Genomic DNA, 53,385 nt, shown 5'->3' with positions numbered 1-53,385 from the left:
GTCAATGCGCCCATCCAGTTCCAGCCGTTGTTAAGCTCACCGTCTAGCTGGAAGCTGGCACGAATGGCTTCGCTGTCACGCGGCGCGAATGGAGCCGGAGCTTCAGCACCCAAGGGGCGACCATACCATCGTACGGGAACGTTAAATGGGCTTCCGCCTTGACCAGGTAATATGGTTGGGAAGGTCAAGTTGGGGTAGGAAGGTGACTGAGGGTTATCCAGCACTTCGTGATGGGTCCAACCCAACTCAGCCATCATGCTTAAGGTATCGCTAAACTCGTGGGTGAGGTTGGCGTATAGTTGGGATTTCTCTTCTTCGTTGACGATGTTGAAGCGAGGGCCGTAAAGGAAAGCGCATTTTTGACCACCGACCGCGGGAACGAATGCGGAGCCCAAAATCCCGCCATTAGCTTCGCAGTTTGCATCAGGGACGGTCTCGAATGCTGAATAGGTGCCCGCATAATCACCTGTTGCTACGGTATCAGGCGCGAACATCAAAAAGCTTCGACCCAAAGTACTAATCGCGTTTTCGGTCGTGTAGGGGCGTTCCGCCGAGCTCAACGAATCCTGCTTGATCATGGTCCCAGCGACGGTTACGCGCGTTGTATCGTTACCAAAGCCCGCCAAAAAGTTAACGTCATATTTACCGGCACCGCCATCAGTGATTTCTTCATAGCCGGTCGAGATTTCAATGCCTTCGACGTCTTTTCGCAAAATGAAGTTGGCTACACCGGCAACAGCATCAGAGCCATACGTTGCGGTCGCGCCTTCTTTTAGAATTTCAACGCGTTCGAGCGCCGCCATTGGGATGGTGCTGGTGTCGACGAATACGCTACCGTCATTTGCTACCGCCGCGGCGATTGTTTGACGTTTGCCGTTCACTAGCACCAAAGTCGAACTTAAACCCAAGCCGCGCAAGTTGATGTTGCTGGTACCTTGCGTTTCGCCCGAGGTAAACGAGTCAGGGTTGTTTTCGGTACCAGAGCTCACCGAGAGCTTGCTGGTTAATTCACCGACATCTACTGCGCCTGAATTGACGATGTAGTCAGAGTTTAGAACTTCAACGGGCGAGGCCTCATCTTCTCCGGTAGATTTAATGTAACTACCTGTGATGACAACTTCCTCGAGTTGTGAATCCTGTTGGGCCAGAGTCGCAGTGGAAATTGCGAGTACAAGAGGCGCCAGGGTGAATTTCGCCAAACGGCGTGAAGGTGTAACTGATCGGTCGATCACTTTAACCATGTGTTGAACTCTCCTTTATTGGTCTTATTGCTCTAGCCTTACCCATTTGACATTAATTATTGGTAATGGCTTACCTTGAGTCTAGGCGACCGCATACGGCTTGTAAACTCAAAGTATGGGAATAATACTCAAAGTTTGAACATTTTTCTTATCAGCAAATTTTGTGTCAAAAAGGCACAGTGTAAGCGAGGAGCGGTTGCCGCAGCCGAGGTCAGTCAGCTGACGTTAAACGTAGGTTTAGTTTCATGATTAGGTTAGCCGTACAGCTTTATTTGCTGCGAGCAAAGTCGTCAAACCCAATACGGTAAAGCCAAACATCCCGACAAGCATCGGCCAGGCTGAATCGACCAAAAACTGCCCAACAAAAGCACTTGCCAAAGCGGAGGTGGTCATCTGAATAAAGCCTAATAACGACGAGCCAGTGCCGGCGATGTGGCCAAAGGGTCTGAGCGCTAAAGCCATAGCATGGGGCTGCACCAAGCCCAAGCTTGCCGAATACAGCACCATGGGGCCAGCTACCCCGCCAATGCTCATGGGCGCAAACCAGTACCCAATGCACATACCTAGGGTGGCCAGCACTGACAGGCAAGCGCCGACTAGCATGATGTGTTTTGAGTCAAATCGGTAGCTGGCCCGAGCAGAGACCGCGTTGCCGATCATGTAGCCACTGACGGTGCCTACAAAAATAAATGCAAGGTACTGCGGTTTTAGACCCATTAATGTAATGAAGACAAAGGGCGCAGAGGGCAAAAAGGTCATGAGCGCACCGTAGTTTAGAGATGCGCCTCCCGAAATCCACAAAAACTGGGAGTGTTTTAGCAATTCAGCATAGTTCGCAAGAATGACTTTTGGTCTGAACGCGTGCTTAACCGGCAGGGTCTCGTCCAGCAGATAAAAAATGAGTAGGCAGTTGATAACGCCGTAAACCGCTAAGGTATAAAAAATGAACGGCCATTCCCACACGAGCAATACAAAACCGCCCGCCAGCGGTGCGATAGCAGGAGCCACGGCCATCATCATAGCAACTAGGGATATTGCACGAGCCGCATCGACGGGCCCATAGATATCTCGCGCGATGGTTCTGGCGAGTGTCGGGCCGACACATCCACCGATGCCTTGCAAGACTCTGAACCCTATCAAAGCTTCGATGCTCTCAGACTGCGCGCAACCCAGCGAGCCTAAAACGTAGAGTCCGAACCCGGCAAGCAACAGGGTTTTTCGGCCATAGCTGTCCGCTAGTGGACCGCTGAGCAGGTGAAACGACGCATATCCCAACAAATAAGCGCTTAAGCTCAGATGCATTTGGGCTACCGAGGCATTCAGTGCTTCGCCCATAATGGTCATGGCTGGCAAATACATGTCGATGCTGAGCGGCGCCACAGCGACAGAAAATGCCAGCAGCGGCAAAAACCACCAAGTCTCGGTTTGGGCTTTTGAATTTGAGGATGTCATGAGGCGCGCACTATATCACGGCGCGGCCGACAGCATTAGCGAGCGCCCGTGTATTTTTTGTGACGTTTGCGGGTCATGAGAGGTTGTTCAAAGGCAGCTGAGTGCGCTGAATGACTTGGCGCAACTGAAAGCTCGAGTGCACACCGGATACGCCGGGAATGCGAGTGAGTCGCCCGAGCAGAAACTGTTCGTAAAACTGCATGTCGGGTACGACCGCTTTGATCAGGTAATCCGCGCTTTGTCCGGTCACGACACTGCACTCAATGACTTCAGGGTAGGTCATGACCTCGGCCTCAAATTGCTCGAACCGTTCGGGGGTGTGCCGGTCCATAGTAATGCCGATGTAAGCGGTGAGTTTCAAGCCCAGCTTGTCACGGTCTAGTAAAGCCACGTAATTTTTGATTAAGCCCGCCTCTTCCAATTGCTTTACCCGTCTCGCGCACGGAGTGGGCGACAAGCCTACTTTGTCTGCAAGCTCAAGGTTTGACCATTGCGCATTGCCTTGTAATAGCTCTAAAAGTTGTTTGTCGATTCGGTCAAGTTTCATGTTCTCTACCTTTAAATGCCTAAGTAGAGATTGTAACTAATTACAAGCGGTTTTATAGAGATTAGATGACTCTAAAACGTGAATTAGTGCGCAATTTGAAGGAAATCACTAGCGCAAATCGCCTAGACTATGAGCAATAGAGGTAACAGCGACCTAAAAGGTCCACCAAGGATTAACGATGTCAGAACGATTTAACTTTAGAAAATACCCTGCGTTTAAACCGGTACAGATGGTTAATCGCACATGGCCCGATAAAACCATCTCCAAAGCGCCTTTGTGGTGCAGTGTGGATCTTCGTGATGGCAACCAAGCCTTGATCGAGCCTATGACACCTCAGCAAAAGCTCGACTTGTGGGATTTGTTGATTAAGGTGGGCTTTAAAGAAATCGAGATCGGTTTTCCCTCGGCCTCGTCATTAGACTACGATTTTTGCCGCAAGTTAATCGATGAGGGGCGTATCCCCGAAGATGTGACTATCCAAGTATTGACACAAGCGCGCCCAGAGTTGATCGCAAAAACTTTCGAGGCCTTGAAAGGTGTGCGTCGTGCAGTGGTGCACTTGTACAACTCGACTTCTACCGTTCAGCGCGACTATGTGTTTGGCTTAGATCGTCAGGGCATCATTAAAATCGCCCAGGAAGGCGCCAAAATGGTCGCCGACGCAGCGGCTCAGTATCCAGATACAGAGTGGGTATTTGAATACTCGCCTGAAAGCTTCACGGGCACCGAGCTTGATTTCGCGGTAGAGGTTGTGGATGCGGTCAACGCCGTTTGGCAGCCTACGCCACAATCGCCAGTTATTGTGAACTTGCCCGCTACGGTAGAGATGAGCACGCCTAACGTATACGCTGACCAAATAGAATGGTTCTGCCAGCACGTGCAAAACCGCGACAGTATTTTGGTCTCGGTCCACACTCATAATGACCGCGGTTGTGCTGTTGCTGCGTCTGAGCTTGCCGTGCTTGCGGGCGCCGATCGGGTAGAGGGCACCCTTTTTGGCAATGGTGAGCGTACCGGTAACATGGATATCCTGACCATGGCCATGAATATGTACAGCCAAGGTGTCGATCCGATGCTCGACTTTGAGCATATGGATGAGATCATTGAAGTCTACAAAAGCGCCACGCACTTACCGGTGCATCCGCGCCACCCTTATGCCGGCGAATTAGTCTTTACAGCGTTTTCTGGCAGTCACCAAGATGCGATCAAAAAGTGTTTGTCGCGCCGCGACGAAGACTCGATTTGGGAAGTGGCCTATCTGCCCATTGATCCGGCCGACATTGGCCGCTCTTACCAAGAGGTTATTCGCATTAACAGCCAGTCCGGTAAAGGCGGTATTGCCTATGTGCTAGAGCAAGAGTACGGCTACCAGCTACCACGTTGGCTCCAGATTGATTTTAGCCCCGTGGTTCAAAAGTTTGCTGAAGAATCTGAGAAAGAAGTCAATCCAACAACGATTAAAGAACTGTTTGTAAGCACCTACTTTCCGCAAGAGCGGCAATATAATTTGGGTGATTACAAGGTAAACCGAACTGATGGGGCAGATAGCTTGTCGGCTGACTTAACAACCAGCACGGGTGCAGTCCACGTAGAAGGTGCGGGCAACGGTGTGGTTGCGGCCTTTGTGAATGCCCTAGAGACCCTGACCGGTTCTAAAATTGTCGTGGTTGAATACAGTGAACATGCGTTGAGCCAAAGCGCAGAGGCCGAAGCGGTATGTTACATACAGCTTAATGTTGATGGCGAGCGCGTCTGTGGTGTCGGGCAAAGTGAGGACATTATACAAGCATCGCTTGACGGTATTTTGCGCGCACTCAGCCGCAGCGCCGTTGCTACCAAAGCCGCCGCGTAGATTCGCATTACAGACATCGCCGAGGTCGGGGTATGAGCGTCAGCTTGCAAGATGTGCAAACAGCTTTGGAGCGGATCAAGAGTTATGTGCACCGAACCCCGCTCGAGCGGCATCAAAGTTTGAATGACCTTAGCGGCGCAGAGCTTTGGTTCAAATCTGAAAACAAGCAAAAATGTGGCGCCTTTAAAGCCAGAGGCGCCCATCATGCTCTGACGCAGTTGACCCCCGAACAGCTTGCGCGCGGTGTCGCCACGCACTCATCAGGTAACCATGGCGCCGCGTTGGCTTTGGCTGCGCGCCGGTTCGGGGCGCAAGCTTTTGTGGTTATGCCCTCGAATGCGCCTGCGCCAAAACGCCAGGCGACTCTGGCGTATGGTGCTACAGTTATCGACTGCGAAGCCACACTGGCAGCACGAGAAGCCGCCCTTAAGGCATGTGTCGAGCGCACGGGCGCGGTATTTGTTCCGCCTTATGATCACCCCGATATCATCGCAGGCCAAGGCACCTTGGCGCTTGAGATGCTCGAACAAAACCCTAACTTAAATGCGATTTTAGTGCCGGTCGGCGGAGGTGGCATGCTGGCGGGTGTCAGTCTGGCGGTAAAAGCCTTGCGACCCGATATCAAGGTCATAGGGGTTGAGCCCTTGGGCGCAGATGACGCGAAACGTTCGTTCCTTACTGGACAGCATGTGCGGCAACATCAGCCTGATACAATCGCAGATGGTTTGCGTACAACCTTAGGAACGCTAAATTTTGCTTTGATTCGCGATTACACGGATGACATTGTCACGGTCACGGATGCGCAAATTATTGCGGCCATGAAGGTGTTTATGGCGCGCGCGAAAGCGTTGGTGGAGCCCTCGGGAATTGTTGGTTTGGCGGCCGTTATGGCTGAACCTAGCCGATTTGCTAAGCAGCAAGTTGGCATTGTCATCTCGGGGGGTAATGTCGACTTAGAACATCCTGTTTGGTTATAGCTATGCACAGAATGGTTCGCTTACTGGTTGTACTCATTATTACCGTGCTGGCAACGAGCGCTTGCAGCCGCACCTCATTCTTCTATCACCGCATACCAACCCTGATTAACTGGGCTGTTGACGACTATCTAACACTGGATAAACAGCAGCAATCTCAGTTTGACGAAGCTTTGAATGAGCTCCTTGATTGGCATCAAACCGAGGAGCTGCCGAAGTACGTCGATTTGCTCGATCGTTTGATTGTGCGGTTGGACTCATCGACCCCGCTCAGAGTGGAAGACATGGCCATCTGGCAAGCAGAAGCTGACACGTATAGCGAGGCACTACAGCTTCAAGCGGTGCGTTCGCTGGCGGGTTTGATACCAAGCCTCTCGGCGGCTCAGCACCAGGAGCTCCGTCAGGCTCTTGATAAAAAGCAAGCCGAACTTGAGAGCAAGTATGTCGACCGTAACGACGAACGTTATCGCCAGGATGCGATCGATAATTTAGAAGATAACCTGTCGGACTATTTAGGTAGGCTAACAAAAACCCAAAAGACCGACATTAACGCGGCCGCACAAAAGATGATTCGTTATGACTCGGTCTGGCTGGCGCGACGCAAAGAGTGGTTTGATGGATTTTACGCGCTTGTCACTAACCCAGGTCTAGACGCTGAGGCAAGCCTGTTGGCGTTTCTCACCCGTTCAGAGCGAGCACCAGCCGCCGAGTATGTGCACAACACCGAGGTGATTATGCGGGCTATGGTGGATGTGCTAAACGCCCGCACTGACAAGCAAAACCGTAAGCTAATCAGCAAGCTGACTAACTTACGTGATGATCTGGCGACTTTGATTGTCGATGAGCCTGAGGCCTAACCGTTGATCTTGCTGAGATCTCGTACGGCGCCTTTGTCTGCGCTGGTCACCATCGACGCGTAAACCTTTAATGCAGTGCTGACCATACGAGGGCGCTCTTGCGCTGGCTGCCAACCGTTGGCTTTGGCGTCCATCGCTGCGCGCCGTTCGGCGATCGTCGCTTCGTCGACACGCAGGTTGATAGAGCGTTCCGGGATATTAATGTCGACGATGTCGCCTGGCTCGATGAGAGCAATGGCTCCACCCGAGGCAGCTTCTGGCGATACGTGGCCAATCGATAGTCCTGAAGTCCCGCCTGAAAACCGCCCATCGGTTAGCAGCGCGCATACCTTACCCAAGCCTTTCGATTTTAAGTAACTGGTTGGATACAGCATTTCTTGCATACCGGGACCGCCGCGAGGTCCCTCGTAGCGAATGACCACAACATCGCCGGCTTTGACTTCGTCGTTTAAGATGGCGTCTACGGCGGCATCCTGTGACTCGCACACAAAGGCTGGACCCGAGAATACCAAGATGCTTTCATCGACGCCGGATGTCTTAACCACACAGCCGTCTTTAGCAATATTGCCTGTCAGTACGGCAAGACCGCCTTCTAATGAGAAGGCACTTTCGATGCGACGGATACAGCCGTTATCACGGTCGGCATCAAGGCTCGTCCAGCGAGTGTCTTGGCTAAATGCAGTTTGAGTGGGAATGCCTGCAGGACCTGCCTTGAAGAAGGTTTTTACCGCCTCGGAGTCGGTCTGCATAATATCCCACTCTGCTAGCGCCTGGGCTAGGCTTGGGCTGTGCACGGTGGCGCATTGATCATGTAATAAGCCTGCGCGCTGCAATTCGCCAAGGATGCCGTAAACGCCCCCGGCGCGATGCACATCTTCCATGTGATACAGCGGCGTATTGGGTGCGACTTTACAGAGCTGGGGTACTCGTCGGGACAGTTCGTCGATGTGCCCCATATTGAAATCGAGCTCGGCTTCTTGTGCCGCCGCCAATAAATGCAGGATGGTATTGGTAGACCCGCCCATGGCGATATCTAGGCTCATGGCGTTTTCAAATGCGGCAAAATTGGCGATATCGCGTGGTAATAAGTCAGCCTCATTGCCCTCGTAGTGGCGCTTGGTAATATCGACAATTAGCCGGCCTGCGCGCAGAAACAATTGTTCTCTATCTGCATGGGTTGCTAACAAAGAGCCGTTACCGGGCAGGCTAAGGCCTAAGGCCTCAGTCAGACAGTTCATAGAGTTGGCGGTAAACATACCCGAGCAAGAGCCGCAGGTGGGGCACGCTGAGCGCTCGTACTCGGCGACTTTTTCGTCGCTTGCCGAGCTGTCAGCGGCGATCACCATGGCATCGACCAGATCGAGCTTGTTCTCCGACAGTTTGGTTTTGCCCGCTTCCATTGGGCCACCCGACACGAACACTACAGGAATATTTAATCGCATGGCAGCGTTTAGCATTCCCGGTGTAATTTTATCGCAGTTGGAAATACACACCATGGCGTCGGCGCAGTGCGCATTAACCATGTATTCGACCGAGTCGGTGATCACGTCGCGAGAGGGCAAGCTGTACAGCATGCCGTCGTGACCCATGGCAATACCATCGTCTACTGCGATCGTATTAAATTCTTTAGCCACACCGCCTGCGGCTTCGATCTCGCGAGCGACTAATTGCCCAAGATCTTTAAGGTGTACGTGTCCGGGTACAAACTGGGTAAAGGAGTTGACCACCGCGATAATGGGCTTCTGGAAATCTTCATCTTTCATACCCGTGGCGCGCCAAAGTGCGCGGGCGCCGGCCATATTGCGGCCTTGGGTACTGGTGCTAGATCGGTAGACAGGCATAGTCAATCCTCATACAGCGAGTGGTTTTACAAAAACTTTGGAATTTCTTTGCAGGTTATAAAGTGCTTGCTTGGGTTGCGGTAGGCTAAAGCGGTCTTGCTCGCGAAAACCCTGCTCGATAAACCAATGCGCCGTCTGTGTTGTCAACACAAACACGCTATCGAGTCTTTGTTTTTGAGCTTCTTTCTCTAGGGCGTCTAACAGTCGCTGGCCGCGATCACTGCCGCGGTAATCAGGGTGACACACAATGCAGGCGACTTCAGCGGTACTGGCATCAGGGTAGACGTAAAGTGCGGCACAGGCAATGACACGACCATCGCGTTCAAGCACCGTGAATTGCGCGATTTCGGTTTCGAGTAACTCACGCGACCGCTTAACCAATACGCCTTCTGCCTCGAGCGGCTGCAACAGCTCTAATATGCCCCCAACGTCATCGATATTGGCTTGTCGGCATTGCTCGAATAAATTTCGGCTGACCAAAGTGCCCGCACCGTCATGGGTGAAAAGTTCGTTCAGTAAGGCGCCTTCTTGTTCAAAGCCGATGATGTGACAGCGTTCTACGCCGCCCGCGCAGGCTCGCTTTGACGCATCTAAAAGTACTCGATATTCCTTGCTGACATCGCAGTCGTCAAGCTCTGATACCGCAAGCTGACGAACGAACTGACTGCCACTATCGTGAATGGCATCGGGTGACATCAGCCAAATCAACTTATCGGCACGGCAGTCAGTCGCAACGCGAACGGCTACGTCTTCAAGCGACAAATTAAAAGACTCTCCGGTGGGCGAGTAACCTAGAGGAGGCAGCAACACTAAGTTGCTATCATTGAGCTGGCGCGTAATGCCGGCCACATCGATACGTCGGACCTTGCCGGTGTGCAAATAATCGGTGCCGTTAAGCACGCCTACGGGTTGTGCCATCACAAAATTGCCCGAGCAAACCCGAACTTTGGCCCCTTGCATGGGAGAGTTTGGTAAGCCCATAGACAGCTTGGCTTCGAGTTCATGGCGCAAACTACCTACGGTGTGTTTAATCAGTTCTAAATCCGGGGAATCGGTAATGCGCAAGTCTTGCTCGAATAAACTCGATCGACCTTCCTTTTGTAGGGTTTGATTAACCTGGGGTCGGGCCCCAAAGGCAATGACAACTCGTACGCCTAAGCTGTTGAGCAGCACCAGATCTTGCAAAATAGTGGTGAGGTGATCGCTTGCCAAACATTCGCCCGACAGCGCCACCACAAAGGTTTTTCCTCTGTGCGCGTTGATGTAGGGTGTGGTGTTTCTAAACCACTGAATGTGCGATTGTGTTGGCATGTGTGCATTATCGTACGAACCGTAGCGTTCGTACAGCATGCTTACAGGCAATAGTGCTTAATGGCGTTGCTTAGCAAGGTAATGCAGGGGTTAATCTGGTCGAACGCTAGGTATTCGTTGGGTTGATGAGCTAAGTCAATCGAGCCTGGGCCCATCACTATGGCTTGTGCGCCCAGCGCTTTAAAAAAACCCGCTTCGGTCGCAAATAAGGCGCTGGCGGCTTTCGCGTCCGTTAGTGATTCTGCTAGGCGGACGAGGGCAGAGTCTGCACCTTCTTCAAAAGGCGGCACTGGATCCATAAGAGGTTCCCAAAGGACGTTCAAACCCGAGAGCTCGCTTTCTTGCTGGCACAGCGATTGGATCCTTGCCGTAATTAAATCGGTTTTTAGGCCAGGAATTATCCGTAAGTCGAACTGGAGCTCGCTGTGCGCGCAAATACGGTTGGGTGAGTCGCCGCCCTGAATATGCCCCAGGTTGAGGGTGGTGTACGGAACTTCAAAGGCCAAGTTTTGCTCGGCCTGCAGCTCTAAGCGCAAGGCCATCAGACCGGTGATTAAGCGATGCATGCCGTCTATGGCATTGTTGCCAAGTGCGGGGTTGGACGAGTGCCCTGAGTGACCGTGTACAACGATACGACTCATGAGCATGCCTTTGTGCATACGAATTGGTTTTAGGTTTGTGGGTTCTCCGATAATTACGCCGTCAGCTTGGTGTATTTGCGACTTCAGCAGAGCTTTGGCGCCGTTCATAGTACTTTCTTCATCGGCTGTGGCAATCAGTGTGAGAGGCGCGCTCAAGCTCGAGCTGTCGAACTGTGTCGCTGCTGCCAAGGCCAGCGGGAAAAAGCCCTTCATATCACTGGTGCCCAAGCCATAAAAGCGTTGGTCTTGCTCATGAACTTGCAGCGGGTTGGTTTGCCAGCGGCCCTCATCGAAAGGCACGGTGTCGCTGTGCCCAGCAAGCACTAAACCGCCAGTGCCAGAGCCCTTGGTTGCAATTAAGTTTGCTTTGCCGGCCTCGGCGTCTACTATCTGAATTTCAGTAGAAAACCCAGCCGCTTGCGCAAAGTCGGCCAGGCGTTCGATGACTGGCAGGTTGCCTTGATCCCAAGAAGGATCGGTAGAGCTGACCGAGGAAGTCGCGATCAGCTCTTTGAGTTGATGGGTAATAAGATGGTGATCAGCACACGCTTTAGCCACCAAACAGCCCTTTGAAGAAGAAAAAGAACACTATAGATAGTAACGCACCGGCGGGTAGAGTGACGATCCAAGAAGCGAAGATCGAGCCCACCACACGCAAATCAATTGCCCCAATGCCGCGCGCCAAACCGACGCCTAATACCGCGCCCACCAAAGTGTGAGTCGTCGAGATAGGAAGGCCTGTCGCTGATGCAAACACCACAGTGGTCGCTGCGCCCAATTCGGCGGCAAAACCACGGCTGGGAGTGAGTTCGGTAATTTTTTTACCGATTGTCTGGATGACGCGCCAGCCATAGGTCGCAAGGCCGATCACAATACCGACTGCACCGGTTAGCAAAATCCACCAAGGCATCGCCGACTTGGTTGCGATTTCACCGCCTGATTGAACGATACCAGCGATTGCAGCCAGTGGGCCCACTGCGTTGGCGACATCGTTAGAGCCATGAGCAAAGGCCATGGAGCATGCGGTGAATACCATTAGCACGGCGAAGATTCGCTCGATATCTGCCGATGTTGCTTCGGCTTGGCTATTTTTGCGGTGAATGCGGTTTAACATTTGTGCTCCGATCAGAGCCACAATAATTCCAATCAACGCGGCGACGGGCAGCGCGTTAGCGAAGCTGCTAGAGAACCCCATGTCCACTTTGATGCCAACGTGTTTCAGGCCTTTGGTCAGGGTCACCATAGCGATCATGAAGCCCACTAGGAACATGTAAAAGGGCACGTATTTTTTGGCGCGGTGAAACGCGTCGTCACGGTCGAGTATCAATGCTCGAACGCTGGTGAACAGCAAGTACGAAATTGTGCCTGCGACCAGCGGTGAGACGACCCAGCTTGCGACAATTGTGCCGATCTTTGGCCACGCTACCGAGTCCATTGAAATGCCGACCGCAGCAAACCCAACGATAGCACCTACAATAGAGTGCGTTGTGGATACCGGCCATCCTTTAATGCTGGCGATCAGTAGCCACGTTCCGGCCGCAAGTAATGCTGACATCATCCCATAGACCAGCAGATGGCTTTGCCCCTCGAAGGCGGCGGGGTCAATGATGCCTTTACGGATGGTATCCGTGACGGCACCACCCGCTAAGTAAGCACCCGCAAACTCGAAAATCATCGCGATCAGTATTGCTTGCGTCAGGGTAATGGCTTTAGAGCCCACGGAGGTGCCCATCGCATTAGCCACATCGTTCGCGCCAATACCCCAGGCCATAAAGAAACCGAAGACGCACGCAATAATCAGCAGCATTGAGCCGTAATTTTGAATAATTTCCACGGAGTTTCCTCTTTTCGTTTGATTTAGGTGCTCGGCACGTGAGCGATGACTGATGGTTGAATTTTACCTGCTGTTATATGACATTATTGTTACAGTGTGACAGGTTTGCAGCGAACTTCTTTCCGCTTTCCCAAAAATTAGCCGCAGTATAGGCAATGCCTTGCGCTGTGTCACACTCAAATAAGATTAGTTTAAAATCGGTGGCTCATTTCAGAGTCAGGGCATAGCATAGAGCTACAGCTCTTTAACGGACTTTTCGATGGACAATACGCTTCACAACTTGCTGACACTCGTGGATCAAAGTTGCGCCGCCAGCGGCAAAGCCCTGCGAGATTTTGAGCTCGAAGCGTGGCGTCAAGCCCTAGCCTGCAGTCCGTATTTGTTGACGACGGTGAGTCAGCATTGGGCGTGGGTCGAGACGGATTTTGCGCGAACTCGTTGGTCAAAACCATTAGTTTGGCAAGACTTGGAAGGGCTATTAGAGGATCTTAAACAACAGGGATTCGACATCGATGCGCAGCTGCGCAAGTTGCGCAACCGCGTTATGATGCGACTGATTTGGCGTGACTTCTCACGCCAATGCAGGGCTCAAGAGACGGTGCAACAAGTCTCGTTGCTAGCCGAATTCTGCATTCACACTGCTGTCGCTTGCGCCGGGCAAGAGTTGCGCGAACGTTTTGGCCAACCGATCGGTGCCGACTCAGGCAATGTGCAGAAATTAGTGACTTTAGCCATGGGCAAGCTCGGCGCTTGCGAGCTCAATCTGTCATCGGATATTGATCTCATCTTTGTTTATCCACAAAGCGGTCAGACTGAGGGCGGTCGCAAAAGTGTCTCTAACCAAGAGTACTTTATTAAAGTCGGGCAGCGCGTCATCACTCTGCTCGATAAGGTCACCGTCGACGGCTTTGTTTTTCGAGTCGATATGCGCCTGAGGCCTTATGGAGACAGTGGGCCCTTGGTCATGAATTTCTCGGCGTTCGAGGCGTACTATCAAGATCAGGGGCGAGATTGGGAGCGCTATGCCATGATCAAGGCGCGCGCTCTAACGGGTGATGCAGCAGATGTTGCCTACTTAGAATCTATGCTTCGTCCTTTTGTGTTTCGCCGCTACGTCGACTTTAGCGTGATTGAATCCCTGCGCGAGATGAAGCGGATGATTTCCGAGCAGGTGATTCGCAAGGGTTTGCAAAACGACGTAAAACTGGGTCCTGGTGGTATTCGCGAGGTCGAGTTCATTGGCCAATGTTTTCAGCTGATTCGCGGCGGTCGCGACGCACCCCTGCGCTGCAGAGGTCTAATGGATGCCCTCAGCGCAAGCGAGCAATTGGGTTGCCTACCCGCTGACGCGGTAAGTGAGCTTCGCGACGCTTACTGGTTTTTGCGTGACTCTGAGCATGCCATTCAGGGCTATCAAGATCGGCAAACACAGCGCTTGCCCGAAGACCCCGACGCTCAAGCAAGTCTGAGCCGAATCATGGGTTTTCAGGCGTTTGAGGATTACCTTGTTGCACTAAACGCGCATCGATCCAGGGTGAGTCGGCATTTTATCGACCTGATTGCACCTGCCAATGAAGAAGATGAGAGCAGCAAGCGGACTTGGTTTTGGGATGATTTAGATCTTGAACAAATTGCTGCGTTGGGTTTCGACGACCCCGCTGCTGTCAGCGCGGCCCTAGAGCGTCTAACGCAATCAGCCATCGTGCGCACTCTGCAGGTAGAGCCTCGACGGCGACTTGACCTTGCTATGCCAAAACTGTTGGAAGCCTGCGCGCGGCAGTCCAACGCATCAGACACAGTGGTGCGCCTTGTCCCAATGGTCGAGGCAGTACTGCGACGCAGCGCTTATTTGCTGCTACTGATTGAAAATCCCGGTGCGCTCAATGAGTTGGTGCGCTTGTGCGCTGCAAGCCCATGGATTGCGAAGCAGTTGTCACTGCGTCCCGCGCTGCTAGATGAGTTGCTTGATCTAGAGCACTTATATCAAGCGCCCGATAAGCACGTATTGGAGCGCGATTTAGCCCTGCAGATGCGCGCCATACCCATGGATGATTTAGAGGCGCAAATGGACGCGCTGCGCTACTTCAAGGCTGCTCAGGTCTTGCGCGTGGCCGCCAGCGAAATCGGTGGTTTTTTACCTTTGATGAAAGTGAGCGATAAGCTGACCTTTATCGCCGAAGTCATTCTGGAATGGACTGTCAACGTGGCGTGGACAGATTTGACCAACAAACACGGCAAACCCTGCCATCTGACCGAAGGCACAGGCTTTTGTGTTGTCGCGTATGGCAAGCTCGGCGGTTTAGAGCTTAACTACTCGTCCGATTTAGATTTGGTGTTTTTGTACGACGCGCCCGCTCAGGGCATGACCGATGGCGACAAGCCCATCGATTGCGCGAGGTTCTATACTCGCTTGGGTCAGCGCGTTATTCATATGCTCGAAACTCGTATGAGCTTGGGGGTGCTGTACGAGGTGGATATGCGTCTGCGTCCCTCGGGTAACTCGGGTTTATTAGTATCGTCTTTTGCGGCCTTCGAACGTTATCAATTAGAAGAGGCTTGGACATGGGAACATCAAGCTCTAAGCCGGGCTCGCGCTGTCGCAGGCGACTTGAGTCTTGCTCACGCCTTTCAAGCAATACGTTTGACCGTGATGGGGCAGGCGCGGGACAAAGTTGCTCTTGCGGACGAAGTGCAGTCTATGCGCCAAAAAATGCGCGAAAATTTAGATACTGACATAAAAGGTGACACCTTTAATCTGAAACATGGATTTGGAGGTATCGTTGACATCGAATTTATGGTGCAATACGCGCTCTTAGCGCTGTCGGCAAAACACCCATCACTGGCGAAATACACCGATAACATTCGCCAACTTGAAGCACTGGCGAGCTCGGGTCTGATAAGCGCGGAAACAGCAAACACATTGAGCCAAGCGTACTTGGCGTATCGCTCCGCCACCCATGAGTGTGCTCTGCAAGAAGAGCCAGCCAAAGTGTCGGGTGCGAAGTGGGATAAGCATAGACAGGCAGTCGGCCTAATATGGGGCGATTGGTTTAACAGCAAACGTTGGGAGTAAACAATGGATTTCTCGGAGCGCGAGGGTGTTATCTGGTTGGACGGTGAGCTAAGACCGTGGAAAGACGCCAAAGTACACGTGCTGACGCATACTTTACATTACGGTTTGGGTGTATTCGAAGGCGTACGCGCCTACCACACGCAAGAGCGTGGAACCTGCATCTTTAAACTCAAAGAACACACCAAGCGCCTATTCAATTCGGCAAAAATCTTGATGATGGATATGCCATTCGATCAAGACACGATCAACGAGGCGCAGCGCCTGGTTGTTCGTGAAAACGGCTTGCCCGAAGCTTACCTGCGCCCAATGTGCTTTTTGGGATCAGAAGGCATGGGCCTACGCGCTGACAAGTTAGCGACGCACGTCATGGTCGCCGCTTGGGATTGGCCCTCTTATATGGATCCCGAAGCCCGCAACCGCGGTATTAAAGTCAGAACGTCATCGTATACGCGTCACCACGTCAACATTGCCATGTGTAAAGCCAAAGCAAACGGGCAGTACATCAACTCGATGTTAGCCTTGCGCGAGGCTATTGAAAGCGGCGCCGAGGAGGCTTTATTGCTGGACAATGAGGGCTACGTGGCAGAGGGTAGCGGCGAAAACTTCTTTATGGTGAAAAACGGTGTTTTATACACCCCAGAGTTAACCTCTTGCCTGGACGGTATTACCCGCGCCACAGTGATCGAGCTGGCTAATGAGCTAGGTATTACGGTGCGCGAGAAGCGCATTACCCGCGACGAAGTCTACATCTGCGATGAGGCCTTCTTTACAGGAACCGCGGCGGAAGTGGTACCCATTCGTGAGCTCGACGGCCGAGCAGTTGGTGAAGGCAGCCGTGGTCCCATTACCGAGCAATTGCAAGCCATGTATTTCGATTCGGTGCGCGGTAAGCGCAGCCAAAACCCACAGTGGTTAACTGAAGTCGCGTAATAAGCGGAGGTGGCTATGCATGCAGGCGCACTAGAGCAGAGTTTTGAAGATGGTATTTTCTGGCGACATTGGCCTGTCGCAGAAGCTCAGCGTGTGGTGGTTCTGGTACATGGCTTGGGTGAACACAGCGGTCGCTACGAAGAGCTGGCTGAGTTTTTTAATGCTCGCGCAACGGCGGTCGTGGCGCTGGACCATAAAGGACACGGGTTATCGCCAGGCGTGCGTTGTCATATCGATAAATTCACTGACTTTTTAGAGCCCTTGGCCCGTTTGTGCACGGAAGCCGAGCAGCTCTACCCGAATGTACCCAAGGTCTTGTTGGGTCATAGTTTGGGTGGTCTCATTGCGGCTGCGTTTCTGCTGGAACATCAAAACTTGTTTCAATCGGCAGTATTGTCTGGGCCGGCTCTGGGTATTGACCCTGCACCACCCATTTGGCAGCAAAAGATCACGCAGGTCATTTCCACTCTGCTACCTAAGCTTGGCGTCATGCAGCTTGATGCTGGGCAAATCTCTCGTTCAGCTGATGTGGTGGCTGCGTATCAAGCTGACCCTCTGGTACACAACGGTAAAATTAGCGCCCGCTTGGTAACAGAATTGTTCGCAACGCTTAACTTGGTCAATGAAAACGCCGCGAAAATTACTTTGCCCATAAAGATTTTTCATGGCGAGTCAGATGTCATGACTTCGCCAAAGTTATCGCAAGCGTTTATCGGCAAAGTGGGCTCCACGATGGCTGAGTATCAAGGGTATGTGGGGCTGTACCACGAAATTTTCAACGAGCCCGAGCGTGCTCAAGTCATGCAGGACGTGCAAACGTTTATCGAGCAAGCCGCAGCGGCTTAATACTTGTACTGGCGGTACTGGAGAACACGCAACGGTGACAAAGCCGCTTAAAATTGCCCTAACCAGTTACCGCAGCCACCCTTTCAGTGGTGGACAGGGTGTTTATATCAGTGCGCTGTCAAAGGCGCTGGTTGAGCAAGGCCTGCAGGTCGATGTCATCTCGGGTCCGCCGTACCCCATCTTGGATGAGCGTGTGGGTCTTGTTAAATTGCCAAGTATGGATCTCTACGAGCATGGTTTGCGCTCCTTGCGTTGGCACCACCTGCATTCTTACAGCAACGTGGTCGAGTGGTTAAGCAAGCTCACGGGTGGCTTCGCTGAGCCCTATACTTTCGGCCGCCGACTACGTCGCTACTTTGCGACTCACAAACCAAATTACGATTTAATCCATGATAATCAGAGTTTGTGTCGTGGATTACTGGACGTCGAGCGTATGGGCTACCCCGTGGTAGCCACCATTCATCACCCTATTAGCAGCGATTTACGTCTGGCGCTTCAGGCGGAGCCCGTGTGGTGGCGTCGCTTGTTCTTGCGCCGCTGGCATTCATTTTTACGGATGCAAATTCCGGTGGCGCGGACGTTAAAACGTATTTTTGCCGTGTCCGAGTCGGCGCGTGCAGATGTCGAGCGAGAGTTTGGTATTGACTCTGGGCGCATAGTGGTTACCGGCATCGGCACTGATACTGATTTATTTAAACCCCTACCTGGGCGTGTGAAAGACCTTAACCGAATAATGATCACGGCGTCTTCAGATACGGCCTTGAAGGGTGTGGTCTACGCCATACAAGCCTTTGCTGTGCTGCGCGAACAGTTCCCCAACTTGCGTTTGCGTTTGATCGGAAAGCTAAAACCCGAGGGTGAGGCGCAAAAGTTGATTAATCGATTGGACTTAGCGGCGGCAATCGACAATTATTCTAGAGTGAGCCAAGAGGATCTTGTGGCGTTTTACAACGAAGCCAGTGTGTTTGTATCGCCGTCATTGTATGAAGGATTTGGTTTGCCCGCCGCCGAGGCAATGGCATCGGGTACCGCAGTGGTAGTCACTAATGGAGGTGCCTTGCCCGAAGTGGTGGGCAACGATGGTGTGGTTGTCCCCACGGGTGATAGTCAGGCCTTAGCGGCTGCCGTGGCAGACTTGCTGCGAGACTCCGAGCGTCGAATAGCCCTAGAGCAAAGGGGGCGAGACAGAATCGTTAAGGAATTTTCATGGGCGGCCTGCGCGCGCCGAACCGAACACGAATACAAGGCAGTACTCGCTAATGCAGACCGTTGATTTTCGATATTTCCAGCTTAAAGACGGTGACCGAGTCCTAGACTTGGGGTGCGGCGAGGGACGCCATCTCATTGGTGCCTTGTTAGCGGCGGATGTCCAGGCTATTGGTGTGGATCTGTCACACGAAGATTTAGTGACTGGCCGACATAAAACACACGATTGGGCTGAAAGCGTTGGCGAGCCGCGCCGTCCCGTGTTGACGCAAGCCAGTGGGTATTGTCTGCCCTTTGCTGATAACACCTTTGATGCTGTGATTTGCAGTGAAGTGCTCGAGCACGTGCCTGTCGTCGACAAGGTACTAAAAGAGATCAATCGTGTGTTGCGGCCGGGTGGCCGGCTGGTGATTTCGGTACCTAGGCGGTGGCCCGAGCAAATTTGCTGGTACTTATCGGCCGATTACCATTTGCAGCTAGGCGGGCATTTACGCATATTTAGACTTGCTGATCTTAAACGCCAAATTCAAGCTTTGCCGGTTGTTTTCTATTATCAGCACGGCGCCCATGCTTTGCACGTTCCTTACTGGTGGTTACGTTGTATTTTTTGGAACAACCCTCAGGCCTTTCCTGTACGCTGGTATCACAAGCTTTTGGTGTGGGATTTAATGAAGCGACCGTGGCTTACCCGATTTATAGAATCGCTAACCAATGGTTGGATGGGGAAAAGTGTGGTCTTGTATTATCGCAAACAGGATGCAGCATCGTGACTGGAGTTTACCTTAGCCCAGGTTTGTATCCGCATGAGCTGTTTCAAGACACAGTGTCCTACATTTTGTCAGTTCAGCGCAGCAGCGGCGAAATTCCCTGGTTTGAGGGAGGTCATACCGACCCGTGGGACCACGTCGAGGCTGCGATGGCCCTGTCGATTGCGGGTAAGTATCAAGAAGCCGAGCGTGCTTATGCATGGTTGGCTGACGAGCAATTGCCCGACGGCAGTTGGTGGGCACGGTATGAGCAAGGCACGCGCGCCGAATCAACGCGGCGAGAAACGAATTTTTGCGCCTACATAGCAACAGGTGTTTGGCATCACTTTTTGATTACTCAGGATCGCGCGTTTCTCGAGCTTTATTGGCCCACGGTGCAAATGGCGATGGCCTTTGTGCTCTCGCTCCAAACCGTGCACGGAGATATTACATGGGCAGTAGACGACGATAACGACATCCCAGTTGACTCGTTGGTTACCGGCTGTGCTTCGATCTACAAAAGCTTGGAGTGTGCTCACAATATTGCGGTGACCTTGGGTCACGACACCGTCTATTTTGATGCGCGTGAGCGGCTGGGGCGTTGTTTACGCCAACACCCAGAGCGCTTTGATCGCACCTGGGAAAGCAAAGCGCGCTACTCGATGGATTGGTTTTATCCTGTGTTAACAGGTGTGTTTTCAGGTAAGGCGGCGCGCGAGCGGCTGCAGGCGCGTTGGAACGAATTTGTCGAGCCAGGTATGGGGTGTCGTTGTGTTAGCGATGAACCCTGGGCAACGATTGCGGAGACCTGTGAATTGGTCTTGGCCCTGCAAGCTTCTGACGAGGAAGCTTTGGCGCGTGAAGTCTTTTCTTGGATAGCGCAATGGCGCCACGACGATGGCTCTTATTGGACTGGCTATCAGTTTAAAGAGCAAGTACTGTGGCCGAACGAGCGTCCTACATGGACTGCGGCCGCGGTGATGTTGGCTGCCGATGCCTTAACTCAGCACACGCCAGCAGCGCGGTTATTTACTCATGTAAATTTACTAGACTCTGATAATTCTGTACATGCTAAGGACCTTGTGAGGGCCTAAGCACCCAAGCGTTGCAGGACTTTTAAGCTATCGCAGGACTCGACTAAGTCCCATAAGCCTGACTGTAAGGCTGCATCGATAATGGCTTTGGGCGCTTGGCCGCCCGCGCTTGCCTTAGGATAGTGATCGTGTACGGCGAGCAATCCTCCCAGCGCAACGTGGCCAGACCAAAGGCGATAGTCACTGACTGCGTCGTCCATACTGTGCCCGCCATCGATAAAAACCATCCCCAGCCTTTGCTGCCAGCGCAGGCCAATAGCGGTTGCGTCTCCAACCAAGGCCACAACAGAGTGGTTCAGGCCGGCTGCTGTTAAGGTTTGTCGGAAGGTGTGCAGGGTGTCGGTCCGCCCGTCTTTATCGGTTAAATTAGGGTCGTAAAAAAACTCGCCGGGCTGGTGCTCGACAGAGCCTTGGTGGTGGTCTAAAGCAAAGACGAGATTGCCGCTTTGCTCAGCCGCCGCGCCCAAAAATACGGTGGACTTGCCGCAATAGCTGCCAATTTCTAGGATGCAGCCAAGGTGTGCAACCGAGTGTGCTGCGCGGTACAGAGCCTCGCCCTCTGCTTGACTGAGAAAGCCGGGAACTTGGTTCACCAAATGTTGGCGCGACGCATTTAACATAGTCAGGATTTGTCCAAAACTAAAACTATAGCACGCCAATGCGCAATTCTACCTTGGCTTTAGTCGGTCGCGCCGTTATCCTCGCCCCATATTATAAGTCATGACGTTTATGCGCCTTGTTTACACCTTAATCTTATTGTTGAGCTTGCCTTTTCTCATGTTGAGGCTGTATTGGCGTGGTCGGTTGTTGCCGACCTATCGGCAGCGCTGGCTAGAGCGACTGGCATTAGGTTTACCTCATGCGTGCGACGCAGATCGAGTGATATGGATTCATGCCGTCTCAGTGGGTGAGGTCGTCGTCGCGTCGAAATTAATTCAATGTTTACAGCGCGATTACCCCGATCATGTTTTGTTGGTTACGACAACAACGCCCACGGGCTCTGAGCGCTTGCTGCAAACGTGGGGAGATCAGGTTCTGCATTGTTATTTACCCTGGGATCTGCCTTGGGCAATGTCGCAAGTATTCAAACGCTTCAATCCGCGCGCAGTATTTTTAATTGAAACCGAGATATGGCCTAACCTGGTCGAGCAAGCCAACTCCAAGGGTGTACCCATCGCCTTATTAAACGCCCGCTTATCGGCAAGGTCTGCGCGTGGCTATGGTCGCCTAGGGGCTCTGCTGACACCGACGCTGCAATCGTTGGACTTGATTGTGGCGCAAACCAAAGCGGACGCTAGGCGTTTTATTGCCTTGGGTGTTGAACCTTCGCGCTTGGCCATCTCGGGAAACATAAAGTTTGATCAACATTTGACGCCCGAACTCCGCGGACAGGCTGGCGTTATTCGCGATCAGTGGGGCGGTAGTACACGCGAGGTGTGGGTGGCGGCCAGCACACACGAAGGAGAGGAGCAGCAACTTTTGCGGGCTTATGAGGCGCTCGCTAAGCAGCGGCCGAAGCTGTTGCTTTGCATCGTGCCTAGGCACCCCGATCGGTTTGAGCGCGTATTTCAAATGGCGCTTGCAGCGAATCCGAAGACGATTCGCCGTTCTTCAAACCCCACCATTGAGGTGGATACGCAGGTTGTTGTGGCGGACACTATGGGCGAGTTGGTGCCGATGTTAGGTGCCGCCGATATCGTTTTTATGGGCGGGTCTTTAGTACCGACCGGAGGCCACAATATGCTTGAGGCTGCGCAGTGGGGCGTTCCGGTAGTGTCAGGACCACATACCTTTAATTTTGCTTATGCAAGCCGTTTGCTCATAAAAGCTCAGGCGATGCTAATTGCAAAAGACGCCGAGGAGTTGGCGCTGGTCCTGTCGGGTTTACTGGGTAATGACACCAACCGTCGGGTGATGGGTTCTCGTGGCCAAACTGCGGTAGAGGGGGAGCGAGGCGCGCTGGAGCGCCTCGTACAAGCAATCAAGCCCTTATTGGCCTGATTGAGTAACAGCTTTGGGTGCTTCGAGGTACTTGCTCAAATCCGCCACATCCTTGGGACTTAACAAGCCGGCTTGCTGCTTTAGACGGAGTTGGTTCAGTACATAATCGTAGCGCGTATTAGCGTAATCGCGCTCCGCTGCATACAGGGCGTTTTGCGCGTTTAGTACATCAACCACGTTACGCGTGCCGACGTTGTAACCCGCCTGTGTTGCTTCTAAGGCACTTTTAGACGACACAATAGCTTGGGCGCGCGCCTTCACTCGCGCCGCGTCGCTCAAAACAGTCATGTGTAGCGCGCGTGTCTGGGCAATAGTGTTGCGCTGTAAGCCAATGCGAGACTCGCGCGCCGCGTTAAACTGCTCTGCTGCTCGACGACGGTTAGCGCTGATCGCGCCACCAGCGAACAAGGGTACTTCTAAGCGCAAACGCACCACGTCTTGCTCTCGATCGCTTCTTGGGGGTACGTTGAAGATCGAATCTTGACGGCTTACACCCTCGGTTTCGAAATCTGAAGTCGAGAAAGACCCGCTGATTGTGGGCGCATGCTCCAAGCGTTTGGCTTTGGCATTTTGTTGCGCTGCGGTTTCGCCTAAGCGCGAGGCTTTGAGCTGCAGGTTGTTTTCAAGCGCAAAATCTACCCACGCCGCGCGATCGGCCGGTTCAGGCGGTGCGACCGGAAAGTCAGAGCTCAGTGTAAACAAACGCTCATGTTCTACGTTGGTTAGCACCGATAAGTTCTCGAGAGCCACATCGAGGCGGTTCTCATCCGTTAAGCGGCCAACGCGGGCAAGGTCAAAAGCGGCCTGTGCCTCATGCACATCGGTAAGTGCAATTAGGCCGACTTCAAAGCGCTGCTGAGTTTGCTCTAGCTGTCGTTCAAGTGCACGCTCTTGGGCTTTGGATGCTTCTAAGTTATCTTTCGCGCGCAGTACGCCAAAGTAGGCTTCCGATACGCGCACGATTAAATCTTGTTGTTGCGCGGCAAACGTCGCTTCAGCTTGTTCGCTGAGCGATTTGCTGGCTTGAAAAGTAAACCATGCGGGTAAATCAAACAGGGCTTGGCTCAATGATACGGTGTAGCCTTTGGAGGTTGTGTCAGAGAAGCTCTCGATCTCTTCGATGATGCCGTTGCCGTTAGCGTCTAAGCCCACCAGACTGTTGGCCACCGTGCTGGTCTCAGTCTCGTTGTAGTCATAGCTGGCGCCCACTTGGGGTAGCAGTGCCGACTTGGCCAGTGTCTCTTGTTCACGGTCGGCTCTGAACTGTGCGGCGTAGGCTTTGAGCTGCGCATCGTTCTCTAAGGCCAATTCGTAGATATCTTGAAGTGATTGCGCGTGGCTTACGGTGGCGGAGAATACCAGTGCCGCGAAGGTCGAAGTAAGTAACCGAAGCTTCATTAGTGGGCCCTTGTTCAAAAGGATTAGTTTAACAGCGCTGAGCGCACAAAGCATGCACGTTGTGTAAGTCTTATACGCAGACTGCCCCACTTTTGATTCATATCAGCGCAAAATAGGTGAGCTAGATCACTTTTCAAAGGTGCGGTGCTTCCGTTTTTGTAATACCATCGTTCACTATCTATGGGCTTATGACGTAATCAATGAAGCAATCGACTCGCCAAAGAGCGGTATCAGCGCGCTACAAGTTGAGCTTGTCGTCGTTGCACGCCATTTGCGAATCGAACTACGCTCGGTTTTTGCGCCTATTCCCCGCTTACGAACAATGCAACGAGCGCGTTATTGCCCTAGACCACGCCCGCATTGTGTTGGCGGTCACCGAGCGCTGTCGCTACACCACGACCTTCAAGATAAAGCAGCTGATCGGCGCTGCGCCCGAATGGGCTAAAAGCTTCGAGCTCGAAGTGCGCGCTTATCACGACGCCAGAATGTTAGAAGTGCGCTCGTTTCAGGGTAGTCGACACATTCAGGGTCGTTACCAATACCCCAACAAAGCGATGCTGCAAAAAGACGAGAAAGTACAGCAGAACCAATTTGTGGCTGAGTGGTTAGAGCACATTTTGGCCAGAGGTTACAGCGTATCCCAGCTTGATATTACGTGTTCGCAGCAATCCATGTTGGGTGATCACGATGACTAGTTTACTCGACACCATCGTCATCGAGCACGACCCGGCGCAAGCAGTGGACGTGCTGCAAATAACCGACACGCATTTGGGGGTAGAGCCCAATACGCCTTTACTGTCGATGGATACTGATGATTCGCTCCTGGCCGTATTAGATTTAGCCGGCAAAGTGTTACCAGCGCCTGCTCTCATGTTAGCCACGGGTGATTTGTCAGACCAAGGTGCCTTGAACGCCTATTTCCGTTTGCGCGATTACACGCGCTCGGTCTGTCAACACCAGTTTTGGCTGTTGGGTAATCACGATCATGCCGAAACCTTGCGTCGAGCAACAGACGACAACAAAGATTTAATTCGCAACGATATCCGGGTGGGCGCATGGCAAATTGTGATGCTGAACTCCCAAATCCCAGGGCAGGTGGGTGGCCGCTTAGGCCCTAGACAGTTGGCTTTGTTAGAAGAAGCTCTGCAAGCAGGCGCCGATGCGGGGCTGAACACTCTCGTATGCTTGCATCATCAGCCCGAGCCCGTTGGCAGCGCTTGGATTGATTCTCAGGCTGTCCTTGATGCCGATGAGATGTTTGCGGTGATCGAACAATACCCAAATGCGAAAGCGGTGCTGTGGGGGCATGTACATCAAGAAGTCGATTATCTGCGCAAGAGCGTACGGATGTTGGCTACGCCCTCTACCTGCATTCAGTTTGCGCGGCATAGCGACGATTTCAAGGTCGATGATTTACCTCCGGGTTTCCGTCATTTACAGCTCTTGCCCGATGGCTCGATTAACACCCAAGTCTACCGCGTCACCGATCGCAGCTTTACCGTTGATTTGGGCTCTTCAGGTTATTTATAAATCCCCTTAAACCCATACCCGCTGACAAAGCTTTGGGCTACACTAGACCCTTGTTTTAGATTATGTGGTAGGTATGAGTCAGTACACAGCACAAGATATTGAGGTCTTAACGGGGCTTGAGCCGGTGCGTAAGCGCCCTGGTATGTATACCGATACAGCGCGCCCAAATCACCTTGCGCAGGAAGTCATTGATAACAGTGTCGATGAGGCCTTGGCGGGTTTCGCCAGTGAAATCGATGTGGTGGTGTTCAAAGACGGTTCAGTTTCGGTCAGCGATAATGGGCGCGGCATGCCCGTGGACATCCACCCAGAGCAAGGCAAGCCCGGTGTAGAGGTTATTCTGTCGACCTTGCACGCCGGCGGTAAATTCTCGAATAAGAACTATCAGTTTAGTGGCGGGTTACACGGCGTAGGGGTGTCGGTCGTTAATGCGCTTTCTCAGCGTTTAGAAATTACCATCAAGCGCGACGCGCAAGTGTACAGTATGGCGTTTGCGGGTGGGGAAAAATCCCGCGATCTTGAGGTCATCGATACCTGCGGGCGTCGCAATACTGGTACTACCGTACATTTTTGGCCCGACCCACAGTACTTTGACTCCGTTAATATCTCGATTCCGCGCCTAAAGCATGTGCTCAGGGCCAAGGCGGTGCTGTGCCCGGGTTTGCGCGTGAACTTTGTAGACGATGCCAAGAAAGAATCCGAGAGCTGGTATTACGAAGACGGTTTAAAAGATTATTTGCAGCAAGCGACCGACGGTTACGAAGTGTTGCCGCCCAGTCCTTACACCGGCAGTTTTAGTGCTCAGCACTCGGCGGTGGATTGGGCTGTACAGTGGTTGCCAGAGGGCGGCGAGCTGATCACTGAAAGTTATGTCAACTTAATTCCTACGTCTCAGGGCGGCACCCACGTTAATGGTTTAAGAACGGGTTTGCTCGATGCTTTGCGAGACTTTTGCGAGCTCAGAAGCCTGTTGCCTCGGGGTATTAAGCTGGCGCCTGAGGACATTTGGGATCGATGTGCTTTTGTGCTGTCGGTGAAGCTTGAGGACCCTCAGTTTTCGGGACAAACCAAAGAGCGTTTATCGTCTCGCGAAGCCGCCGCCTTTGTGTCGGGTGTTGCGAAAGATGCTTTTAGTTTGTGGTTGAATCAAGAAACTGAGTACGCCGAACAATTGGCGGAATTGTGCATTAATAATGCTCAGCGCAGAGTGCGCTCCGCCAAAAAAGTGGTGCGCAAAAAAGTGACTTCGGGCCCCGCCTTGCCCGGTAAATTGGCTGATTGTTCGGGTGAAGATCCCGCGCGCGGTGAGCTATTTTTAGTAGAGGGTGATTCCGCGGGGGGCTCGGCGAAACAGGCGCGTGACCGCGAGTTTCAGGCGATTTTGCCCTTGCGTGGTAAAATTCTGAACACTTGGGAAGTCGACTCACAAGAGATTTTAGCTTCGCAGGAAGTGCACAACATCTCGGTGGCGTTGGGGGTCGATCCCGCCAGCGATGATTTATCGGGTTTACGCTACCACAAAGTGTGCATTTTGGCCGATGCTGACTCCGATGGTCTGCACATTGCTACCTTGATTTGTGCCTTGTTCGTGCGCCACTTTAAGCCCTTGATTACTGCGGGCCACGTTTATGTTGCCATGCCGCCTTTGTACCGAATCGATGTGGGCAAAGAGGTTTACTACGCGCTGGATGATAGCGAGAAGCAGGGCATACTGGACCGTATCGAGGCCGAGAATAAACGCGCCAAAGTGAACGTGCAGCGCTTTAAGGGTTTGGGCGAAATGAATCCGCTACAATTGCGTGAAACAACCATGGCGCCCGACACTCGACGCTTAGTCCAGCTGCGTTTAGACCACGGTGATGACACCATGCAGGTCTTTGATATGTTACTGGCGAAAAAACGTTCGAGCGATCGTCGTCAATGGCTTGAAACGAAAGGTAATATCGCGGAAGTGTTGATATAAACCATTGGTCCCTTGCGACATTAGGAGTAAAAAGATGTTAAAGCAGAGCGTAATGGCGGCGGCGCTGATGTTGAGCAGTGCAGGCACATGGGCAGATTGGCAGCTCGATTCAAGCCAATCCACTCTGACGTTTTTGAGTGATAAAAACGCGGGTGTGGTCGAGCAACACGCCTTTGAAGTCTTTGACGTGGCGGTTTCTGATGCTGGAGAGATACGCGCAGATATCGAGCTTGCAAGCGTCGAAACTCGCATCGGTATTCGCAATGAGCGCATGCGCGACATGTTGTTTAAGGTGGCAGAGTTCCCGAAGGCGACCTTGAGCGGCAGCTTGGGCGAGTTAGATCTAGCCGCAGTGGGTGCGGCGCCCCAAATGGCGAGTATTCCGCTGACCTTAAGTTTGCATGGCTCCGCTCAGACCGCAGTGGCCGATGTGTGGGTCAGTCAAGCTGAGGGTGCGCTGTACGTCAGCACAGTTAATCCTATTTTGGTGCGAGCCGCCGATTTTGGTTTGGCCGAGGGCGTCGAGGCATTGCGCGTGGTGGCCGGGCTCAAAACCATTGGGCAAACTGTGCCTGTGAGTTTTAATCTACGTTTGACTAACGCGCAATAGCGATTCGTTCGAGTTGCTGGCGCCAGACCTGATACTGGCGATTATCTGGTGCTAACTCGGTAAGTTGGCGCACTGCCTCGAGTGCGGTGCGCGTGTCCTTGGCCTCTACCGCGAACTGCGCCAGGGCTTGCAAAGCTTCTTCATTATCAGGCCACTTGCGGCGCACCCCTTTTAATATTGCTAAGGCGTCGTGCAATTTGCCCTGACCGTGCAGCGCGATGGCGTAGGTGTAGCGGTAGCGTGCCGATTCTGCTTTAGCCGCTATAGCCAATTGTTGTAATCCTTGGTCGTAATCTTGAGCACGAATGTGGGCCAGCGCCAGCGCAAACGCCAGGTCTGGGTTATCTGTAATCTGCGTTAGCCCGTGTTGGAGTGTGTCGATCGCCGTCTCGTTGTTGCCAGAGTTTGCCTCTAAATCGGCTTTGTTTATATAGGCGGCTAACAGTTGCGAGTTCTTGCTTAAGGCGGTTTGGTAGTGACTTAATGCCGCTTCGATATTGCCCTGGCGTGTTTCGTAGTCACCTAAATTAAGATGCTGTTCTGCTTGGTCTAAGTGGCGTTCAGCAATGGCGCGATACTCGGTATCTAGTGTCCGCAGTTGCTGTGCTTGCGCTTTAGAAAGGTTTACATCGGCTATGCCTGCGAGCGCAAATGCCAGCGTCAGTCGTACGCCGAGGTCTTCATCTCCCAGCAAAGGTAGTAATACTTCGTTCTTCAGATTGTCTGGCAGGTTACCGGCTTGGCGCACAGCACTTTGGCGAATTAAGGGGTCCGAACTTGTGAGTGCTAGCTGCAGGGTAGTCAGCGCACTTTGATTATTCACTACCAAGGCGTTGATTGCACTGGCTCGCCAAATGGCCGGTTGCGCCTCAGACAAGGCGATTTCCTGCAGAGTTTGCTGGCCTTTGGCTTGCCCAAGGCTCGCGGCATGAAAAGCTAGAGTGCGCTCGGTCTGTTGGTCGCGTCGCAACTGACCCCATTCGCTTAAGAGCATCATTGCCCAGTCGGCAGTTTTATCCTCGTGGCATTTGTTGCAGGCGTTGGGTGTACCGGTGTTGATGGTTAGGTCAGGCCGAGGGATTTGCATGCTATGGTCACGTCGCGCATCGACCCCCATATAGGTCGTTGTGCTCATATGGCAGTCGACACATTCTGCTCCGGCCGAGCTTGGTTGATGGTGATGGTGCTTGGGGGTGTCGAAAACCTCGGCTTGGTGACAGCTGGCACAAAGCGCGTTGGTCTGCGTGTAGATTTTGCCGCTGTGAGGGTTGTGACAGTCAGTGCAGGTTACACCAGCTTGGTACATTTTGCTTTGTATGAAGGACCCATGCACGAACACTTCATCTTGGATTTGCCCGTCGGGGTAGTAAAGGCCTGGCTCGAGTAAGGCAAGGCGATGGGTTTGGGACAGTGCTTGTCCGTGTTGGTAATCACCGAGGTGGCTGCGGCGTGAATGACAGCGCGCGCAGGTGTTAATTTGCGCATCGTTATCGTTTGCAGAGACGCGCTGCGCGATAGCCTTATCGTTAAACGCCCATTGCGCTCTTTGTTTAAGTTGACTTGGCCACGGTGGTGCGGCTTGGCTTAGATCGCCTTGTGCCCATGCCAGATGGGCTTGCCCAGGCCCATGACAGGCCTCGCAACCGACCGATACTTCGGTAAATGTCGTGTTGTAGCTGTCATTTGTTGCGTCGTAGTTTTTGTTAACGTCGGTCGAGTGGCACTCGGCGCAGGAATTGTTCCAGTTCTGATACAACCCGCTCCAGTGCAGTGGGTCATCCGGAGCAATGTATTCATCGGTTGTTAAATGATACCAACGTTGCCCATTCTCGCTTTCCGGGCGTGCGTCCCAGGCGACGGTAAAGCTTTGCAATCGTCCTTTATCGGTCGGAATGAGATATTGCTGCAGGGGGAAGACGCCAAAGGTGTAGGCGACTTCGAAAGTCGTTTCACCGGCCCCGGTGTCGTCGGTAGTAATCAAAAATCGGCCGTTGTCTTGATGAAAGCGACTTGTTTTGCCAAACCATACAAACTCCTCGCCTTCGAAGGGTGCTAGCACCGTCGTGCGGGAGGGCTTGGCCATAGCGGCCTGATGGTGGGAGGTGCTCCACTGGGCATATTCCGTCTGATGGCATTGAGCACAGTTCTCAGACCCCACGTACGTCTCAGAAGAAAAGACAGACGCATTAAGGCCGAGTAGGCATAGAACGAGCAGCAGTAGTCGCATGGTTTTTAGACTTATTGACACAGCCGCAACCCTACCTCAAATAGGCAGGCGATGGAATCACCTTTACGCGGCTATAGCTTTGGGTGCTTCGCTCTTTGGCGGATTAAGCTGCGCGATACGTACCCCGCGCCAAAGATCGGCCGCAAGGTTCATGGGCGACTCTGTTGCTCCGTCGCGAATCCAGCGTGCCAAAGCCGCAGCGACATTCGGAAAGTTAATCGATGACTGCTGCCGCAGGCCTTGCAAAAAGTCGCCTAAGGCGTGGGAATCCAGCGTGTCGCATACCTTGGCCAGTTGGAGTTGATCTAACGCCAAGGCGTTGCTGCTTTGCTCCATTTGGCCTCGCATTGGGAATGTCAGTACGGGTTTGCCCCACTGCAAACACTCACTGATAAGCTCGAAGCCAGAGTTACAAATCACGCCTTTACAGTTGGCTAGGTCGTACTTAAAACCCTGGTAGTCAGTCGGACAGGTCGTGACGTTGGCTAGGGTCTCATTTTGTACGTCGGGTGAGTACTGACGAAATTCTACATCAGCATGTGCTTGCAGCCATCGAGTCACCGTCGTTTGGTTCTCAAAGGGTAAATACACCAGCACGTGTTCACCTGTTGCCGGCATCGCATCGGGTAAGTCAATAATTGGCGGGCAAATGCTTTGACTAAACGGGTACCAATGCAGGCCTACGGATCGGGTTGTCGGTGCGAATAAGCGCATGATAGTTTTTGATAGCCAATCGGCTTTCGCCACGGGCGATGAGCCGTCGAAGGCATACTGATGCCCTATGCCAATGCATTCACGGCCTCGTAGTTTGGCCGCCCACGCGGTCACGGGCTCGTAATCGCTGATAATCAAATCGTAACTGCCAAGGTCAAGCTGGATCACATCTCGGATAAAGGCGGGTGCGTTATTGGCGCGCAATGTATCGAGGTAGTGCAATTTTCCCTCACGCGAGGCAAACGTTAACCCGCGGCGCCATGCGTAGTCGCCAAAGCACTCCATGTCGAATAGTCGACTTTTGGACCTGCCGCTAAATAACCAAGTGACATCGAGTTCTGGGTATCGAGCGAGCTCTTTTGCCATCGCCCGTGCTCGGCTTATGTGCCCTTGTCCTGTGCCTTGAACGCCATACAAAATTCGCATTAGATAAGCCCCCAATAGGCTGCGTTAGTAAAAGCGACTGCGGTGCCAAGCAATGCCCCGGCGATGATGTCCCCAGGAAAATGCACGCCTAATACCACTCGCGACAAAGCTACACACGTAGCCCACGCTAACAGTACGGGCATAAACCCGCCTACAGCCAGACTGAGCAGAATGGCGAGGGCAAAAGCCGCTGAGCTGTGTCCACTTGGAAACGAGAAGCGGTCGGACGCCGTGACGATGCTATTAAACCCGTCCAATTTTTCAGGTGGTCGCAGGCGTTTTAATGAGTTTTTTAGTGGCCAGTACAGTGCGCGTTCGAGTAGCATCGTTGTAGCTAAGGCTAACACCACCAGCTCTGGCATGGGGTGTAACATCAGTAGCACGATAGCAACCAGAATATGCAGAACACCATCGCCGGTCTTGGAAAATATCCGCGCCATGGGGACGCAAAAAGTACAATGTGTCAGCCCTGTGATTTTTGCAAACAAGGCGTGGTCGACATTTTGTAGGCTAGATAAAATATTCATACTGCCAAGAATGCGAGGCGCTGATGGCATTTATGTGACCGTTTTTTGGAGCTTTTATGAAATCTTTCGCCATTTTAAAGACCGACTCGGTGCGTCCCGAATGGGCTGAGCGGTTCGGTGAGTACCCGGATATGTTCCAGACGGTGTTAAAGCGGGCTAACCCCAATTTGCAGTTTGCGGTGTATGACGTGCAGTTAGGTGAGTACCCCGATAGCAAAGACCAACATGGCGCTTACCTTGTCACGGGCTCGAAAGCGGGTGTGTACGAGGATCATGAGTGGCTGCCGCCTTTAGAAAATTTTGTGCGTGACCTGGTGCAGGCTGATATCCCACTGATCGGAATTTGCTTTGGTCATCAATTAGTCGCGCAGGCACTGGGTGGACGTGTAGGCAAATCCGATAGGGGATGGGGTGTGGGTGTGCATCGTCACCAATGGCGGTTTAAACCAGACTGGCTGGCTATGCCCGCCGACGATTTTAAGGTGTTGGTGAGTCACCAAGATCAGGTGCAGCAAGCGCCGGTTGGACTAGAGGTACTGGCGAGCAGCGACTTTTGCCCTGTCGCGGCTTTATACAAGCGCGGCTCTGTACTGACGTTTCAGGGGCATCCAGAGTTTGTGCCAGAGTACTCCAAGGCCTTGATGGTCTCTCGTGAAGACCGAATAGGCGATGAAGCCTTGCCCAAGGCCTTGGCCAGTTTAAGCCAAGGCCATGATGGCGACGCCTTAGCCAGCGTCATTGTTGCGTTTTTACAAGACGCTAAATCACCACTCGCCGGTATTGGGCATTGATGCCCAGGGTTCGGCCGGGGGCAGAGATTCACCAGCTTGTAATAGCTCGATAGAGATACCGTCGGGGGATCGCACAAAGGCCATGTGGCCATCACGCGGGGGGCGATTAATGGTGACGCCACCGGCTTGTAAGCGCTCACACAGCTCGTAAATGTTAGCCACTCTGTAAGCGAGGTGTCCGAAGTTGCGGCCGCCGGTGTACTCTTCTGGGTCCCAGTTATAGGTGATTTCTACCAATGGTGCTTTGCGCTCTTTGGCAAGGTCGACATCTTCGGAGGCTGCTAAAAATACCAAAGTAAAGCGGCCCTGCTCGCTGTCGTAGCGATTGACCTCGACAAGACCTAACAAATCGCAAAAGAAATGAAGCGTAGCGTCTAGGTCACTGGCGCGAATCATGGTGTGTAGATATTGCATGGGTTTATCCTAATGGGTCGATAAAAACTGTTTAATCACGTCACGGTAACTGCGGCTGACCTTGAGTTTGGTGCCATTGCTCAGGGTGAGCGTGTACTCGCCGTTGGTCAACGCTTGAGCGCCCGTTATTAGATTGACGTTTACGATGGTAGAACGGTGCACGCGTAAAAAAACGTCTGGGTTGAGCTTTTCGCTGAGCTGGCGCATCGTAATGCGCATGATATGGGTGTTGCCCTGCGCATGCACACACATGTAATCGCCGGCAGCATCGACCCACTCGATGTCTGCGACGCGAATTAGGGTGATATCGCTACCGTCTTTAATCGCTATTTTTTCAGGCCAAGTATCGCCTTTCTTTGTATTTTCGGTGTCGGTTGCGCTGATCTCTTTGGGGTGTTTGGTGGTTGCGCTCATCATCAAATCGAGTAAAGCCTGTTTCGAGCTGTCACTCTTCTCGAAGCTTAAGCGTTCAGCAGCTCGTTTTACGGCATCGGTTAAGCGGTCAATTTCAACGGGTTTTAGCAGGTAATCGATGGCGTGCACTTTAAAGGCTTCCACGGCGTACTCATCATACGCTGTGGTGAATACAATTAATGGCAGAGTGTCACTTTGCAGCTTTGCAATGACATCAAAGCCATTCATGCCGGGCATTTGTATGTCTAAAAACACGACGTCGGGGTTTAGCTCACCGATCATTTCTACGGCTTCAAAACCATTGCTTGCCTGCCCAATGACTTCGACATTGGGTAGGGTCTCTAGGCGACGCAGTAAGCCACGGCGGGCCAGCTCTTCGTCATCAACTATCAGTGCGCGTAGGCTCATGGTTATGCCTCTTGGCTAAAAGGTATGTTAATGGAGACGGTTAATCCGTGCGGTAAGGTCGGCCCAAGCTTTAAGCTTTGGCGATTGCCGTACAGGGCTTTTAGTCGCTCGCGGCAGTTTTCTAGACCAACGCCACTGCCTTTGGGTGTGATGCCCTGACTAAAATCTAAACCGGGCCCGTTGTCAGAAATAATCAACTGCAAATCATCGCCGTCTTTGTGGGCGCTAATGCCAATAGCGCCGCCTTTTACCGACTGGCTAATACCATATTTAATGGCATTTTCGACCAAGGGTTGCAGTATCAAAGAAGGGACCAAGGCATGTTTGACTTCGGGGTTAATAGAAAATAGGACTTCCAGCCGACTACCAAAGCGAACCTGCTCGATATCTAAATACAGTTTTAGTGCCGCCACCTCTTGATCGACCGTAATTTGGGTCATGGGGTCGGTTTCTAGAGAGTGGCGCAGAAACTTCGACAGCTTGTTGATCATGTCAGACGCTAGGTTGGTGTCTTTATCGAGTACCAGGGTCGAAATCGCATTCAAGGTGTTGAACAAAAAGTGCGGGTTAAGCTGGTAGCGCAGCATTTTTAGCTGTGCTTCGTTGGCCACTGATGCTGCGGTTAGTGCGCGGGCTTTGGCGTCTTGTAACAAAATGTAGTACTTGATGCCGAAGTATAAAGCACTCCAGCCAAACATGACCCACGCAGCAGAAATCGCACCTTCGAGATAGCTGTAAAACTCGGCGCTGGATTCAATGCCGAAGGCCGCTTTTTGCTCCGGGAAGAGCGAAAAAAAGATGAAGGTACGAGCGACCATCCACAGTACACCCGCAAAATAAGAGCCCAGCAAAAAGGGTAGGATCCTGGCGACAAATCGCATATCCCAGGTCAGACGATAAGCCCAGCGTAAACCCAAGGTCAGGGCCATGCCGACCATGGCAATAATCGGAATGTAAAACTCGTAGTTATCGGGTGGATCGCCCCAAACCGTCGCACCTAAGTAAAACGACAGCGCCCAACCAGCCCAGCCGCCGGCTTGCAGCAACCAAAAAAGGCGGTGTTTTTGATCGGGGTCGAGTAGATTCATTGCCAGAGTATAACGGATCGCGTCTCTCTTGCGCGGTTATCTGTCGCAGCGCAGTTTCGATTAATCGTATTTACGAGGCGGCGAATTCGGTTAAGGCAGTACCGCATAAGCGATACCCAATCCATTCGCTCATAGCAACCGCTCCCACGCTTTCGTAAAACTCGATCGAGGGTGTATTCCAATCCAGCACATTCCATTCAAAGCGCTCACATCCCTCGCTTACCGCTTTTTTGGCCAGATACTTAAGTAAGGCTAGGCCGGCGCCCTTGCCGCGGTGTTCGGGCTCTACAAACAAGTCCTCTAGGAAAATGCCGTGTTTGCCACGCCAGGTACTGAAGTTGTAAAAGTACAGTGCAAAGCCTACGTTAGTGTCGCCGATGTCACACAGTACGGCATGAACTCGCGCTTTATCGTCAAACAGGGCGGTGTGTAAATCGTGTTCTGTAGCGACCACCGCATCGGGTTCTTTTTCGTAGATCGCCAGCGCGGTTATAAGCTCAAGAATGCGAGGCACGTCTGAAGGCGTGGCCGCGCGAATATCAATCGGATTCATGGTGGAACTTACCTCACTGCATATCCCAGTCTTTGCGCATTTCTAAGTACAAGAACGACGCCGTCCAAGTAATCAAAACCAAACCGGTCAGCGATTCGATACCCGCTAAAAAACGCAAATGCCCTGTGGGCTCAATATCGCCGTAACCGAGTGTGGTGTAGGTCGTAAAAGAAAAATAGGCGGCGTCAGTCAGAGAACCATTGAATGCGCCACCGAGTTGGCCCCAATCTTCGCCGCGATGCATGTAGTAATAGGCCACTGCAAAAATCCATACTTGAACAGCGTGCGCAATCAGTGAGGCAAATACGCCAATGACGATGCGGAAGCGGTGTCGAATGCGCAAGCGCGGCAAGAATTTGGTGAGTTGATACAAAAATTCGTAGTGCAAACCAACGGTTAAAGCGACGACGAAACTGTTTGCTATCCAAATGTGAATCACGTGTCTCTCCTGTGCCCGCCAGTATACTCTGTATGCTGAAAATTACCTGTTTTAATCAGTTTGGAAATATTGTTTTTTTACACATTGGGAGTAATCTGCGAGGCGTCCACCTAGCCGCTGTCACAGCACCCATCTGGCGCTAGAGCATCTCTTCTTGGTGGTTCTTAGACCCTTATCTGGAGCGCAATTGCGTGCTAAAAACTCTTGTCGTTATCGACGCCCCTGCCGCTGATTTAGTTATGGATGCGGCTGAAATAATTTCGTTCGATACTTATCTGAGCGATTATCCAAAATTAGGCCAGGCCAAGCGTCGAGTATTGAATTTATGCGACACCGAGCATTATCTATCCAAAGGTTACTATTGCTCGCTATTAGCGGAAGCACGACAGCATAAGGTGCTGCCTTCGGTGCAGACCATTAACGAATTACGTCAAACCAGCCAAGATGCCGATTGGTGGATAGACCTGCCCGCCGCCATTATGAGCTCTATTGAAGTCACGGCTGATCCGATTGAATTTTCAGTCTTTGTTGGGCGGAGCGTCGAACCTAAATGGGCCCGTCTTGCCCGCCATTTGTTCGAGCGATTCGCTGCACCCTTGCTCCGTGTGAGTATTAACTTCGGTCCTAATTTACGCGTTCGTGTCGCTCGCATGGGTTTAAACGACGTGTCTGCCGATGAACGAGACTTTTTTGAAGATGCTTTATCGCACTATGTCAGTGAAGGTTGGCGCAAGCCGGTAGCTGCACGCAAATACCGCTGGGATTTGGCGATTCTGGTCGACCCCAACGAGCCTCTTCCCCCAAGCGACAAAGAAGCGATCAAAAGGTTCGGTAAAGCGGCCGGTAAACTGGGTATTAATAGTGAGCTGATCTCGCATAATGACATGACACGATTGACGCAGTTCGACGCTTTGTTCATTCGTGAGACCACCGCCATTGACCACCCAACCTACCGAATGGCGAGCTTAGCTGAGCGTGAAGGTTTGGTGGTGATGGATGACCCTAAATCCATTTTGCGCTGCTGCAATAAGGTCTTTTTGCACGACGCCTTTGCTTACAGCCAGGTACCCAGTTTAAAAACTAAGGTCGTGGCCGATGCAAGTGAAGAGACTCTGGAAATGCTTGAGGGTATGTTTGGGTATCCGATGGTGATAAAGCTGCCCGAGAGCTCGTTTTCGTTGGGCGTATTTAAGGTGGATTCTCGAGAGACGCTCGTACAGCGTCTAAAAGATCTACTAACCAATACCGCCTTGGTCTTAGTACAAGAATTTTGCTTTACCGAATTTGATTGGCGCATAGGCGTGCTAAACGGCAAACCGATTTATGCCTGTCGCTACCACATGGCGCGCAAGCATTGGCAGATCTACAACCATGGCGCCGCACGCTCTAAATCGGGTGGGTTTGACGCTATGCCGACTTTTGAGGTGCCCACTAAAGTGCTTGCGGCAGCCGTTAAAGCTTGTGCTGTGGTAGGTAACGGTTTGTATGGTGTTGATCTTAAGCAGCGTGGAGAATCGGTGTATGTGATCGAGGTCAACGACAATCCGAGTATCGATCACGGCGTCGAAAATCGTTACCTAGGCGATGAGCTTTACATGATTGTGATGTCAGAGTTTGCCGCTCGATTGGAAACGCGGGGGCGTTAATCCTCCACTTAACTGACGAATGTTTATCGCAATCAGAGCCACCGCTTCATTACGCGGTGGCTGATACGAGCCACGCTCGACCTGGCAAGCTCAACCCTGATTTCGTCATATGCGGCTCGAAGGCCGCACGCGCTGCCGCGATGGCTGCCTCTTGCTGCTCGCCCTGCAGTTCTTTGACGACGCGCGCAACGGGTCCTACAAACCGTTGGTAGTTCATGACTTCATCAAGATCGGCGCCCAAATACATGCCGGCCTCGATGCTTTGGTGCTCGATACTGTGAAAACCTGCTTGTGTCAGAATATCGCTGCAGTAGTCGGGGTTGGCTAGCGCGAACGGGCCTGGGTCGGTAGGTTGTGGCGCTGGATCGAGTGGTGGCAAGAAGGGCGCTACCGCTCGGCCCGGTAGTGCCATCCAAGGGTTTTGGTCGGGCGCTTGCCAGCAGATAAATACGAGACGACCGTCAGGTTTAAGCTGTGCGTGCAGGTGCCCAAATGCTTCGTAGGGGTCGGCGAAAAACATCACCCCAAACCGCGAAAATATCAGGTCAAATTGATGTTTAGTGTCGTAGACGCATGCGTCTTTAACGATCAGCTCAATGTTGTCAGAACCCGCCGCACGCTCTTTTGCGCGGTTGATCATGGGTTCTGATAAATCAACGCCCGTGACTTGTGCGCCCGATTCGGCAAGAGCTAGGGTAGTTGCCCCGCAACCGCAGCCTACATCCAATACTTGCTCGTTGGACCGCGCTGCGGCTCTGGCAATCGCCTGTGCCGACAGCGGTTCAAGCATGGCGTCTAAGTTGGCTTGTGCCGCCACCCAGCTGGGTCCGGCGGTGTCATTCCAGTACACCTTTTGGGCTGAGTTGTCTTGAGACATAAGCGCCTACCCTAAAACGAATAAGATAATTTAGCCCACCATGTTCGGCCAGGCTCACTGACCTTGTCAATTGCTGGGTAGCCCTCGACTGCGCTGCCCGCGCGAGACAAATGCTCGGCGTAGTCGGTATCGGCGATGTTATCCAGCCCTAAAGCTAATCGAATATCTTTTGTTAAGTTGGTTGATGAGTGCACGGATAAGATTGCCGCTTCACCGGTGGCGCCGATGTCTTGACCAACGATGGTGCCGTAACCGCGATCGATACGGTCTTGCTCGCCAATGTAACGCGCGACTAGGCCGCTGGTCCAAGCCTTACCTTTGTGTTCTAGGCTGATGGTTAAATCGAGCGGGGGTGTTTGTGCGAGTGCTCGATCGTGAGTGTCGTTGTGGGCTCGTACCCATGCCATATTTGCTTTAACGCTGAGCGTATCACTCAGTTGACCTTGCACGTCAGCCTCAAAACCGTAACGTTCTGCGTTGATATTGCCGCTGCAGGTTACGCTCATCATGCCACTGGCGCAGTTATTTAAACGAGGGCTGGGCATCATGCCCGAGTAAATCAAAATGTAGTCGTCCACGAGCCCGTAGAATGCCGAGACGGAGCCATTCCAATGCCCTTGGCGCCACAAAAATCCAAGGTCTACTTGGGTGGTTGCTTCGGGCTTTAGCTGTGCGGTTGCGGTAAGTCCCGCGGCGCTGACGGCCTCCCAGTAATCCATCGGGCGCTCGGTGTAGCCGATACCAAAATAGGTGGTTACCGAGTCGTCGGCAAAGTCATATTCAAACCGAGTAAACGCGGCAGTGACAGTCTCAGACGCGCTCACTGGCGTCGCAAGCCCTAAACGGTCGGCTTCCCAGTCATCGACGCGCAAGCCGCTAATCCAACGGGTTTGATCGCCTAATTGTTGCTCTAACTCTGCAAACACACCCACAGACTCTGTGCTCAAATCGACCAGACGAGGTTTACTTGTGTAGGTGTCCGCCATGGCTTTCGTCATGCCCATCATCGATCGGTTACTATGCTCATCGCTTTGCCAAACTAAGCCTGTCGTCAAACTGCGAGCGTCGGTCACATGCCATTCCAGAGTCACATTAACGCCGTCAGTTGATCGGTCAGGGTTACTGACCATATAGCCCATCATCGGGGCTTTATCACGCAGACTGTAGTTGTCCATCACGTGGTCAATGTAGGTGTGGTAGGCTCGAACCTCGGCACTTTTAAGGTGTTCGCTGATGCCTTTATGGCGCGCGGTGATGCCATAGCTTTCGCGGTCGAACACAGCACCATCCATGCCGCGATCGGCGTAGGACGCTTCGGCCTCGCTTTGAGTATAATCAATAGACAGTTCGGTAAGTGGTGTCGGCGTGTAGCCAACACGAACACTGCCACTACGACGTTCGTAAGCACTGTGGACTTCGTTGCCGGCACCATCTTGGTAGTCGTCTGATTCGGCGTGGCTAGCACTCAAGTCGACAAAGCCTTGGGCGTTGCCCCAATGGACATCGGCCAGAGCGTCGGTGCGGTTCCATGCGCTGCTGAGCAGACTCAGGTCGCCTGAGAACCCTTCTGCAGGCTTAGCTGTGTTTTCGAATAAAACCACGCCCGCAGAATGCCCAGCGCCATGCGCAACGGTTTGCGGGCCTTTAATAATGGTTACGGTGTCGTAGCTTTCCGGAAAAATGTAGGCCGTGGGCGGGTCCATGCGGCTGCCGCAACCGCCACCAAAAGCCATACCATCCATGACTAAATTTAATCGAGAAGCTGCTTGGCCACGGAAAACGGGATCGCCACTGGTGCCACCTTTGCGAATAACATTAAAGCCCGGCGTCGTCTTCAAAAATGCGGCCCCATCGTTAGCCGGCATGGGCTGTTGCGGAGCCTTGGCATCAATGGCCACCGTGAGCGGTGCAGCCATAGCGGGCGCCGTCACGATAATCTCCTCTTGATTTTGGGTATCACCCAGGGTTTGAGCGCTTAAGCAGGCAAAGCTTAAAGCCAAGTAAAGTTTAGAGCGTTGCATTGATCGTTCCTGCATCAAAAACGCGTATTCTAAAGCCCTTCACAGAGCAAGGCGTGCGACAAAAGCGCACACTTCAACAGTGGTTGGCTTCTAGGTTCAGCAACGATTGCTTTGCCTTTAAACCGCCACCAAATCCCGTGAGTGAGCCGTTGCGGCCAATGACTCGATGGCACGGGATAATGATAGCGATTGGGTTGCGGCCGTTGGCAGCTCCCACCGCGCGCACGGCTTTGGGGCGCGCAATACTTGTGGCGATATCGCTGTAGGCACGCGTTTCGCCATACGGTATTTGCTGTAGTGCCTTAAGCACATCGCGCTGAAACGGGGTCCCGCTTGGGGCTAAATTTAATTCAAAGTGTTTTAGCTTGCCGGCAAAGTAGGCGTCGAGCTGTTGTCGCACTGCGGTAAACGGCTCCTCTTGATAGATCCAGTCCTCGGGAGCCTCGCCTACCGCAAAAGCGTTCGGAAAGAATAATTGGTGCAGTGCTTGGTCGGTACCCGCCAAGCGCAGGGTGCCCAAAGGTGAGCTGTGGTAGCAGAAATACATGATCGTGATTCCCTGTAAATGTTGCTACAGTATGCCATGGGCCAGGTGTGTGCCTTACATCAAAAGTACTCAAATCACATCGTAGCGGAGCAAACCAAAACATGGCTTTATCTTACCCTGACGTTTGTTCAGCTCTAGATACGCTCGCCGATCGTTGCCAGTACGTTGCACAAGCACTCCAGCAAGTAGGCTACCCGCCGGAGCGCGTGGGTAAATCGGACGATATGGCGTTGGTGCGCATTATTGTGGGCCAGCAGTTAAGTACTAAGGCAGCCGCCACCATTAATCAGCGCTTATCGGATTTATTGGGTGACGGCGGCTACGGTAAAATTCACAGTTTCAGCGACGACGAATTGCGAGCAGTTGGCATGTCGCGCCCCAAAATACGCTATTTGCGGGCGCTGGCAGATGCCCTGCTGAACGGTGAGTTAGTGTTAGCTGACTTTCCCAGTATGGACGATGAATCGGTGGTTAAGGCTTTAACCGCGTTGCCCGGGTTTGGGCGCTGGTCCGCACATATGTACTTATTGTTTAACCTGCAGCGCACCGATGTCTGGCCTACCGGTGACTTGGCGGTACGAGTGGGTATTAGCCGCATGGTGGGCGCCGAAGGGCGTTTAACCGAAGCCGAGCTCGAGCAGTGGGGTGAGCGCTGGCGCCCCCACCGCAGTGCCTTGTCGCTGCTGGCGTGGCACTATTATGGGGCGACTAACAGCGCGTAGTACCTCATTAAGTCTCGCGCAAATGATCCCAATGAAAGCGAATATGATCGTCGATAAACGTGCTGATAAAAAAGTACGAATGATCATAACCTGGGTGTTTGCGTATGATGGCGTTGTAACCCGTGTCTTCGCACACGGCCTCCAGTTCATCTAGCAGTAGCTGATCCTCTAAAAATGAGTCCGCTAAGCCTTGATCGATCAGGGTGGGTAGCTCGGGCGCGCCTGCCTCGATGAGGGCACAGGTATCGTATTTGGCCCATTCATCTTCGTTGTCACCCAAGTAGTTAGCAAAGGCCTTTTCACCCCAAGCGCAATCCATGGGAGCGCAAATGGGCGCAAAGGCTGATACCGATTGAAAGCGCGAGGGGTTTTTCAGTGCAATGGTTAGCGCGCCATGGCCGCCCATCGAGTGGCCCGAGATCGACATGTTGTCGGTATCGACAGGGAAATGCTCGCCTAACACGTCGGGTAATTCTGACACGATATAATCGTACATCTGATAGTTTTCATCCCAGGGTGCCTGTGTGGCATTGAGATAAAACCCTGCGCCCAAGCCGAAGTCGTAGGCGCCCTCTGGGTCGTCGGGCACATGCTCGCCTCGTGGTGAGGTGTCGGGGGCCACAATTGCAATACCCAGTTCGGCGGCAACTCGAAACGCGCCCGCTTTGGTCATGAAGTTCTCGTCGTTGCAGGTCAGACCCGACAGCCAGACCAACAAGGGGGCAGCAAACTCATGTGTCTGCGGCGGTAAAAAAATAGCGGCAGTCATGGTGCAGTTATTGACCTGGGATTCGTGTGAGAAGCGAATGTGCTCGCCGCCAAAGACCTTAGTGCGCGAAAGAATGTTAATCATACAAAACGACCGAGCGAATACTCTTACCAGCATGCATCAAGTCAAAAGCGGTGTTTATCTCACTTAAGGGCATAGTGTGGGTGATTAAATCGTCGATGTTGATCTTGCCCTCCATGTACCAATCGACAATCTTAGGCACGTCGGTGCGGCCTCTGGCTCCCCCGAAAGCGGTGCCGCGCCACGAACGGCCTGTCACCAACTGGAAGGGCCGAGTTGCAATCTCTTGACCCGCGCCGGCTACGCCAATAATGCAGCTTTGCCCCCAGCCTTTGTGGCAGCACTCTAGGGCATCGCGCATAACATTCACATTGCCAATACACTCGAAGCTGTAGTCCACACCGCCGCCGGTCATTTGTACGATGTGGTCTACCAAGTTTTCGCAGTCTGCAGGGTTCACGAAATCAGTCATGCCAAAATGGCGCCCCAATGCCTCGCGCTCGGGGTTTAAATCGACGCCAATAATACGTGTGGCACCGACCATTTTTGCACCTTGAATGACGTTAAGACCAATGCCGCCCAAGCCAAACACTGCAACCGTAGAGCCGGGTTCAACCTTCATGGTGAAGGCGACGGCACCAATACCCGTGGTGACACCGCAGCCGATGTAGCAAATTTTGTCGAAGGGTGCGTCTTCGCGCACTTTTGCTAAGGCAATTTCAGGTAGCACGGTGTAATTCGAAAAGGTCGAGCAACCCATGTAGTGCAAAATGGGGGTGCCATCTAAGCTAAACCGGCTGGTGCCGTCAGGCATAACACCTTGGCCTTGTGTGGTGCGAATGGCTTGGCATAGGTTGGTTTTGGGGTGCAGGCAAAAATCGCACTCGCGACACTCTGGGGTGTATAAAGGAATAACGTGATCACCGGGCTTTAAGGAAGTTACGCCCGCGCCAACCTCGCGCACAATGCCTGCGCCTTCGTGCCCTAATATGGCTGGGAAGGCCCCCTCCGGGTCGTCACCTGACAGTGTAAAGGCATCGGTGTGGCACACGCCCGTGGCCTTGATCTCGACCAAGACTTCGCCCGCTTTAGGGCCTGTGAGGTCGACCTCGCAGATTTCAAGCGGGGCTCCGGCTTTGAAGGCGACGGCGGCTTGGGTTTTCATGGTGATACTTCCTATCGATAACTGGGATATAGCCTATAAATGTAGACGCTTAGTTCACACTTTGCCAGTCTTGAGTGGAGACTCGCCTTGCCTTGGTTTAGGATGCGAACTTGAATTTGACAGGGGTAAAACAGCATGCTCGATCTTGCGATACAAGATGCGATAGACAAGGGTGATTATTTCGACGCGATTGCACTTCTGCAGGCTGCCGTATCAACCCAAGACGATCCAAGCCTTATTTATCAACTAGCGATTAACTTGCAGCGCGTGGGGCATACCCAAGATGCGCTAGATCTATTTGATGACGCAGAGAGCAAAGGATTTAGTGACCCAATGCTTACGGTCAATCGGGGACATGCCTACAAGGCATTAGGCGATGTCAGTGCTGCCGAGCAAGCCTACAGGAAAGCACTTCACGGTGAGGTAGCGCTGCGAGCCATCGTCTATTGGTCCTTGGCGGATTTAAGCAGTCGCTCTCTGCACGAAGAAGATTTGGCTGAGATCCAAAAGCTCTTAGATTTGGAGTCAACCTTGCCGGGCTATCGTGCACTATTACTGTTTGCCCGCGGCAACGCGCTTGATTTAGTCCGCAACCATGAGCAAGCGTTCGCAGACTTTAACGCGGCTAACGATATTCTTGCCCAAATCAGACCTTTTCAGGGAGAGCTGTACCACAAGCTCATTAATGAGCTAATGCAAGTATCTTCCATCTCATCATATCTTGAAAGCGACTTTACACCCGTTTTTATTGTTGGGATGCCGAGATCGGGTACGACGCTGGTGGAGCAAATTCTAGCCGCACATTCTCAGGTTGCCGCGACCGACGAGTTGGTTAAGCTCGGGCATTTGTCTATAGAGCTCGAAGAGGCGGGGGGGTATGCCAAATTTCTGGATACACCAGACGCAGATCTGGCAATTAAGATGCAGGAAGCCTATAGCGGTGCGATAAAGCAGTACAATGGCCAGACGCCTTATTTGATTGATAAAAACCCCAATAATTTTTTGCATATCGGTCTGATCAAACTGCTATACCCCAAAGCTAAGATCATCAACGTCGTTCGCGACCCTCTGGATAATGCGATGGGGGTGTATCGGCGTTACTTCGATAAAGGGTATGAATTTAGCTACTCGCTAGAAGGCATTATCTTTCACTGGCAGGGCTACGTTTCGTTGATGAATCATTGGAACACGCTGTTCCCGGGGCAAATCTATCATCTCGATTATGCAAAACTTGCATCAACGCCTAAAACTGAAATCTCTGGGCTGTTGACGTACTGTGGGCTGGCCGATGAGCCGGCTTGCTACGACTTGCGAAAAAGCACCCAGGCTGTGTTGACCCCAAGTTCTATCCAAGTGCGCCAACCCATCTCGACGAAGTCATTGGGAGCGGGTTTAAAATATCAGAAATTCTTGCAACCGTATTTGCGACAGCTTGCACAATTAAAATTGCACTCGGACAACGTGTTTGGCTTCAAGAGCTAGGGGTCATTTGTGGACGGCTTTCTGTCGTCCCAGCGCCAAAACGAAAAAAAAAGCAGTTTTTTTAAGGTTTTGTGAATTATTTGTGATTTGGCTTGTCAAAAACGCCTTTCAAAATTTTTTCTGAAGCAGTATAAATGTGGGGCTACCGTCCATACGGTGTGGACGGCTGTGGATAATGGGGTCAAATAAAGACCTTGTTACCCAAAACTTAAATTATTCTTACCGGGGAGATGTAACATGGTAAAACCAAACCCAATGCGAGATGCAGTGCGTTACGCAATCGGTATTACCTCTGGCGCGCTGTTGCTGTCAGGCGGTTATACCTATGCGCAAGATGCTGACGAGAGCGCAGAAGTAGTAGAAGAGGTACTGGTTACTGGTTCGCGTATCAAGCGTACCACCAATACCCAGTCGCAAGAAATTATTACAATTAACGCTGAAGACATGGAAATCCAAGGCGATATCTCTGTTGCTGACGCTCTGCGTTCATCAACTTTGAACTCACTGGGTTCGTTCCGTGAGTCATCAGGTAGCAGCGCTCAGTCAAACGCGACTATCAACCTTCGCGGTGCTGGTGCAAGCCGTACTTTGGTGTTGATCAATGGTCGCCGTGTCGCTGGCTCGCCTTCTTTGGGTGGCGGTGGTACCGTGAACTTGAACCTGATTCCTTTCTCTGCGGTTGACCGTGTAGAAATCATTCCTGACGGTGCATCTGCAGTTTACGGCTCTGACGCGGTAGCGGGTGTAGTAAACGTCGTACTGAAAAAAGGTTACGACGGTGTGCGTATTGCTGGCCGTATGGGCGATCGAGATCGTGATGACGGTACAGAGGAAAGTATTTCTTTCCTGGCAGGCGCATCTAACGACCGCGGTAGCGTGACTTTCGGTATCGAATTCGATAAGAAAGACCCTATCTTTGACGCCGACCGCAAGTTTACCGCGGCGCGCTATGGCGACTATGACGGTGACGGTGATATTCTCGGTTACGCTGAGACTGTTGGCGTCTCGTTTTACGGCTATACGCTACTGAATCCAAATTATGACCCGAACGTAGCATACGATCCCAATGACCAAAATACGTGGTATGTGACACCGGGTGCTAACTGTCAGGATGGTGTTAACGGTTTCGCAGGTGTAATGCGCGCTGACTTGGTGTTTGGTCCTGAGTCTGGATATTACTGCGGCTATGCGTTTGGTCTTGTGTCTGCAAACCGCGCTGGCTTGGAGCGTATCAACTCATGGGTTTCTGCTGAGTACAAATTGACCGACAGCATTGATGGTTATATCGACGTTATTATGTCTGATAATGAGTCTTTCGGTCGCTACGCACCTCCAGCAGCTACGGGTCCAACTATCCCTGGTGATCCACGTAACGATATCGGTGCCACCTTCGGTTACTTCCGTTGGACTGACATCGGTACACGTGACAACGTCGTAAACGATACGTTTAAAGATATCAACATCGGTTTGACGGGTGAGTTGGCAAGCAATCTGAGCTGGGATCTGAACTACACTTACTCTGACTACCGGTCGTCGTCAGTAGGTATGTACTACCTGAGCTACGCCGGTCTTGCGTACAACATTGCGTACGACATCCAAGACTTCGATCAGTTCGTCGCAAACATCAAAGCGACAACCCATAACGATGATCGTCAAAACATGAAAAAATGGTTTGCCGGTTTGCAGTGGGATATGTTCGAAATGGCGGGCGGTACTGCATCTAGCTACTTTGGTGCAGAGTACTACGAAGTGAATTACGCAGCCCTTGTCGACGCTCAGTCAGAAGCGGGTCTGATCGGTGGATCTGCGGGTAACTCTGCGGAAGGTTCTCGTGATGTGACCGCGTTCTCTGTAGAAGCGATCTTCCCAGTGACTGACTGGTTGGAAATTGATGCGGCCGTTCGTCACGACGATTACTCTGATTTCGGTACAGCGACTTCGCCTCGCCTAGGTTTCACCATGACGGTACCGGGCTATGACCGCGTGCAGATTAAAGGTTCTTGGGGACAAGGCTTCCGTGCTCCTGATCTGTCAGACTTGTACGGTGCCACTTCGTTCTCAGCTGAGAGCGCAAGGGACTACTTAGGTTGTGAAATTGCTGGGCAGGACCCATGTCCTTCTAAGCAGTTTGATACCTATATTGGTTCAAACCCCAATCTTGACGCTGAAACCTCGGAAACGATGTCTATCGGTGTAACTTGGGAGTTCTTGGATGGCTGGTATGCTTCGATCAACCACTTCACGTTAACGCTTGAAGATGCGATCGAGTACACCTCAGCCCAAGACCAGTTGGATGTTGATTTGCAAACCAACGGAAACAACCCCAATGTAGAGCGTAATGCTGTGGGTGGTGTGACTCGCATCGATGCGGGCTTCCAGAATGCGGTAACCGATGTAGAGCGTGAAGCACTTGACTACGCTGTAAACGGTCTGTTGTCTACGGACTACGGACAGTTCAACATGGGCTGGAATGCAACGCAGTACTTGAACTACGATGCAGAGCGTAGCTACGGTACGGGCGACTTGTACAACGCTGCAGGTACGTTGGGCTTCCCTGAATGGCGTATGAATGCTTACGTTGCATGGTCTATGAACAATATGTTCGCGAACCTTGCTTGGGATTACATTGGCGAGTCGGAGTCTAATAGCTCAGACACCAAGTACAAAGCGTGGGATGTTATGAACGCGTCTGTCGGCTACAACTTCGATTCTTGGGGTACGGTAACCTTTGGTGCGAATAACGTCACTGACGAAGACCCATTGTTGGATTCATTCGGTACTCAGGTTGATGAATACCAGTATCCATTGGTAGGTCGCGTATGGTACTTGCGTTACACTCTTGAAATGTAATTTCAGAGTACTGCAGTAATGAGAAGGCCTGCTCTGCAGGCCTTTTTTTTCATTAGGAAATATCATGAATCCGTGGTCAGAGTTTTGGCAGCAAGGACATCCGACAACCTTTGGTGAATACTTTAAAGAGGGTTATCAGGGGCCGATTAAGGATTGGTTTGCAAAACAGTTTGCGTCTAATCCAAGATCAGAAATATTACTGGAGTTGGCGTGTGGTAATGGTGCGCTGATTCCTATGTGTTTAGATTTGGGGTTGTCGTTACAGTACCAGGGCATTGACTTAGCCGCAGTTGCTATCCCAGATGCGGTCCAAGTGCGCTTGGATCAGGCAGAGAATATTCAAGCGACGATTTTGGGGGGAACCTCGATAGAGGCTCTGCCATTCAATGATGGCAGCTTTTCGATGGCTTGCTCAGTGTTCGGCATAGAGTATTCCAATATCGAAAAATCGATACCCGAGATGAGTCGAGTGCTTCAAAAAGACGGGGTCTATCTCGGCGTAGTCCATCATATTGATTCGATTGTTTCGCAGATGTCTGCTCGTGCGGTAAATGAATACAATATGAGGGAAGTTCGAGACTTTCTAGACCAACTTCAAATTATCGCCCACCAAGCCAAAGTCGCAGGTGATTTGCGCGTTCTTAGTCGCAATCCAAAGGCGGAGAAGGCGCGCAAAAAGGTAAATCAGTACGCTGAGAAATACCTAAGCAATACCGATCTAAGCACCGCCAATGCCAGCATGTTTGAATTTGTCACTCGTGGCTTGCAGTTTTTTAAAGTGCTAGGTCAGGGGCCTCAGGTCGCGAGTCGCTTCATCAAGCGAGTTTACGAAGAAACCTTAGCCACTCGAGAGCGACACATGCAGATGTGTTCTGTGGCTATGCCGCAGGAGGGCATTGACCGTTTTGTGGAAATATTGTCGGATGCTGGCTTTGGCTCTGCGGAAGTCTCTATACTAAGCGATGACAAATCAATCATTGGATGGGCCCTATGCGCGCACAAAATTACTTAATTCTTGTATCGATTCTCGCTACTGTTAGTGTTCCTGCGGCGTCACAGGATATGCTCAGTTGCAGTAAAATTAACAACGACTCTGAGCGTTTAGCGTGCTATGACTCGGTCGCTGGGCGTGTCGAAGAGGCGCTCACCAAAGACGTTCAGGGACCGGCAGTGTCGCGTATTAAAGAGCGCGAGGAATCTATTCAAGCCGCTGTGATTGGTAATTACGATGTTGCCGCACAAGAATACGAAGGCTTTGTCATTGCAAAGATCTATTTGAATAATCAGCGCCGCCCAGTGTATGTCTCTAAAGACGGCCGTGTTTTTCAACAGGTAAGTGGCATAGCCCCGTTAGCGCAGGTGGGTGACGAAGTCGAGCTTGAGCAAGGTATGTTTGGAAGCGTTTTTTTGAAAACCGTGTCAGGTACGCGGTTTAAGGTGAAAGAAAAGTAAACGTTTTAATTGTTTGATGTTGTCCAAAGCGAATGTTGCACCACGAGACGCGGTGCAAAACTGCATTCAGTATTATCGACGAGGGCGTTTTGCTGACGCCCTTCGAGTTTTAGGACAGTTACTAGAACACTATCCCAATGACCCTTATATCTTTAATATTCATGCGGCGACTTTATTGAAAATAGGTTCCTATGAAGAAGCCGTGCTGTCCGCTAAGCGCGCAATCGAGTTGCGCCCTGACTACATTGAAGCACAAGGTAACCTTGCTAGCGCACACTTTGAGTTGAACGATCTCGAGCGTGCAGAGGCTGCAGCGACTCAAATCCTCGCAACTGCTCCGGCTGATTTGACAGGTCTTATTATCGGCGCTGAGTGCGCTTTATCGCGTGAGGACAAAACCGACGCTGAGGCGAAGGTTGCGGCGCTTCAGCAACATCATCGCTCAAGTGCACGGACGTGGTCATTAAGTGCCAAGTTGCATCGATTAAATGGCAACCTTGCGCAGGCACTGCAGAGTTGTCGCAATAGTTTATCGATTGATTCTGGTCGGGAGTCAGTCGTGGTAATGTACATTGGACTGTTGATTGAATCGACACAGCTCAAAGAAGCCGAGCAAGGACTAGTGCATGCGGCAAGGGCGTGGCCAAAATCTGCGGCCTTAACACATTTAAGAGCCCAATTGCGGGTGGCGACAGGTGAGATCTCGGAGGCAATAGCGATTTACGAGAGTTTGTTGACGGCAGAATGTAGATCAGACATCACGCTCAATCTAGCGAACTTATATCGCCAAACTGGGGTATATCCTGCAGCGCTCACTATGCTTTGGCAAGTTCTTGACTCAGATAGGGGGAACGTACAAGCCTTACTGGGACTGAGTCAAATGCCTCTGGACGAGCAGGACCGAGTAAAAGCTATATCCATTGCAGAGCGCGTTGCTGTCCAAGCAGACTTAAATCCAACTGATCGGGGGCATCTAAATTACGCTTTGGGTGCCCTGTATGCCGGTCAGAGTTTGTACAAAAAAGCTTTTATTGCCTACCAATCGGCAAATCTGATCCGCGCTCAGCAGCAGCCGTATGACGTTGGCTATGACCGGAGGCTTATGCGATCGGTCATGGCACATTACAAAACCATCGAGCAAACAGATTTAAAACCGCTAGATGTCGATACACAGCCAGTATTTATCGTTGGCTTGCCCAGGTCGGGCAGTACTTTGCTGGAACAGCGCTTGCTTGAATATGCTGATGTCACCAGTGTGGGTGAGCTTGAGATTCTGAATAGAAATCTTGGCGTATGGCTTAACGACCACTCAAGCTCAGATACTTCTTATGTTCAGCTGAGAAAAGTCCTGAGCGACTATCTCCAATATATAGCAGCACGCCAAACGGGGGCAAACATCGTCATCGACAAGCTCCTGCTGAATTATCGATGGATAGCACTAATTAGTGCGGTCTTGCCGCACGCAAAATTTATATGGCTTGATAAAGCGCCATTAGCGGCATGTTGGTCTTTGTACAAACAGCAGTTTGCGGGATACGAGTTTTCTTATCAATTTGAGACTTTGGCGGAGTATTTCGCCGCCTACATTGACTACAAATCTCACTGGCAAGCCGTCATGCCGGAAAAAATATGTTTTATTGATTATGAACGCTGGATGGACGACCCAAACACAGTGGATTCTCGTGTGGCTCGATTCTTGGGTCTTGAGCCAATTGCTACGACGTTTCAAGGGGCGCAGTCTGGGCGTTACATTGATACGCTGAGTTCGGCGCAGGTCCGCGAGCCACTGACCGCTCGTTTTACCGAGGAATGGCAACATTACCAAAGAGAACTAAAACCACTCGAAAGGTTGCTCAAAAGTGCGCTAGGATTGAAATATGGAAAAACCTTTGGAGAATAGAATGCGTGTTGCTCAAACCCTCGCTTTAATTTTCGTTGTGATGGCTCAAGGAATAGTTAATGCAGCGATAGCCCAACAACCCGATGTTGCTGAAATGTTCGCGAAACACTCCGAGTTTACCAGCGTGTCGATCTCCCCAGGCGGCGATTATTTGGCGGTTGGCATATTGCGAGACGGAAAACGCGCCGCCGCTATTCTTGATCTAGAGACAAAAGCGGTTAAGTCTTTAGTTACCTTTAAAGATCCACTGGAAGTTGCAGCTATTCGCTGGTTAAACGATGAGCGCTTACTGGTTACCATGGCACGCAAGATCGGTTCACTGGAAATGCCCGGTGGTGCAGGTGAGTTATATGCGGTGAATGCGGATGGTTCTAAGGGCAAAAATATTTTTGGCTTTATGGGGGTTGAGCCCATAGCGGCTTCAGGGCGTTATCTGGGTAAGTTGGATGATGATCACATCTTAGTGGAAGTCCACCCATGGAGTGGCGTGGCGGGCAAAGATCTACAGCCAAGTGTCATGCGCGTGAACATTCACAATGGGCGGACGCGTGAACTGACCAAAACCAATATTCGCGGCGCGACATTTTTGTTGGATGAAGACAAAGACGCGCGTTTTGCGATGGGTATGGACGACGATTTTAATTTGATTTTCTCTTATCGAGACAAAGGTAAGATCGATTGGCGTCCGGTGAACTCGCCGTTTACAAAAGATGTGTCTCCCTTGACTTTTGAGCAGGGCAAAGAGCGTATTCTCATGTTGGCACCGGATCCTGAAACGTCGGTGATTGGCGTGTTTTCGTATGATCCGCTTAAAGGCGAAGCGGAAAAGGTTTATGTCCATCCGGTGGCTGACGTCAGCAGGTTGTACTCGGATAAAGAAGATCAGGTTTATGGGGTGCGTATCGACGAATATTATCCCGAGTTCATCGCACTAGACTCCTCGCATGAATTGGCGCAAGTGCAGCAAACTCTGTTGGCGAGCTTCCCTCAGGGATATGTTTATCAAACGTCAGCTACTGAAGATCGGGATAAAATTGTATTCGTGGTGTCGGCGCCGAATCTGCCGGCACGCTATTATCTATTCGAGCCAGAGAAGAAAAAGGCGACCTTCTTGCTGGATGCCTACCCGCATATAGACCCGAAGATCCTGGCTACACAAGATGCCATCGAATTAAGTGCTCGCGATGGTACAACGCTTCGTGGCTATTTGACGTTGCCACCCAACAGCAAGGGCAAAAACCTCCCAATGGTTGTGATGCCTCATGGGGGCCCCCATGCAAGAGATATGTGGGGTTATGATCCTTCGGTTCAAATGTTGGCAATTGAAGGCTACGCGGTGCTGCAAATCAATTTCCGAGGCTCGACTGGCTATGGTACAAATTTCCGCGACGCCGGCTATGGCGAGTGGGGCCGTAAAACCCAAGAAGACATCATCGATGCGACCTATTGGGCAATTAATGAGGGCATTGCTGACAAAAACCGCTTAGCTATTTTTGGTGCGAGTTTCGGGGGCTATTCGGCCTTGCAATCGCCCATACTTGACCCCGACCTTTATAAAGCCGCGATTGGTTATGTTGGGGTTTACGATCTTGATATGCTTTATACAACCGGAGATATTGAAACTGCGCGCTGGGGTGAAGCGTACCTTGATACGACACTTCCGGACAATGAAGCGGATCGTATCGCGCAATCGCCCGCGCGCAATGTAGATAAGCTGAAAGCAGCTTTGTTTATTGTTCATGGAGTAGATGATCACCGCGCCGCCTTCGAACACGCCGAAGCCCTGCGCGATGCGCTGGATGAAATCAATTATCCCTATGAATGGTTAGCCAAAGATGGCGAAGGCCACGGGTTCTACGACGTGGATAATCGCATTGAGCTCAACAACAAGGTTCTGGCGTTTCTGGAAAAACACCTCAACTGAAGCGCTGGGAGTTAAAAGGGGCCTACGGGCCCTTTTTTGATGGACGGTTATAAGTCTGTTA

General features: G+C 51.9%; 45 protein-coding genes. 23 read left to right on the top strand and 22 right to left on the bottom strand.

Going from position 1 to position 53,385, the window contains the following annotated elements:
• The 3 genes from ACTF5Z_RS01030 to ACTF5Z_RS01020 all read right to left on the bottom strand — a co-directional run.
• Positions 1-1,241 (bottom strand): TonB-dependent receptor plug domain-containing protein (locus ACTF5Z_RS01030; RefSeq protein ID WP_438984161.1); only part of this gene is annotated, 1,241 nt, incomplete at its 3' end.
• 249 nt (positions 1,242-1,490) lie between these two features.
• Positions 1,491-2,693 carry a multidrug effflux MFS transporter gene (locus tag ACTF5Z_RS01025; protein WP_423849721.1) on the bottom strand — a complete coding sequence of 401 codons (1,203 nt, stop codon included), beginning with the start codon at positions 2,691-2,693 and terminating at the stop codon, positions 1,491-1,493.
• 73 nt (positions 2,694-2,766) lie between these two features.
• Positions 2,767-3,240 (bottom strand): Lrp/AsnC family transcriptional regulator, encoded by a 474-nt coding sequence (locus ACTF5Z_RS01020; RefSeq protein ID WP_009574583.1) that lies wholly within the window; start codon positions 3,238-3,240, stop codon positions 2,767-2,769.
• A gap of 178 nt (positions 3,241-3,418) precedes the next feature.
• On the opposite strand from ACTF5Z_RS01020, the gene leuA reads away from it, so the two are divergent.
• The 3 genes from leuA to ACTF5Z_RS01005 are packed head-to-tail and all read left to right on the top strand — an operon-like array spanning position 3,419 to position 6,923.
• Positions 3,419-5,092 (top strand): 2-isopropylmalate synthase, encoded by a 1,674-nt coding sequence (leuA, locus tag ACTF5Z_RS01015; RefSeq protein WP_438984160.1) that lies wholly within the window; start codon positions 3,419-3,421, stop codon positions 5,090-5,092.
• Between the two features lie 32 nt (positions 5,093-5,124).
• On the top strand, positions 5,125-6,069 hold the full coding sequence (locus ACTF5Z_RS01010; RefSeq protein WP_438984159.1) for a threonine ammonia-lyase: 945 nt from the start codon (positions 5,125-5,127) through the stop codon (positions 6,067-6,069).
• 2 nt (positions 6,070-6,071) lie between these two features.
• Positions 6,072-6,923: a DUF6279 family lipoprotein gene (locus ACTF5Z_RS01005; RefSeq protein ID WP_438984158.1), complete on the top strand. Its 852-nt coding sequence runs from the start codon at positions 6,072-6,074 to the stop codon at positions 6,921-6,923.
• Here the strand turns inward: ACTF5Z_RS01005 and ilvD are convergent.
• The 4 genes from ilvD to ACTF5Z_RS00985 are packed head-to-tail and all read right to left on the bottom strand — an operon-like array spanning position 6,920 to position 12,550.
• Entirely contained in the window at positions 6,920-8,764 is a 1,845-nt protein-coding gene (ilvD, locus tag ACTF5Z_RS01000) for a dihydroxy-acid dehydratase (protein WP_438984157.1), read from the bottom strand. The genes ACTF5Z_RS01005 and ilvD overlap by 4 nt on opposite strands.
• A 9-nt stretch (positions 8,765-8,773) precedes the next feature.
• Positions 8,774-10,075, bottom strand: a complete 1,302-nt coding sequence (argA, locus tag ACTF5Z_RS00995) for an amino-acid N-acetyltransferase (protein ID WP_438984156.1) — start codon at positions 10,073-10,075, stop codon at positions 8,774-8,776.
• A 41-nt stretch (positions 10,076-10,116) separates the two neighbouring features.
• Positions 10,117-11,274 (bottom strand): acetylornithine deacetylase, encoded by a 1,158-nt coding sequence (argE, locus tag ACTF5Z_RS00990; RefSeq protein ID WP_438984155.1) that lies wholly within the window; start codon positions 11,272-11,274, stop codon positions 10,117-10,119.
• Entirely contained in the window at positions 11,267-12,550 is a 1,284-nt protein-coding gene (locus ACTF5Z_RS00985; RefSeq protein ID WP_438984154.1) for an inorganic phosphate transporter, read from the bottom strand. Before ACTF5Z_RS00985 ends, argE begins: the two co-directional genes overlap by 8 nt.
• 259 nt (positions 12,551-12,809) lie before the next feature.
• Here ACTF5Z_RS00985 and glnE point away from each other — a divergent pair, with 259 nt between their 5' ends.
• From glnE to ACTF5Z_RS00955, 6 genes are read left to right on the top strand one after another with little or no spacing between them, the layout of a single operon-like run.
• A complete protein-coding gene (gene glnE, locus ACTF5Z_RS00980; RefSeq protein ID WP_438984153.1) occupies positions 12,810-15,623 on the top strand; it encodes a bifunctional [glutamate--ammonia ligase]-adenylyl-L-tyrosine phosphorylase/[glutamate--ammonia-ligase] adenylyltransferase in 2,814 nt (937 codons plus the stop codon).
• 3 nt (positions 15,624-15,626) lie between these two features.
• A complete protein-coding gene (locus ACTF5Z_RS00975; protein ID WP_438984152.1) occupies positions 15,627-16,553 on the top strand; it encodes a branched-chain amino acid transaminase in 927 nt (308 codons plus the stop codon).
• A 15-nt stretch (positions 16,554-16,568) separates the two neighbouring features.
• A complete protein-coding gene (locus ACTF5Z_RS00970) occupies positions 16,569-17,399 on the top strand; it encodes an alpha/beta hydrolase (protein ID WP_438984151.1) in 831 nt (276 codons plus the stop codon).
• A gap of 34 nt (positions 17,400-17,433) precedes the next feature.
• Positions 17,434-18,672 carry a glycosyltransferase family 4 protein gene (locus ACTF5Z_RS00965; protein WP_438984150.1) on the top strand — a complete coding sequence of 413 codons (1,239 nt, stop codon included), beginning with the start codon at positions 17,434-17,436 and terminating at the stop codon, positions 18,670-18,672.
• A complete protein-coding gene (locus ACTF5Z_RS00960) occupies positions 18,659-19,375 on the top strand; it encodes a methyltransferase domain-containing protein (RefSeq protein WP_438984149.1) in 717 nt (238 codons plus the stop codon). Before ACTF5Z_RS00965 ends, ACTF5Z_RS00960 begins: the two co-directional genes overlap by 14 nt.
• Positions 19,372-20,445, top strand: a complete 1,074-nt coding sequence (locus ACTF5Z_RS00955; protein ID WP_438984148.1) for a prenyltransferase — start codon at positions 19,372-19,374, stop codon at positions 20,443-20,445. Before ACTF5Z_RS00960 ends, ACTF5Z_RS00955 begins: the two co-directional genes overlap by 4 nt.
• Here the strand turns inward: ACTF5Z_RS00955 and ACTF5Z_RS00950 are convergent.
• Complete coding sequence (locus tag ACTF5Z_RS00950; RefSeq protein ID WP_438984147.1) at positions 20,442-21,065, bottom strand: class I SAM-dependent methyltransferase; 624 nt, start codon at positions 21,063-21,065, stop codon at positions 20,442-20,444. The two genes, ACTF5Z_RS00955 and ACTF5Z_RS00950, sit on opposite strands and share 4 nt — an antisense overlap.
• Before the next feature lie 157 nt (positions 21,066-21,222).
• On the opposite strand from ACTF5Z_RS00950, the gene waaA reads away from it, so the two are divergent.
• Entirely contained in the window at positions 21,223-22,446 is a 1,224-nt protein-coding gene (waaA, locus tag ACTF5Z_RS00945; protein ID WP_438984146.1) for a lipid IV(A) 3-deoxy-D-manno-octulosonic acid transferase, read from the top strand.
• On the opposite strand, the gene ACTF5Z_RS00940 is transcribed toward waaA, so the two are convergent.
• Positions 22,435-23,844: a TolC family outer membrane protein gene (locus ACTF5Z_RS00940; protein ID WP_438984145.1), complete on the bottom strand. Its 1,410-nt coding sequence runs from the start codon at positions 23,842-23,844 to the stop codon at positions 22,435-22,437. The genes waaA and ACTF5Z_RS00940 overlap by 12 nt on opposite strands.
• A 200-nt stretch (positions 23,845-24,044) precedes the next feature.
• Between ACTF5Z_RS00940 and ACTF5Z_RS00935 the strand changes: the two genes are divergently transcribed.
• The 4 genes from ACTF5Z_RS00935 to ACTF5Z_RS00920 all read left to right on the top strand — a co-directional run bounded on the left by ACTF5Z_RS00935 (position 24,045) and on the right by ACTF5Z_RS00920 (position 27,947).
• A complete protein-coding gene (locus ACTF5Z_RS00935; RefSeq protein WP_423850078.1) occupies positions 24,045-24,539 on the top strand; it encodes a DUF1249 domain-containing protein in 495 nt (164 codons plus the stop codon).
• Positions 24,532-25,374, top strand: coding sequence for a 3',5'-cyclic-AMP phosphodiesterase (gene cpdA, locus ACTF5Z_RS00930; RefSeq protein WP_438984144.1), 843 nt, complete (start codon positions 24,532-24,534; stop codon positions 25,372-25,374). The genes ACTF5Z_RS00935 and cpdA overlap by 8 nt, the downstream gene beginning before the upstream one ends.
• Positions 25,375-25,447: 73 nt before the next feature.
• Positions 25,448-27,337: a DNA topoisomerase IV subunit B gene (parE, locus tag ACTF5Z_RS00925; RefSeq protein ID WP_423850076.1), complete on the top strand. Its 1,890-nt coding sequence runs from the start codon at positions 25,448-25,450 to the stop codon at positions 27,335-27,337.
• A 34-nt stretch (positions 27,338-27,371) separates the two neighbouring features.
• A complete protein-coding gene (locus tag ACTF5Z_RS00920; protein WP_423850075.1) occupies positions 27,372-27,947 on the top strand; it encodes a YceI family protein in 576 nt (191 codons plus the stop codon).
• Here the strand turns inward: ACTF5Z_RS00920 and ACTF5Z_RS00915 are convergent.
• From ACTF5Z_RS00915 to ACTF5Z_RS00905, 3 genes are read right to left on the bottom strand one after another with little or no spacing between them, the layout of a single operon-like run.
• A complete protein-coding gene (locus tag ACTF5Z_RS00915; RefSeq protein WP_438984143.1) occupies positions 27,934-30,195 on the bottom strand; it encodes a tetratricopeptide repeat protein in 2,262 nt (753 codons plus the stop codon). The genes ACTF5Z_RS00920 and ACTF5Z_RS00915 overlap by 14 nt on opposite strands.
• A 42-nt stretch (positions 30,196-30,237) precedes the next feature.
• A complete protein-coding gene (locus ACTF5Z_RS00910; RefSeq protein WP_438984142.1) occupies positions 30,238-31,314 on the bottom strand; it encodes an MJ1255/VC2487 family glycosyltransferase in 1,077 nt (358 codons plus the stop codon).
• Entirely contained in the window at positions 31,314-31,871 is a 558-nt protein-coding gene (locus ACTF5Z_RS00905) for a phosphatase PAP2 family protein (protein ID WP_423850073.1), read from the bottom strand. The genes ACTF5Z_RS00910 and ACTF5Z_RS00905 overlap by 1 nt, the downstream gene beginning before the upstream one ends.
• A gap of 26 nt (positions 31,872-31,897) precedes the next feature.
• Here ACTF5Z_RS00905 and ACTF5Z_RS00900 point away from each other — a divergent pair, with 26 nt between their 5' ends.
• Positions 31,898-32,632, top strand: coding sequence for a glutamine amidotransferase-related protein (locus ACTF5Z_RS00900; protein ID WP_423853505.1), 735 nt, complete (start codon positions 31,898-31,900; stop codon positions 32,630-32,632).
• On the opposite strand, the gene ACTF5Z_RS00895 is transcribed toward ACTF5Z_RS00900, so the two are convergent.
• The 5 genes from ACTF5Z_RS00895 to ACTF5Z_RS00875 form a co-directional block, all read right to left on the bottom strand.
• Positions 32,606-33,046: a VOC family protein gene (locus tag ACTF5Z_RS00895; protein ID WP_438984141.1), complete on the bottom strand. Its 441-nt coding sequence runs from the start codon at positions 33,044-33,046 to the stop codon at positions 32,606-32,608. The two genes, ACTF5Z_RS00900 and ACTF5Z_RS00895, sit on opposite strands and share 27 nt — an antisense overlap.
• 9 nt (positions 33,047-33,055) lie before the next feature.
• Positions 33,056-33,868: a LytR/AlgR family response regulator transcription factor gene (locus ACTF5Z_RS00890; protein ID WP_438984140.1), complete on the bottom strand. Its 813-nt coding sequence runs from the start codon at positions 33,866-33,868 to the stop codon at positions 33,056-33,058.
• Positions 33,869-33,870: 2 nt separating this feature from the next.
• Positions 33,871-34,956, bottom strand: a complete 1,086-nt coding sequence (locus ACTF5Z_RS00885) for a sensor histidine kinase (RefSeq protein ID WP_438984139.1) — start codon at positions 34,954-34,956, stop codon at positions 33,871-33,873.
• Between the two features lie 70 nt (positions 34,957-35,026).
• Positions 35,027-35,509, bottom strand: a complete 483-nt coding sequence (locus ACTF5Z_RS00880; protein ID WP_438984138.1) for a GNAT family N-acetyltransferase — start codon at positions 35,507-35,509, stop codon at positions 35,027-35,029.
• A 13-nt stretch (positions 35,510-35,522) separates the two neighbouring features.
• Positions 35,523-35,948 (bottom strand): potassium channel family protein, encoded by a 426-nt coding sequence (locus ACTF5Z_RS00875; protein ID WP_438984137.1) that lies wholly within the window; start codon positions 35,946-35,948, stop codon positions 35,523-35,525.
• A 191-nt stretch (positions 35,949-36,139) separates the two neighbouring features.
• Here ACTF5Z_RS00875 and ACTF5Z_RS00870 point away from each other — a divergent pair, with 191 nt between their 5' ends.
• Entirely contained in the window at positions 36,140-37,594 is a 1,455-nt protein-coding gene (locus ACTF5Z_RS00870; RefSeq protein ID WP_438984136.1) for a RimK family protein, read from the top strand.
• Positions 37,595-37,643: 49 nt separating this feature from the next.
• Here ACTF5Z_RS00870 and ACTF5Z_RS00865 read toward each other — a convergent pair whose 3' ends face one another.
• The 3 genes from ACTF5Z_RS00865 to ACTF5Z_RS00855 all read right to left on the bottom strand — a co-directional run bounded on the left by ACTF5Z_RS00865 (position 37,644) and on the right by ACTF5Z_RS00855 (position 41,039).
• A complete protein-coding gene (locus tag ACTF5Z_RS00865) occupies positions 37,644-38,471 on the bottom strand; it encodes a class I SAM-dependent methyltransferase (RefSeq protein WP_438984135.1) in 828 nt (275 codons plus the stop codon).
• 11 nt (positions 38,472-38,482) lie between these two features.
• The gene (locus tag ACTF5Z_RS00860; protein ID WP_438984134.1) at positions 38,483-40,492 is read right to left on the bottom strand and encodes a TonB-dependent copper receptor; all 2,010 of its coding nucleotides are present in this window, start codon (positions 40,490-40,492) and stop codon (positions 38,483-38,485) included.
• A gap of 73 nt (positions 40,493-40,565) precedes the next feature.
• Positions 40,566-41,039 (bottom strand): methylated-DNA--[protein]-cysteine S-methyltransferase, encoded by a 474-nt coding sequence (locus ACTF5Z_RS00855; protein WP_438984133.1) that lies wholly within the window; start codon positions 41,037-41,039, stop codon positions 40,566-40,568.
• A 101-nt stretch (positions 41,040-41,140) separates the two neighbouring features.
• On the opposite strand from ACTF5Z_RS00855, the gene ACTF5Z_RS00850 reads away from it, so the two are divergent.
• Positions 41,141-41,761, top strand: a complete 621-nt coding sequence (locus ACTF5Z_RS00850) for a DNA-3-methyladenine glycosylase family protein (protein ID WP_438984132.1) — start codon at positions 41,141-41,143, stop codon at positions 41,759-41,761.
• 7 nt (positions 41,762-41,768) lie between these two features.
• On the opposite strand, the gene fghA is transcribed toward ACTF5Z_RS00850, so the two are convergent.
• The gene (fghA, locus tag ACTF5Z_RS00845; RefSeq protein ID WP_438984131.1) at positions 41,769-42,614 is read right to left on the bottom strand and encodes an S-formylglutathione hydrolase; all 846 of its coding nucleotides are present in this window, start codon (positions 42,612-42,614) and stop codon (positions 41,769-41,771) included.
• On the bottom strand, positions 42,607-43,716 hold the full coding sequence (locus ACTF5Z_RS00840) for an S-(hydroxymethyl)glutathione dehydrogenase/class III alcohol dehydrogenase (protein ID WP_423849822.1): 1,110 nt from the start codon (positions 43,714-43,716) through the stop codon (positions 42,607-42,609). Before ACTF5Z_RS00840 ends, fghA begins: the two co-directional genes overlap by 8 nt.
• A gap of 135 nt (positions 43,717-43,851) precedes the next feature.
• Between ACTF5Z_RS00840 and ACTF5Z_RS00835 the strand changes: the two genes are divergently transcribed.
• The 6 genes from ACTF5Z_RS00835 to ACTF5Z_RS00810 all read left to right on the top strand — a co-directional run bounded on the left by ACTF5Z_RS00835 (position 43,852) and on the right by ACTF5Z_RS00810 (position 53,324).
• On the top strand, positions 43,852-45,198 hold the full coding sequence (locus tag ACTF5Z_RS00835; RefSeq protein ID WP_438984130.1) for a sulfotransferase: 1,347 nt from the start codon (positions 43,852-43,854) through the stop codon (positions 45,196-45,198).
• 237 nt (positions 45,199-45,435) lie between these two features.
• Positions 45,436-48,048 (top strand): TonB-dependent receptor plug domain-containing protein, encoded by a 2,613-nt coding sequence (locus tag ACTF5Z_RS00830; RefSeq protein ID WP_438984129.1) that lies wholly within the window; start codon positions 45,436-45,438, stop codon positions 48,046-48,048.
• Between the two features lie 64 nt (positions 48,049-48,112).
• Positions 48,113-49,060, top strand: coding sequence for a class I SAM-dependent methyltransferase (locus ACTF5Z_RS00825; protein ID WP_438984128.1), 948 nt, complete (start codon positions 48,113-48,115; stop codon positions 49,058-49,060).
• The gene (locus tag ACTF5Z_RS00820) at positions 49,039-49,500 is read left to right on the top strand and encodes a hypothetical protein (protein ID WP_438984127.1); all 462 of its coding nucleotides are present in this window, start codon (positions 49,039-49,041) and stop codon (positions 49,498-49,500) included. The genes ACTF5Z_RS00825 and ACTF5Z_RS00820 overlap by 22 nt, the downstream gene beginning before the upstream one ends.
• Positions 49,501-49,552: 52 nt before the next feature.
• Complete coding sequence (locus ACTF5Z_RS00815; RefSeq protein ID WP_438984126.1) at positions 49,553-51,400, top strand: sulfotransferase; 1,848 nt, start codon at positions 49,553-49,555, stop codon at positions 51,398-51,400.
• Positions 51,378-53,324 carry an alpha/beta hydrolase family protein gene (locus ACTF5Z_RS00810; RefSeq protein WP_438984125.1) on the top strand — a complete coding sequence of 649 codons (1,947 nt, stop codon included), beginning with the start codon at positions 51,378-51,380 and terminating at the stop codon, positions 53,322-53,324. Before ACTF5Z_RS00815 ends, ACTF5Z_RS00810 begins: the two co-directional genes overlap by 23 nt.
• Positions 53,325-53,385: the final 61 nt, after the last annotated feature.

The sequence above is a fragment of the Aequoribacter sp. genome, assembly GCF_965659035.1.
GTDB lineage: Bacteria > Pseudomonadota > Gammaproteobacteria > Pseudomonadales > Halieaceae > Aequoribacter.
Note: the sequence above shows the minus strand (reverse complement) of the source record. Positions and strands in the feature narration are given on the sequence as shown.

What these genes read in the sequence shown, in the direction of transcription:
- ACTF5Z_RS01025 (WP_423849721.1), bottom strand. Translation starts at nt 2,693, where the DNA reads ATGACATCCTCAAATTCAAAAGCCCAAACCGAGACTTGGTGGTTTTTG.
- ACTF5Z_RS01020 (WP_009574583.1), bottom strand. Translation starts at nt 3,240, where the DNA reads ATGAAACTTGACCGAATCGACAAACAACTTTTAGAGCTATTACAAGGC.
- leuA (WP_438984160.1), top strand. Translation starts at nt 3,419, where the DNA reads ATGTCAGAACGATTTAACTTTAGAAAATACCCTGCGTTTAAACCGGTA.
- ACTF5Z_RS01010 (WP_438984159.1), top strand. Translation starts at nt 5,125, where the DNA reads ATGAGCGTCAGCTTGCAAGATGTGCAAACAGCTTTGGAGCGGATCAAG.
- ACTF5Z_RS01005 (WP_438984158.1), top strand. Translation starts at nt 6,072, where the DNA reads ATGCACAGAATGGTTCGCTTACTGGTTGTACTCATTATTACCGTGCTG.
- ilvD (WP_438984157.1), bottom strand. Translation starts at nt 8,764, where the DNA reads ATGCCTGTCTACCGATCTAGCACCAGTACCCAAGGCCGCAATATGGCC.
- argA (WP_438984156.1), bottom strand. Translation starts at nt 10,075, where the DNA reads ATGCCAACACAATCGCACATTCAGTGGTTTAGAAACACCACACCCTAC.
- glnE (WP_438984153.1), top strand. Translation starts at nt 12,810, where the DNA reads ATGGACAATACGCTTCACAACTTGCTGACACTCGTGGATCAAAGTTGC.
- ACTF5Z_RS00975 (WP_438984152.1), top strand. Translation starts at nt 15,627, where the DNA reads ATGGATTTCTCGGAGCGCGAGGGTGTTATCTGGTTGGACGGTGAGCTA.
- ACTF5Z_RS00970 (WP_438984151.1), top strand. Translation starts at nt 16,569, where the DNA reads ATGCATGCAGGCGCACTAGAGCAGAGTTTTGAAGATGGTATTTTCTGG.
- ACTF5Z_RS00960 (WP_438984149.1), top strand. Translation starts at nt 18,659, where the DNA reads ATGCAGACCGTTGATTTTCGATATTTCCAGCTTAAAGACGGTGACCGA.
- ACTF5Z_RS00950 (WP_438984147.1), bottom strand. Translation starts at nt 21,065, where the DNA reads ATGTTAAATGCGTCGCGCCAACATTTGGTGAACCAAGTTCCCGGCTTT.
- waaA (WP_438984146.1), top strand. Translation starts at nt 21,223, where the DNA reads ATGTTGAGGCTGTATTGGCGTGGTCGGTTGTTGCCGACCTATCGGCAG.
- ACTF5Z_RS00940 (WP_438984145.1), bottom strand. Translation starts at nt 23,844, where the DNA reads ATGAAGCTTCGGTTACTTACTTCGACCTTCGCGGCACTGGTATTCTCC.
- ACTF5Z_RS00935 (WP_423850078.1), top strand. Translation starts at nt 24,045, where the DNA reads ATGAAGCAATCGACTCGCCAAAGAGCGGTATCAGCGCGCTACAAGTTG.
- cpdA (WP_438984144.1), top strand. Translation starts at nt 24,532, where the DNA reads ATGACTAGTTTACTCGACACCATCGTCATCGAGCACGACCCGGCGCAA.
- parE (WP_423850076.1), top strand. Translation starts at nt 25,448, where the DNA reads ATGAGTCAGTACACAGCACAAGATATTGAGGTCTTAACGGGGCTTGAG.
- ACTF5Z_RS00920 (WP_423850075.1), top strand. Translation starts at nt 27,372, where the DNA reads ATGTTAAAGCAGAGCGTAATGGCGGCGGCGCTGATGTTGAGCAGTGCA.
- ACTF5Z_RS00910 (WP_438984142.1), bottom strand. Translation starts at nt 31,314, where the DNA reads ATGCGAATTTTGTATGGCGTTCAAGGCACAGGACAAGGGCACATAAGC.
- ACTF5Z_RS00905 (WP_423850073.1), bottom strand. Translation starts at nt 31,871, where the DNA reads ATGCCATCAGCGCCTCGCATTCTTGGCAGTATGAATATTTTATCTAGC.
- ACTF5Z_RS00900 (WP_423853505.1), top strand. Translation starts at nt 31,898, where the DNA reads ATGAAATCTTTCGCCATTTTAAAGACCGACTCGGTGCGTCCCGAATGG.
- ACTF5Z_RS00895 (WP_438984141.1), bottom strand. Translation starts at nt 33,046, where the DNA reads ATGCAATATCTACACACCATGATTCGCGCCAGTGACCTAGACGCTACG.
- ACTF5Z_RS00890 (WP_438984140.1), bottom strand. Translation starts at nt 33,868, where the DNA reads ATGAGCCTACGCGCACTGATAGTTGATGACGAAGAGCTGGCCCGCCGT.
- ACTF5Z_RS00885 (WP_438984139.1), bottom strand. Translation starts at nt 34,956, where the DNA reads ATGAATCTACTCGACCCCGATCAAAAACACCGCCTTTTTTGGTTGCTG.
- ACTF5Z_RS00880 (WP_438984138.1), bottom strand. Translation starts at nt 35,509, where the DNA reads ATGAATCCGATTGATATTCGCGCGGCCACGCCTTCAGACGTGCCTCGC.
- ACTF5Z_RS00865 (WP_438984135.1), bottom strand. Translation starts at nt 38,471, where the DNA reads ATGTCTCAAGACAACTCAGCCCAAAAGGTGTACTGGAATGACACCGCC.
- ACTF5Z_RS00860 (WP_438984134.1), bottom strand. Translation starts at nt 40,492, where the DNA reads ATGCAACGCTCTAAACTTTACTTGGCTTTAAGCTTTGCCTGCTTAAGC.
- ACTF5Z_RS00855 (WP_438984133.1), bottom strand. Translation starts at nt 41,039, where the DNA reads ATGTATTTCTGCTACCACAGCTCACCTTTGGGCACCCTGCGCTTGGCG.
- ACTF5Z_RS00850 (WP_438984132.1), top strand. Translation starts at nt 41,141, where the DNA reads ATGGCTTTATCTTACCCTGACGTTTGTTCAGCTCTAGATACGCTCGCC.
- fghA (WP_438984131.1), bottom strand. Translation starts at nt 42,614, where the DNA reads ATGATTAACATTCTTTCGCGCACTAAGGTCTTTGGCGGCGAGCACATT.
- ACTF5Z_RS00840 (WP_423849822.1), bottom strand. Translation starts at nt 43,716, where the DNA reads ATGAAAACCCAAGCCGCCGTCGCCTTCAAAGCCGGAGCCCCGCTTGAA.
- ACTF5Z_RS00835 (WP_438984130.1), top strand. Translation starts at nt 43,852, where the DNA reads ATGCTCGATCTTGCGATACAAGATGCGATAGACAAGGGTGATTATTTC.
- ACTF5Z_RS00830 (WP_438984129.1), top strand. Translation starts at nt 45,436, where the DNA reads ATGGTAAAACCAAACCCAATGCGAGATGCAGTGCGTTACGCAATCGGT.
- ACTF5Z_RS00825 (WP_438984128.1), top strand. Translation starts at nt 48,113, where the DNA reads ATGAATCCGTGGTCAGAGTTTTGGCAGCAAGGACATCCGACAACCTTT.
- ACTF5Z_RS00820 (WP_438984127.1), top strand. Translation starts at nt 49,039, where the DNA reads ATGCGCGCACAAAATTACTTAATTCTTGTATCGATTCTCGCTACTGTT.
- ACTF5Z_RS00810 (WP_438984125.1), top strand. Translation starts at nt 51,378, where the DNA reads ATGGAAAAACCTTTGGAGAATAGAATGCGTGTTGCTCAAACCCTCGCT.